The 56,770-nt window shown below is 64.9% G+C and carries 53 protein-coding genes (2 of these 53 only partly in view); 29 read left to right on the top strand and 24 right to left on the bottom strand.

Annotated features, from left to right (window positions below; all coding sequences use genetic code 11):
• From SPHI_RS07685 to SPHI_RS07655, 7 genes are all read left to right on the top strand, one after another.
• Positions 1-44 carry the end of a phosphoribosyl-ATP diphosphatase gene (locus SPHI_RS07685; protein WP_076744308.1) on the top strand. 292 nt of this gene lie to the left of the window's left edge, so 44 of the gene's 336 nt are visible here — the last part of the coding sequence; its start codon lies beyond the left edge, outside the window; the stop codon is at positions 42-44.
• A gap of 5 nt (positions 45-49) precedes the next feature.
• Positions 50-442 carry a histidine triad nucleotide-binding protein gene (locus SPHI_RS07680; RefSeq protein WP_076744307.1) on the top strand — a complete coding sequence of 131 codons (393 nt, stop codon included), beginning with the start codon at positions 50-52 and terminating at the stop codon, positions 440-442.
• A gap of 141 nt (positions 443-583) precedes the next feature.
• A complete protein-coding gene (locus tag SPHI_RS07675) occupies positions 584-2,161 on the top strand; it encodes an amino acid permease (RefSeq protein WP_076744306.1) in 1,578 nt (525 codons plus the stop codon).
• A gap of 63 nt (positions 2,162-2,224) precedes the next feature.
• Positions 2,225-4,351 (top strand): NAD-dependent DNA ligase LigA, encoded by a 2,127-nt coding sequence (ligA, locus tag SPHI_RS07670; RefSeq protein WP_076744305.1) that lies wholly within the window; start codon positions 2,225-2,227, stop codon positions 4,349-4,351.
• A gap of 194 nt (positions 4,352-4,545) precedes the next feature.
• On the top strand, positions 4,546-7,833 hold the full coding sequence (locus tag SPHI_RS07665; RefSeq protein WP_076744304.1) for a TonB-dependent receptor: 3,288 nt from the start codon (positions 4,546-4,548) through the stop codon (positions 7,831-7,833).
• Positions 7,834-7,933: 100 nt separating this feature from the next.
• Positions 7,934-9,052, top strand: a complete 1,119-nt coding sequence (locus tag SPHI_RS07660) for a sensor histidine kinase (protein ID WP_076744303.1) — start codon at positions 7,934-7,936, stop codon at positions 9,050-9,052.
• Between the two features lie 87 nt (positions 9,053-9,139).
• On the top strand, positions 9,140-9,940 hold the full coding sequence (locus tag SPHI_RS07655) for a LytR/AlgR family response regulator transcription factor (RefSeq protein ID WP_076744302.1): 801 nt from the start codon (positions 9,140-9,142) through the stop codon (positions 9,938-9,940).
• 43 nt (positions 9,941-9,983) lie between these two features.
• On the opposite strand, the gene SPHI_RS07650 is transcribed toward SPHI_RS07655, so the two are convergent.
• Complete coding sequence (locus tag SPHI_RS07650; RefSeq protein ID WP_076744301.1) at positions 9,984-12,332, bottom strand: TonB-dependent receptor; 2,349 nt, start codon at positions 12,330-12,332, stop codon at positions 9,984-9,986.
• A 335-nt stretch (positions 12,333-12,667) separates the two neighbouring features.
• On the opposite strand from SPHI_RS07650, the gene SPHI_RS07645 reads away from it, so the two are divergent.
• Positions 12,668-14,521, top strand: coding sequence for an ABC-F family ATP-binding cassette domain-containing protein (locus SPHI_RS07645; protein ID WP_076744300.1), 1,854 nt, complete (start codon positions 12,668-12,670; stop codon positions 14,519-14,521).
• 176 nt (positions 14,522-14,697) lie between these two features.
• On the opposite strand, the gene SPHI_RS07640 is transcribed toward SPHI_RS07645, so the two are convergent.
• Both SPHI_RS07640 and SPHI_RS07635 read right to left on the bottom strand, forming a co-directional pair.
• Positions 14,698-15,909, bottom strand: a complete 1,212-nt coding sequence (locus SPHI_RS07640) for a class I SAM-dependent methyltransferase (RefSeq protein ID WP_408640481.1) — start codon at positions 15,907-15,909, stop codon at positions 14,698-14,700.
• Positions 15,910-15,927: 18 nt separating this feature from the next.
• Positions 15,928-16,869 (bottom strand): histone deacetylase family protein, encoded by a 942-nt coding sequence (locus SPHI_RS07635; RefSeq protein ID WP_076744298.1) that lies wholly within the window; start codon positions 16,867-16,869, stop codon positions 15,928-15,930.
• 43 nt (positions 16,870-16,912) lie between these two features.
• Between SPHI_RS07635 and SPHI_RS07630 the strand changes: the two genes are divergently transcribed.
• On the top strand, positions 16,913-17,935 hold the full coding sequence (locus SPHI_RS07630; RefSeq protein WP_076744297.1) for an alpha/beta hydrolase: 1,023 nt from the start codon (positions 16,913-16,915) through the stop codon (positions 17,933-17,935).
• Positions 17,936-18,278: 343 nt separating this feature from the next.
• On the opposite strand, the gene ahcY is transcribed toward SPHI_RS07630, so the two are convergent.
• The 4 genes from ahcY to SPHI_RS07615 form a co-directional block, all read right to left on the bottom strand.
• The gene (gene ahcY, locus SPHI_RS07625; RefSeq protein WP_076744296.1) at positions 18,279-19,697 is read right to left on the bottom strand and encodes an adenosylhomocysteinase; all 1,419 of its coding nucleotides are present in this window, start codon (positions 19,695-19,697) and stop codon (positions 18,279-18,281) included.
• A gap of 1,066 nt (positions 19,698-20,763) precedes the next feature.
• Positions 20,764-20,970, bottom strand: coding sequence for a hypothetical protein (locus tag SPHI_RS14850; RefSeq protein WP_144036171.1), 207 nt, complete (start codon positions 20,968-20,970; stop codon positions 20,764-20,766).
• Positions 20,971-21,366: 396 nt separating this feature from the next.
• Positions 21,367-21,846 carry an acetyltransferase gene (locus SPHI_RS07620; protein ID WP_456299949.1) on the bottom strand — a complete coding sequence of 160 codons (480 nt, stop codon included), beginning with the start codon at positions 21,844-21,846 and terminating at the stop codon, positions 21,367-21,369.
• Positions 21,839-22,399 carry a YqgE/AlgH family protein gene (locus SPHI_RS07615; protein ID WP_076744294.1) on the bottom strand — a complete coding sequence of 187 codons (561 nt, stop codon included), beginning with the start codon at positions 22,397-22,399 and terminating at the stop codon, positions 21,839-21,841. The genes SPHI_RS07620 and SPHI_RS07615 overlap by 8 nt, the downstream gene beginning before the upstream one ends.
• A gap of 105 nt (positions 22,400-22,504) precedes the next feature.
• On the opposite strand from SPHI_RS07615, the gene SPHI_RS07610 reads away from it, so the two are divergent.
• The 4 genes from SPHI_RS07610 (at position 22,505) to SPHI_RS07595 (ending at position 25,418) form a co-directional block, all read left to right on the top strand.
• A complete protein-coding gene (locus SPHI_RS07610; RefSeq protein WP_076744293.1) occupies positions 22,505-22,984 on the top strand; it encodes a peroxiredoxin in 480 nt (159 codons plus the stop codon).
• Positions 22,985-23,025: 41 nt separating this feature from the next.
• Entirely contained in the window at positions 23,026-23,289 is a 264-nt protein-coding gene (locus tag SPHI_RS07605; protein WP_076744292.1) for a hypothetical protein, read from the top strand.
• 72 nt (positions 23,290-23,361) lie between these two features.
• Positions 23,362-24,795 (top strand): AMP nucleosidase, encoded by a 1,434-nt coding sequence (locus SPHI_RS07600; protein WP_076744291.1) that lies wholly within the window; start codon positions 23,362-23,364, stop codon positions 24,793-24,795.
• Between the two features lie 77 nt (positions 24,796-24,872).
• Positions 24,873-25,418, top strand: a complete 546-nt coding sequence (locus SPHI_RS07595) for a hypothetical protein (RefSeq protein ID WP_076744290.1) — start codon at positions 24,873-24,875, stop codon at positions 25,416-25,418.
• Between the two features lie 176 nt (positions 25,419-25,594).
• Here the strand turns inward: SPHI_RS07595 and SPHI_RS07590 are convergent, their stop codons facing one another.
• From SPHI_RS07590 to SPHI_RS07580, 3 genes are read right to left on the bottom strand one after another with little or no spacing between them, the layout of a single operon-like run.
• Complete coding sequence (locus SPHI_RS07590; RefSeq protein ID WP_076744289.1) at positions 25,595-27,415, bottom strand: M2 family metallopeptidase; 1,821 nt, start codon at positions 27,413-27,415, stop codon at positions 25,595-25,597.
• 58 nt (positions 27,416-27,473) lie between these two features.
• Positions 27,474-28,247, bottom strand: a complete 774-nt coding sequence (locus tag SPHI_RS07585; RefSeq protein WP_076744288.1) for an alpha/beta fold hydrolase — start codon at positions 28,245-28,247, stop codon at positions 27,474-27,476.
• A complete protein-coding gene (locus SPHI_RS07580) occupies positions 28,228-28,671 on the bottom strand; it encodes a GFA family protein (RefSeq protein WP_076744287.1) in 444 nt (147 codons plus the stop codon). The genes SPHI_RS07585 and SPHI_RS07580 overlap by 20 nt, the downstream gene beginning before the upstream one ends.
• A gap of 119 nt (positions 28,672-28,790) precedes the next feature.
• Here SPHI_RS07580 and SPHI_RS07575 point away from each other — a divergent pair, with 119 nt between their 5' ends.
• The 8 genes from SPHI_RS07575 to SPHI_RS07540 all read left to right on the top strand — a co-directional run bounded on the left by SPHI_RS07575 (position 28,791) and on the right by SPHI_RS07540 (position 34,918).
• Positions 28,791-29,234, top strand: a complete 444-nt coding sequence (locus SPHI_RS07575; protein WP_076744401.1) for a MarR family winged helix-turn-helix transcriptional regulator — start codon at positions 28,791-28,793, stop codon at positions 29,232-29,234.
• Positions 29,227-30,291 carry an HlyD family secretion protein gene (locus SPHI_RS07570; RefSeq protein WP_076744286.1) on the top strand — a complete coding sequence of 355 codons (1,065 nt, stop codon included), beginning with the start codon at positions 29,227-29,229 and terminating at the stop codon, positions 30,289-30,291. Before SPHI_RS07575 ends, SPHI_RS07570 begins: the two co-directional genes overlap by 8 nt.
• A 142-nt stretch (positions 30,292-30,433) precedes the next feature.
• Positions 30,434-31,963 (top strand): DHA2 family efflux MFS transporter permease subunit, encoded by a 1,530-nt coding sequence (locus SPHI_RS07565; protein ID WP_076744285.1) that lies wholly within the window; start codon positions 30,434-30,436, stop codon positions 31,961-31,963.
• Between the two features lie 71 nt (positions 31,964-32,034).
• On the top strand, positions 32,035-32,607 hold the full coding sequence (locus tag SPHI_RS07560; protein WP_076744284.1) for a NifU family protein: 573 nt from the start codon (positions 32,035-32,037) through the stop codon (positions 32,605-32,607).
• A gap of 82 nt (positions 32,608-32,689) precedes the next feature.
• Positions 32,690-33,283 (top strand): malonic semialdehyde reductase, encoded by a 594-nt coding sequence (locus tag SPHI_RS07555; RefSeq protein WP_076744400.1) that lies wholly within the window; start codon positions 32,690-32,692, stop codon positions 33,281-33,283.
• A gap of 64 nt (positions 33,284-33,347) precedes the next feature.
• Positions 33,348-33,965, top strand: coding sequence for a tRNA (adenosine(37)-N6)-threonylcarbamoyltransferase complex dimerization subunit type 1 TsaB (gene tsaB / locus SPHI_RS07550; RefSeq protein WP_076744283.1), 618 nt, complete (start codon positions 33,348-33,350; stop codon positions 33,963-33,965).
• Positions 33,962-34,438 carry a GNAT family N-acetyltransferase gene (locus SPHI_RS07545; RefSeq protein ID WP_076744282.1) on the top strand — a complete coding sequence of 159 codons (477 nt, stop codon included), beginning with the start codon at positions 33,962-33,964 and terminating at the stop codon, positions 34,436-34,438. The genes tsaB and SPHI_RS07545 overlap by 4 nt, the downstream gene beginning before the upstream one ends.
• 57 nt (positions 34,439-34,495) lie before the next feature.
• Positions 34,496-34,918 carry a Fur family transcriptional regulator gene (locus SPHI_RS07540; protein WP_076744399.1) on the top strand — a complete coding sequence of 141 codons (423 nt, stop codon included), beginning with the start codon at positions 34,496-34,498 and terminating at the stop codon, positions 34,916-34,918.
• 58 nt (positions 34,919-34,976) lie between these two features.
• Here the strand turns inward: SPHI_RS07540 and SPHI_RS07535 are convergent, their stop codons facing one another.
• Both SPHI_RS07535 and SPHI_RS07530 read right to left on the bottom strand, forming a co-directional pair.
• Entirely contained in the window at positions 34,977-35,516 is a 540-nt protein-coding gene (locus SPHI_RS07535; RefSeq protein ID WP_076744281.1) for a superoxide dismutase family protein, read from the bottom strand.
• Between the two features lie 69 nt (positions 35,517-35,585).
• Entirely contained in the window at positions 35,586-36,452 is an 867-nt protein-coding gene (locus SPHI_RS07530) for a CDP-alcohol phosphatidyltransferase family protein (protein WP_083719886.1), read from the bottom strand.
• Between the two features lie 139 nt (positions 36,453-36,591).
• On the opposite strand from SPHI_RS07530, the gene SPHI_RS07525 reads away from it, so the two are divergent.
• The 5 genes from SPHI_RS07525 to SPHI_RS07505 all read left to right on the top strand — a co-directional run bounded on the left by SPHI_RS07525 (position 36,592) and on the right by SPHI_RS07505 (position 41,136).
• Positions 36,592-37,698 (top strand): inositol-3-phosphate synthase, encoded by a 1,107-nt coding sequence (locus tag SPHI_RS07525; RefSeq protein WP_076744279.1) that lies wholly within the window; start codon positions 36,592-36,594, stop codon positions 37,696-37,698.
• Positions 37,699-38,406 carry a phosphocholine cytidylyltransferase family protein gene (locus SPHI_RS07520; protein ID WP_076744278.1) on the top strand — a complete coding sequence of 236 codons (708 nt, stop codon included), beginning with the start codon at positions 37,699-37,701 and terminating at the stop codon, positions 38,404-38,406.
• Between the two features lie 67 nt (positions 38,407-38,473).
• Complete coding sequence (locus tag SPHI_RS07515; protein WP_076744277.1) at positions 38,474-38,959, top strand: hemerythrin domain-containing protein; 486 nt, start codon at positions 38,474-38,476, stop codon at positions 38,957-38,959.
• Between the two features lie 11 nt (positions 38,960-38,970).
• Positions 38,971-40,359, top strand: coding sequence for a UdgX family uracil-DNA binding protein (locus SPHI_RS07510; RefSeq protein WP_076744276.1), 1,389 nt, complete (start codon positions 38,971-38,973; stop codon positions 40,357-40,359).
• A gap of 144 nt (positions 40,360-40,503) precedes the next feature.
• Positions 40,504-41,136, top strand: coding sequence for a DedA family protein (locus SPHI_RS07505; protein WP_076744275.1), 633 nt, complete (start codon positions 40,504-40,506; stop codon positions 41,134-41,136).
• 114 nt (positions 41,137-41,250) lie between these two features.
• Here the strand turns inward: SPHI_RS07505 and queE are convergent, their stop codons facing one another.
• The 5 genes from queE to SPHI_RS07480 form a co-directional block, all read right to left on the bottom strand.
• A complete protein-coding gene (queE, locus tag SPHI_RS07500; protein ID WP_076744274.1) occupies positions 41,251-41,883 on the bottom strand; it encodes a 7-carboxy-7-deazaguanine synthase in 633 nt (210 codons plus the stop codon).
• 1 nt (position 41,884) lies between these two features.
• Positions 41,885-42,583: a 7-cyano-7-deazaguanine synthase QueC gene (queC, locus tag SPHI_RS07495; RefSeq protein WP_083719889.1), complete on the bottom strand. Its 699-nt coding sequence runs from the start codon at positions 42,581-42,583 to the stop codon at positions 41,885-41,887.
• 217 nt (positions 42,584-42,800) lie between these two features.
• Positions 42,801-43,709 carry an Hsp33 family molecular chaperone HslO gene (gene hslO / locus SPHI_RS07490; protein ID WP_076744273.1) on the bottom strand — a complete coding sequence of 303 codons (909 nt, stop codon included), beginning with the start codon at positions 43,707-43,709 and terminating at the stop codon, positions 42,801-42,803.
• 128 nt (positions 43,710-43,837) lie between these two features.
• On the bottom strand, positions 43,838-44,755 hold the full coding sequence (gene argF, locus SPHI_RS07485) for an ornithine carbamoyltransferase (RefSeq protein WP_076744272.1): 918 nt from the start codon (positions 44,753-44,755) through the stop codon (positions 43,838-43,840).
• Between the two features lie 138 nt (positions 44,756-44,893).
• Positions 44,894-46,084 carry an aspartate aminotransferase family protein gene (locus SPHI_RS07480; RefSeq protein ID WP_076744271.1) on the bottom strand — a complete coding sequence of 397 codons (1,191 nt, stop codon included), beginning with the start codon at positions 46,082-46,084 and terminating at the stop codon, positions 44,894-44,896.
• 155 nt (positions 46,085-46,239) lie between these two features.
• Here SPHI_RS07480 and SPHI_RS07475 point away from each other — a divergent pair, with 155 nt between their 5' ends.
• On the top strand, positions 46,240-47,070 hold the full coding sequence (locus SPHI_RS07475; protein ID WP_076744270.1) for a TIGR00266 family protein: 831 nt from the start codon (positions 46,240-46,242) through the stop codon (positions 47,068-47,070).
• A gap of 142 nt (positions 47,071-47,212) precedes the next feature.
• Here SPHI_RS07475 and SPHI_RS07470 read toward each other — a convergent pair whose 3' ends face one another.
• From SPHI_RS07470 to cas5c, 3 genes are read right to left on the bottom strand one after another with little or no spacing between them, the layout of a single operon-like run.
• Complete coding sequence (locus tag SPHI_RS07470; RefSeq protein ID WP_076744269.1) at positions 47,213-47,644, bottom strand: hotdog fold thioesterase; 432 nt, start codon at positions 47,642-47,644, stop codon at positions 47,213-47,215.
• Positions 47,644-49,179 (bottom strand): proline--tRNA ligase, encoded by a 1,536-nt coding sequence (proS, locus tag SPHI_RS07465; RefSeq protein WP_076744268.1) that lies wholly within the window; start codon positions 49,177-49,179, stop codon positions 47,644-47,646. The genes SPHI_RS07470 and proS overlap by 1 nt, the downstream gene beginning before the upstream one ends.
• A 52-nt stretch (positions 49,180-49,231) precedes the next feature.
• Complete coding sequence (gene cas5c / locus SPHI_RS07460) at positions 49,232-49,804, bottom strand: type I-C CRISPR-associated protein Cas5c (protein ID WP_076744267.1); 573 nt, start codon at positions 49,802-49,804, stop codon at positions 49,232-49,234.
• Positions 49,805-50,144: 340 nt separating this feature from the next.
• Between cas5c and SPHI_RS07455 the strand changes: the two genes are divergently transcribed.
• A complete protein-coding gene (locus SPHI_RS07455; RefSeq protein WP_076744395.1) occupies positions 50,145-51,044 on the top strand; it encodes a DMT family transporter in 900 nt (299 codons plus the stop codon).
• Between the two features lie 38 nt (positions 51,045-51,082).
• A complete protein-coding gene (locus tag SPHI_RS07450) occupies positions 51,083-52,819 on the top strand; it encodes a DUF885 domain-containing protein (protein WP_076744396.1) in 1,737 nt (578 codons plus the stop codon).
• A gap of 124 nt (positions 52,820-52,943) precedes the next feature.
• Here the strand turns inward: SPHI_RS07450 and SPHI_RS07445 are convergent, their stop codons facing one another.
• The 4 genes from SPHI_RS07445 to gcvH all read right to left on the bottom strand — a co-directional run.
• Positions 52,944-53,255, bottom strand: coding sequence for a hypothetical protein (locus SPHI_RS07445; protein WP_076744266.1), 312 nt, complete (start codon positions 53,253-53,255; stop codon positions 52,944-52,946).
• On the bottom strand, positions 53,255-54,874 hold the full coding sequence (gcvPB, locus tag SPHI_RS07440; RefSeq protein WP_076744265.1) for an aminomethyl-transferring glycine dehydrogenase subunit GcvPB: 1,620 nt from the start codon (positions 54,872-54,874) through the stop codon (positions 53,255-53,257). Before gcvPB ends, SPHI_RS07445 begins: the two co-directional genes overlap by 1 nt.
• Before the next feature lie 304 nt (positions 54,875-55,178).
• A complete protein-coding gene (gene gcvPA, locus SPHI_RS07435; protein WP_076744264.1) occupies positions 55,179-56,537 on the bottom strand; it encodes an aminomethyl-transferring glycine dehydrogenase subunit GcvPA in 1,359 nt (452 codons plus the stop codon).
• A gap of 120 nt (positions 56,538-56,657) precedes the next feature.
• Positions 56,658-56,770, bottom strand: the end of a protein-coding gene (gene gcvH, locus SPHI_RS07430; RefSeq protein WP_076744263.1) for a glycine cleavage system protein GcvH. The gene runs 259 nt beyond the window's last position; only the last 113 of its 372 coding nucleotides appear in the window; its start codon lies beyond the right edge, outside the window; the stop codon is at positions 56,658-56,660.

Raw genomic sequence — 56,770 nt, 5'->3', positions numbered from 1 at the left:
ATGACGAAAAGGCCGGCCGTCCCCTCTCCTTCCGCCCGGAGTGAGTTTCATGCCCGTCGATGCCACCCTGCCCTATGACGATCAGAACATCTTCGCGCGCATCCTGCGTGGCGAGATCCCTTCGAAGAAGGTCTATGAGGACGATCACGCGCTGGCGTTCCACGACATCGCGCCCTGGTCGCCGACGCATATCCTGGTGATCCCCAAAGGGCCGTACGTCAGCTGGGACGATTTCTCGATGCGCGCCAGCGATGCCGAGATCGCCGGCTTCGTCCGCGCGGTGGGCCTGGTGGCGCGCGAGGCGGGGCTTGTTGAACCGGGTTATCGCCTGCTCGCCAATGCTGGTCCGCACAGCCATCAGGAAGTGCCGCACCTGCACGTTCACATCCTCGCTGGCCGGCCCCTTGGCCCGATGCTGGTGCAGAACGATGGCCGTGGATAGTCAAGGACGTAACTAAAATGTCGCACCCGCGCGACGGAACGCCCTCAAAGGCTTTGCGCGCCGCCGATCTCCCGCTAGGTTCCAACCTTTCGTGACATCAGCGGTCGGATAAGGCCGCGCACCCCGGGGGATGGGCCGCACATGATCTTTGGCCGAGTTAAGCCGCTCGACGCCATTCTGGCGACTGCCGAGAAGAAGTCGTTGCATCGCACCTTGGGCTGGTTCCAGCTCACCTTGTTTGGCATCGGCTGCGTCATCGGCACCGGCATCTTCGTGCTGACCTCCGCCGGCGCGCAAAAGGCCGGACCCGGCCTGATGCTCGCCTTTGCGATTGCCGGCGCGATCTGCATCGTCGCCGCCTTCTGCTACGCCGAAATCGCCGCGATGATTCCGGTCGCCGGATCCGCTTATACCTACACCTATTCGACAATGGGCGAGGTGCTGGCCTGGACGGTCGGCTGGGCGCTGATCCTCGAATATGCCGTCGCCGCCAGTGCGGTGTCGGTCGGCTGGTCGGGCTATTTCACGGGCACGATCCTCAATGAATTCCTGGGGATACACTTGCCCGCGTGGCTGTCCGGCGCGCCCTTGGCGCTGGGGGGCGTGGAAGGTGGGTTCATCAACCTGCCCGCGGTCTTGATCTCGCTGCTCATCACCTGGCTGCTGATGGTCGGCACCACGGAAAGCGCGCGGGTCAATGCGGTGCTGGTCGCGATCAAGGTGACCGCGCTTACCGCCTTTGTCCTGCTGACGCTGCCGTCAGACCAATTCTCCACCGACAAGTTCAATCCCTTCCTGCCGGCCGGCGTGTTTGGCGGCTTCGGCTCGGGTTTGGGGGCGGTGGGCGCCGCTGCGACGATCTTCTTCGCCTATGTCGGCTTCGATGCGGTCTCGACTGCGGCGGAGGAAACCAAGAATCCGCAGCGCAACGTGCCGATCGGTTTGGTCGGTTCGCTGCTGTTCTGCACCATCTTCTACATTCTCGTCGCGGCTGGCGCGATCGGCACTGTTGGCGGCCAGCCGATCCTGGGGCCGAACGGCGTTCCCTTCCCGGCCGGGTCGGAGGAACTGGCGCGCCAGTGCGCCACCTTCGCTGCAAATGATCTGCCGCTCGTCTGCTCGAACGAGGCGCTCGCCCATGTGCTGCGCCAGATCGGCTGGTCGGGCGTCGGCAACATGCTTGGCATTGCCGCTTTCCTGGCGCTGCCGTCGGTGATCCTGATCCTGATGTTCGGCCAGACGCGCATCTTTTTCGTGATGAGCCGCGATGGCCTGTTGCCGGAGAAGCTCTCCGCCGTGCACCCGAAGTGGAAGACGCCCTATATCGTTACGGCGCTGACCGGCGCTGCGGTAGCGTTCGCGGCAGCGTTCCTGCCGGTCGGAAAGCTGGCCGACATCGCCAATGCGGGCACGCTTTATGCCTTCATGATGGTGGCGTTTGCGGTGATGATCCTGCGCCGCACTGCACCGGATCGTCGGCGCGACTTCCGCACGCCGGCGCTATGGCTGATGGGGCCGCTCACGATCGCGGGATGCATCTTCCTGTTCTTCAACCTGCCGCTGGACGCGATGCTGGTGCTGCCGATCTGGGGCGCGGTCGGCCTTTTGATCTATTATGGCTACAGCTACCGCGCGTCGCACCTCGGCCGCGGCATCATCGAGGTGCATGAGGATGAGGCGGTGCACGGCGTCGAACCCAAGGTACCTGGAACGCACTGATCACCTGTCCGGTCCTCCCGTTCGCCTTCGACAATATCGGGGCGAACGGGCTAGAGGGCAGCTATGACCTCGATCCCGCGCACCGAAGCCGAAGCCGCCGCCGAACTCGAGACGCTTGCGGCGCAGATCGCGCATCACAACCGGCTTTATCACACCAGCGACGCTCCCGAGATCTCGGACGCCGAGTACGACACGCTCGCTCGGCGCAACAACGAAATCGAGGCTGCCTTCCCGCACCTCATCCGCGCCGACTCGCCCTCGCGGCAGGTTGGCGCTGCGCCAGCAGGGCACCTCGCCAAGGTGGCGCACGCCAAGGCCATGACCAGCCTCGACAACGCCTTTTCCGATGAAGAAGTCGAGGAGTTCGTCGCCCGCGTCCGCCGCTTCCTTCGCCTCGCCGACGATTCGCCCGTCGTGCTTACCGCTGAGCCCAAGATCGACGGCCTGTCCTGCTCGCTCCGCTACGAAAAGCGCCGCCTCGTGCAAGCGCTCACCCGCGGTGACGGCACGACGGGCGAGGACGTGACCGCCAACGCCCGCACCATCACCGACATTCCCCAGACGCTTCCGGCCGAAGCGCCCGACGTGTTCGAGGTTCGCGGCGAGGTCTATATGGCCAAGGCGGATTTCACCGCACTCAACCAGCGGTTGGCCGACGAAGCAGCGGAGACAGGCAAGGAAGCGCGCCAGTTCGCCAATCCGCGAAACGCGGCGGCGGGATCGCTGCGCCAAAAGGACGCAAGCGTCACCGCCAGCCGCCCGCTGCGCTTCCTGGCGCATGGCTGGGGCGAAACGAGTGCGATCCCGGGCGATACGCAGGTCGACGTCATCGAGGCGATCCGCGCCTGGAGCTTCCCGGTCGCAGAGGGCTTCACCCGCGTCGCCACCGCCGCAGACGCGCTCACCCATTACCGCGGCATCGAAGCACAGCGCGCCGATCTGCCCTACGACATCGACGGCGTCGTCTATAAGGTCGACCGGCTCGACTGGCAGGAGCGGCTCGGCTTCGTCGCCCGCGCCCCGCGCTGGGCGATCGCGCATAAATTCCCGGCTGAGCGCGCGCAAACGACGCTTAACGACATCGACATCCAGGTCGGGCGCACCGGCAAGCTCACTCCTGTTGCCAAGCTGGAGCCGGTCACCGTCGGCGGTGTGGTCGTGCGTAACGCCACGCTGCACAATGCCGACGAGATCGCACGGCTCGGCGTGCGGCCCGGCGACCGCGTGGTGCTCCAGCGCGCCGGCGACGTGATCCCGCAGATCGTCGACAACCTCACCCGCGGCGAACCACGTGGCGAGTGGCACTTCCCCACCCACTGCCCGGAATGCGGATCGGAAGCGGTGCGCGAGCCCGGAGAGGTCGATTGGCGGTGTTCGGGCGGACTCGTCTGCCCGGCGCAGGCGATTGAGCGCCTGCGCCACTTCGCCTCGCGCCACGCGCTCGACATCGAAGGGCTGGGCATCACCAACATCGAGAATTTTTACGCCGACAAGCTGATCGCTCGTCCGGCCGACATCTTCCGCCTCACGCCCGAGCAACTGCTCGCCCGCGAACGCTGGGCCGAAGTGTCGGCCCGCAACCTCATCGCCGCGATCGACGCCAAGCGCCAGCCGCCGCTGGACCGCTTCCTGTTCGCGCTCGGCATCCGCCACATCGGCGAGGTCACCGCGCGCGATCTCGCGCGGCGTTGGACAAGCTGGGCGGCGTTCCGAGCCATGGTGCAGGCCGGGATCGAGACCCGCGACTCGATGCTCCAGGCGATCGGCGAGAGCGACGACAAGCACCTCGCGCGCACCGCCAAGGAACTCGCCGCGATCGTCGATACCAAGCAGGTCGGCCCCGAAGTAGCGTTGGCGTTGATCGACTTCTTTGCGGAGGAGCGCAACGACGCGGCGGTGGCCGACCTGTTGACGGAGATCACGCCCGCGGACGTGATTCACGAAACCCGCGCATCCGAAGTGTCGGGCAAGACCGTCGTTTTCACCGGCGCACTGGAAACAATGAGTCGCGACGAAGCGAAGGCCCAGGCCGAATCACTCGGGGCCAAGGTATCGGGCTCGGTGTCGGCCAAGACCGATCTCGTCGTCGCCGGGCCGGGTGCCGGCTCGAAGGCGAGAAAGGCCGCGGAACTTGGAATTCGAGTTGTCGATGAGGCGGGCTGGCGGGGGATCGTGCACGCCGCCGGCTGATGGACATAGCTGTCGCCTTTTTGCAACGCAGCGAAGCGGAATTGGGTTCCGCGTGAAATCCCCTCCCGATTGTCATCGAAGCGAAATATTACAAGCCCATCGGCGCGCCGGAAGGGTCGTGCAAACGACCCTGGACCGGATCAGAAGCACGTACCGGACGCAACAGAGCGAACGCGCTCGCAAGGGGAATACAGATGCGACATAACCTGTTCTTGGGTGCGGCCGTGGTCGCGCTCATCGCGCCGGCTGGTGCGATGGCTCAGGAGACGACCTCCACCATCCGCGGCAGCGTCAGCGCAGCGGGGGCGCCGGTTGCGGGCGCCACGGTGACGGTGATCGACACCGGCACGAACCGTCGCACCACCACCACCACTGATGCGAACGGCGCCTATAGCGTCGGCAATCTGCGTCCGGGCGGCCCCTACAGCATCGAAGTGGCAAGCGCCTCGGGCGGCTCGACCGTGACCGACGTGTTCACGGTCGTCGGTCAGCCTTACGACCTCCCGATCGACCTCGCCAGCAGCGAAGCCGGCGACGACATCGTCGTCACCGCATCTGCGCTGTCGCGCGGCGGCGTCACGTCGGACGGCCCACAGACCGTCCTGACCCAGCGCGAGATCGGCCGGGTCGCCTCGATCAATCGCGACATTCGTGACCTCGCCCGCCGCGATCCGTTCGCGCGCTTCGAAGAAACTGCCGGTGGTGGCCGCTCGATCTCGTTCGCCGGCATCAACCCGCGCTACAACCGGTTCTCGATCGACGGCGTTGTCGTGTCCGACAACTTCGGTCTCAACCCGGACGCGAACCCCACCCGTCGTGGCCCGGTGCCGCTCGACTCGATTGGTCAGTTCAGCACCTCGGTCGCACCGTATGACGTGCGCCAGGGCAACTTCCTGGGCGGCGCGATCGACGCGATCCTGACCACCGGCACCAACGAGTTCCACGGCAACGCCTTCTACAGCCAGAACACGGACGGCCTGACCGGCGAGCGCATCGGTCGCGGCATCGACACCAATCTCGACTTCAAGAGCGAGACCTATGGTGCGACGCTTTCGGGCCCGCTCATCAAGGACAAATTGTTCTTCATGATCTCGGGTGAGAAGAACACCGAAGGCAACCCGCTGTCGCCTACGCCCGGCCAGGTTCCGGGTCTGACGCAGGGCTTGATCGACACCGTCGCCGGTGTCGCCAACTCGGTCTATGGTTTCGACGCCGGCACGCCGCTGCTGACCTCGACCGAAAAGGACGAGAAGATCGTCGGCAAGATCACCTGGAACATCAACGACGACCATCGCTTGTCGCTGAGCTACATCAACGCGTACGACGAAGCGAACTTCCTTCAGAACTCGAGCACCAGCAACTCGCAGCCCTCCTACGGCTTGTCCTCGAACGCCTACAAGGCAACCGAGCTGCTGCGCGCCGGCATCGCGCAGTTGAATTCCCAGTGGACAGAAGCTTTTTCGACCGAGGCTCGCTTCCTCTACAAGAGCTACGAGCGGGGCGCGCTTTCGCTGAACGGCAATGAATTTGCGCAGTTCGGCGTTTGCACCGACGCGACCTCGGGCGGCGCGGCCAACCAGTGCACCAACGGTGCAGCACGCCTCTTCTTCGGTCCGGACAGCTCGCGCCAGTCGAACGAATTCTACACCGACACCTACTCGGGTTCCGTGCTCGCCCGCCTGAACATGAACGGTCATGATCTCAGGGCGTTCGCGCAGTATGATGAGATCCGTGTCTTCAACCTGTTCCTGCAGAACACGACCGGCAATTACTATTTCGACTCGCTGGCGGACTTCCAGTCACGTCGCGCCAATTCGGTGACCTTCCAGCGTCCTGCATCGGGTGACGTCAACGACGCGGCAGCGGACTTCAAGTATCGTCAGTACACGTTTGGCATTCAGGACGATTGGCAGATTACCGATCGCCTCAACGCCTCGTTCGGCATGCGCTACGACTTGTTCGACGCCGCGAACGACATCCCGTTCAACGCCGGCTTCCAGCAGCGCTACGGCTTCCCGAATACCAAGAACTTCAAGGGTATTGGCCTCTTCCAGCCCCGCATCGGCGTAAACTGGGAACCAATCGACGACGTGAAGCTGCGTGGCGGTTTCGGCATCTTTGGCGGCGGTACGCCTGACGTGTACCTGTCGAACAGCTACTCGAACGCAGGTGCCGGCGTTGGCGGCGTCGGGATCAACTCGGTCAACATCCAGCGGACGGCTACCGGCTTCACCGTGAACGGCGGGTTCCTCGATCCGGCGGTCGGCGCAGCCATTCTGAACAACGTGTCCGGCAGCAGCATCCCGACGCAGCTTCAGGGGCTGATCCCGAACACCGGTGCCAACCCGCTCGCCAACATCAATGCGCTCGATCGCGATTTCCGCATCCCGTCGGTTTACAAGGCAACTCTGTCGGCCGACTGGACGCCGCGTGACTTCCTGGGTGGCGGCTGGCGCTTCGGTGCGGACTATTACTTCAGCCGCACAAAGGACTCGATCCAGTTCGTCGATTATCGTTCCACCCAGATTGGCACCCTGCCAGACGGCCGCCCGCGCTTTGGTCCGCTGCCATCGGTGGGCACCAACACCAATACCGACATCGTTCTGCGCAACGGGGATCGCGGTCGCAGCCACGTCGGTGTGGTTCGGGTCGATAAGACGTTTGACTTCGGCCTGATGCTGAACTTCGCCTACTCGTTGCAAGACGTGAAGGACGAGACCCCGGCGACGTCGTCGACGGCGGGTTCGAACTACGCGAACGGGGCGTTCTTCGGCGATCGGGCCGCTTATGGCACCGCTAACGATCAGGTCGCCTGGGCGTTCAAATATGGCGTCGGCTTCGACCGCGCCCTCTTCGGTGATGCTCGCACTATCGTCCAGCTGTTCGGCGAAACCCAGGCGGGTCGTCCGTATAGCTACACGATGGAAGATTTCGGCAGCACGCAGCGCAGCGCCGTCTTCGGCCTGACGGGCCGTGACGACCGTCATCTCCTCTACGTGCCGCAGGCCGGCGGCGACGCGCTCGTCAGCTATGACTCGCAGGCAACGCAGGATGCGGTCGAATCTTTGATCAACGACTCGGTGCTGAAGAAGTACCGCGGGAAGATCGCGCCGCGTAACGTTGCTCGTGCCCGGGCCTACACTCGGATCGACTTGCATCTGGAGCAGGAAATTCCGACGTTCCTCGGCAATTCGAAGCTGTCGGTCTTCGCGGACATCCAGAACGTGCCTAACCTGCTCAACAAGAATTGGGGCGGGTTCCGGCAGGCCGTGTTCCCCTACATCGAGGACGTGGTTCGCGTTCAGTGCCTGAGCGCCGCGGTGCCGACCGGGACGGCGCCCGGAACGGGCCAGATCAACACCTCGACGAACCAGCCGTGCGCACAATACCGCTATTCGGGCGCAGTCCGTCCGAACGATGCGGCTCCGGAAATCCGTCCGTCACTGTACTTCATCCGCCTGGGTGCGCGCTTCAAGTTCTGATCCGCGCATAACAGGCTGAATCTCCAGGGCCGCCGCTTGCACCCGCAAGCGGCGGCCCTTCCTTTTGCGCCGCGGCGAACAGGCGTGTAGAGGGCGTTGGATGGCGTCGACGCTCCCCGCTCCTGCTCCTTCGGCCTCGCCGATCCGGCCGAGCAATTTAACGGTTCGGCCGTTCTTCGAAGACAAGTCGCGGGCCTTCTGGATCCTTCAGGCGGCCGGCTGGTCAGGCTATCTGATCCTGCGCACGGTCTCGTCGATCTCGAACGGCTTTACGCTGAAAGGCGTCATCACCAACATTGTCGAGACGATCGTCGGCTATTGCATCACGCTGCTGCTTTCCGTGCTCTACGGCTATTATCGGGGGTTGCCGCGCATCACCGCGATCATCCTGACCGTGATGACGCTTGGCGCGGCAACCTTCCTCTATGCGTTGCTTGACACCTTTTCGTTCAGCTTCATTGCATTGCCGACACCCGGCGTCGACGTGACGCTGTTGATCGGGGCGCTGTTCCTCAACTTCACGGTGCTCGCCGGCTGGTCCGCGCTCTATTTCGGGATCAATTTCTATCTGATCGTCGAGGAACAGATCGATCAGCTCCAGCATCTGGAGACCCAGGCGTCCTCGGCGCAGCTCGCCATGCTGCGTTACCAGCTCAACCCGCATTTCCTGTTTAACACGCTGAACTCGATCTCGACCCTGGTGCTGCTCAAGCAGACCGAACGGGCCAACGCGATGCTCAGCCGGCTGTCGAGCTTTCTGCGCTACACGCTTGCCAATGAGCCGACCGCGCATGTGCCGCTGTCGCAGGAAGTGGAGACGCTGAAGCTTTATCTCGAGATCGAGAAAATGCGCTTCGAGGATCGCCTGCGCCCCAAGTTCGAGATCGATCCCGCGGCGGAGCGCGCGCGCCTGCCGTCGCTGCTGCTCCAGCCGCTGGTCGAGAATGCGATCAAATATGCCGTCACGCCCAAGGAGGAAGGAGCGGAAATCTGCGTCACTGCGCGGCTGGTCGGTGATCGGGTGCGGATCGGCGTATCGGATACGGGCCCGGGCTTGCAGCCGACAAAGAACAAGCCGAGCCTTTCAACCGGCGTCGGCATTGCCAATATCAGGGAGAGACTGGTCCAATCATTCGGGACGGATCACCGTTTTGAAATCCGCGCCATGCCAGCAGGGGGCTTCGGCGTGGAGATCGAGATACCGTTTCACTTGGGGTAAAAAGGGAAATTTCGGGGGCGTGAAGTTTGATCACCGCTCGGCCGATCGTCACGGCCAGGCGGCATCGCATCGGAGAACGACGTTACCATGACCATCCGCACCATTCTCGTCGACGACGAGCCGCTCGCGATCCAGGGCCTCGAGCTCCGGCTGGAGCCGCACGACGACGTCGAGATCATCGCCAAGTGCCAGAACGGGCGCGAAGCGATTAGCGCGATCAAGACCCACAAGCCCGATCTCGTCTTCCTTGACATCCAGATGCCCGGCTTCGACGGCTTTTCCGTCGTCCAGGGGCTGATGGAGGTGGAGCCGCCGCTGTTCGTGTTCGTCACCGCTTATTCGGACCATGCGTTGCGCGCGTTCGAGGCGCAGGCGGTGGATTATCTAATGAAGCCGGTGGAGGAAGCGCGGCTCGCCGACACGCTGGATCGCGTGCGCCTGCGGCTCGCCGAGAAATCGAGCGTCGGCGAAGCGGAGAAGCTGAAGGAGGCGCTGGCAGAGCACGCGCCCGAAGCGGCGGCCGAGATCGTAGATGGTGGCGACGGGCACACATCAAGCCGATTCGAGAAGCTGATCAACGTCAAGGATCGCGGGCAAATCTTCCGCGTCGATGTCGATACGATCGAGATCGTCGAGGCAGCGGGCGATTACATGTGCATCAAGACGGCGGACAACACGCTGATCCTGCGCGAGACGATGAAGGATCTGGAAAAGCGGCTCGATCCGCGACGGTTCCAGCGGGTGCACCGCTCGACGATCGTCAACCTCGATCAGGTGCGGCAGGTGAAGCCGCATACCAATGGCGAATGTTTCCTGGTGCTCGATTCAGGCGCGCAGGTGAAGGTGAGCCGCAGCTATCGCGACGTGGTGGCGCGCTTCGTTCATTGATGAGGTGAGGCCGGACGACGTTGGTCGCCCGACCCTCCCCCGATTAGCGCGTCTTGACCGCGAAGCTGACACCGATGATGCGCGGTTCGTTGTACACCGCGGCGTTGTAGTTCTCGATCACGCCCTTCAGGTTCTTCTCGCCGGACAGGTTGCGGCCGAAGGCGGCGATTTCGTAGCGGTTGCCGGGATCGGTATAACCGACCTTCAGACCGGTTTCGAAATTGCCGTCCGAGTAGAACTCACGCGTCTTGTACAGCACGAAGTTCGTGTAGCCCTGGACGTTGAAATCACCCGAGACGAACAGATTTCCCTCGTTCCACAGGGGGATGTCGTAACGGACCGCGGCGTTGAGCTGCCACTTGGGCGCGTTGGGCAGCGGGTTGCCGTCGATCTGCGCCAGCACTGCGGGCGATCCGAAGATCGTGCGGGTGATCGTCGGATCCTCGACGGTGCAAGTGACGCGACCGTTGAGGGCGCAAACCGGCGCATAGACGCGATCGTCCTTGATCTCGGTCTTCAGCACGTTGCCGCCCAGCGAGAAGCTGATGTTGCGGATCGGGCGCCATTCCAGCTCCGCCTCGACGCCCCAGGCGGTCGCCTTGTCGGCGTTGAACAGCACGCCATTGCCGTCGGCATCGTTGCCGTTGAGCTGGATGTCATCGACGTTCCAGTGGAACGCGGTGGCGTTGAGGCGCAGATTCGAGAACGGCTCGCTCTTGAAGCCAAGCTCGTACGACATGATCGTCTCGGAATCGGCCGTCGTGAAGGCCGAGCCGAACACCGCCGAGCGCCCCTGGATGGTCGGGCCGCGGAAACCGCGCGCGACACGAGCGAAGACGTTCACGTCATCCGCCACCTCATACAGTGCCGACAGATCCCAGCTCGGCTCCTTGCCGACCAGGCGCACGTTGCGCGGCGCGGTGGCGGGGAAGTTCACCGTCGCGCCGGTCATCGCCGCGCGCACCAGGTTGGTGCGCTTGCGATCCTCGGTGTAGCGCGCGCCGCCGCTCAGCGTCAGGCGATCAAAGGTGTAGCTCGCCTGACCGAACACCGCCCAGGAGGTGTTGACGTTGCGCAGGCGGACCCAATTGTCGGGATTGTTGGTGTTCGGGTTCGACGCCACGAACGGCGCCGTCAGGAAGAAGCGGCGCTGGTAGAAATCGGTCGTATCGCGGCTATCGAAATAGAAGCCGCCGACCTGCCACTTGAAGGCGCTGTCGCCGCTGCTGGCGAGGCGCACTTCCTGTGTCCACTGATCGAGATCGCGCACGTTGCCCTGGCTCTGGCCGTAGCCGTTGGGCACGCCATTGACGGGGAAGTTCACCGCCGCGCCGCCGTCGGTGTCACCGCGGCTGAAGCCTGAGGTGGTCTCATAGCCTGTGATCGAGGTCAGCGTGATGCCGCCGAAATCCCACGCGATATTCGCCGATCCGCCGTAAGTTTCATACGCCTGACGGTTGTCGAAAGCCTCGTCCTGCGAGGTCCGGTCGCGGCGGCTCTTGGGCTTGTTGTTCCCCATCGGCAGTGCGTTGCGATAGAAGATCGTCGAGGTACCGTCATAATCGCGATAATGGCCCGACAGGTTGATCGAGAGATCCTCGATCGGCGTGAACAGCAGTTGGAGACGCGCGTCCTTCTCCTCGAAGCCGCCCAGCGCATCCTTGCCGCCGCGGGTGCCGTCAAAGCCGGTGCCGGTGAAATTGTTGTCGATCCAGTCGTCGCGGCGCTGGTACAGGCCGGACACGCGGAACGCGACCTTGTCCTGCACGATCGGGCCACCGACGCCGACGTCAGCGGTGACGGTGTTGTAGCTGCCGTAGGAGAAGTTGCCGCGTGCCTGGAAATCCATCGACGGGCGGATCGTGTCGAACTTGATGATGCCGGCGGTCGTGTTGCGGCCGAACAGCGAGCCCTGCGGACCGCGCAGTACCTCGACCTGCGCCACGTCAAACACCGGGTTCGACTTCAGCACGACATGTTCGAGGACGATATCGTCCTGGATGATCGACACCGGCTGCGACGCGCCGAGATAGAAGTCGATATTGCCGAGGCCGCGGATGTAGAACCGCGGGAAGATGCGGCCGGTGGTCGTCTCGGCATACAGGCCGGGAACGCGGCCGGCGAGCGCGACGATGTCCTCGCCGCCCGACTGGAACTGACGCAGCGCATCGCCGCGCAGCGCGCTGACCGACACCGGCACGTTCTGCAGGTTCTCCTCGCGACGCTCCGCGGTGACGACGATCTCGTCGAGGCCGCTATCGGTCGCCGTGGCGAGTGACGCAGCCTGATTGGCCTGCGACGGATCAGCCGTCTGAGCGGTGGCAACGGCCGGCAGCGCCAGCATTGCGGTGGCGGACAGAAGCAGCGCGCGGCGCGCGGTGGCGAAGGTCACGATATTCCCCTTGTAGTTCGTTCTGCGGTCGGGATGCGCACGCCGCCGTGTGCCTCGCGCGAGGCCTGGCAAGTCGTCGGTCGGTCCCTTGAGCTGCGGCTAGGCCGCGATTGAGACCGGTTTGTGACGGAATGTGGCCAGACGAGCGATCGCGCCACAGCTGTTACACAGATGCCACAGGGGTGAAGGGGAGCCACCTTCAGGTGGGAAGAAGAAGCGGGACTCCGGATCTAGTCCGGGATGACGGATAGCAGGAGGCACGTGTCGAAGCGCATCGTTCGCGCGGGCTGAGCGTGATGCTCGACCTGACGGTCTTTCAGCCGTAAGGCACGCGCATGCTGACGATCAACGGTATCACGGTGCGCCTTGGCGGGCGCGCAATCCTCGACGGCGCCTCCGCGTCTTTGCCGCCGGGCAGCCGCGTCGGGCTGATCGGGCGCAACGGCGCGGGCAAGTCGACGATGGTCAAGGTGATCGCCGGGCAGATCGACCCGGACGGCGGTTCGATCGACAAGCCGCGCGGCGCGCGTATCGGCTATATCGCGCAGGAGGCACCCGCAGGCGAGGCCACACCTTTCGACACGGTGCTGGCCGCGGACGTGGAACGCGCCACGCTGATGGAGCAGAGCGAGACGGAGCAGGACCCGGAGAAGTTGGGCGACATCTATGAGCGGCTGATCGCGATCGACGCCTATACCGCCCCGGCGCGCGCGGCGCAGATCCTTCTGGGGCTCGGCTTCGACGAGGACGCGCAGAACCAGCCGCTCGACAGCTTTTCCGGCGGATGGAAGATGCGCGTCGCGCTGGCCGCCCTGCTCTTCTCGCAGCCCGACCTGCTGCTGCTCGACGAGCCGTCGAACCACCTCGATCTCGAAGCGGTGATGTGGCTGGAGGATTTCCTGCGCTCGTACAAGGCGACGATCGTGGTGGTCAGCCATGAGCGTGACTTCCTGAACAACGTCGTCGATCACATCCTGCATCTGCAGGCGGGCAAAATGACGCTCTACACCGGCGGCTATGATTCATTCGAGCGCCAGCGTGCGGAGCGGATGGCGCAGATCGCGGCGGCCAAGGCGAACCAGGACGTGCAGCGGGCCAAGCTGCAGGATTATGTCGCGCGCAACTCGGCGCGAGCCTCCACCGCGAAGCAGGCGCAGAGCCGCGCGAAGATGCTGGCCAAGATGCAGCCGATCGCGGAGCTGGCGAACGATCCGACGCTGTCGTTCGGCTTTCCCGATCCCGAGCCCTTGCGCCCGCCGCTCGTTACACTGGATCATGCCAGCGTCGGCTATGGCGAAACGCCGATCCTGCGCCGGCTCAATTTGCGGATGGATCCGGACGATCGCATCGCACTGCTGGGACGCAACGGCAACGGCAAGACCACCTTTGCCCGCCTGATCGCGGCGCAGCTCGCGCCGATGGACGGCACGATGGCGGCGACCAACCGGATGAAGGTTGGCTATTTCACCCAATATCAGGTGGAAGAGCTCGACTCGGATGACACGCCCCTCGCCCATATGACGCGCGTGATGAAGGGTGCCTCCCCCGCCGCCGTGCGAGCGCAGCTTGGGCGGTTCGGCTTCTCGGGCGATCGCGCGACGGGCAAAGTGGGCAAGATGTCGGGCGGCGAGAAGGCGCGGCTCGCGCTGGCGCTAATCACGCGCGAGGCGCCGCATCTGCTGATCCTCGACGAGCCGACCAACCACTTGGACGTCGATGCGCGCGAAGCGCTGGTGCAGGCGCTGAACGAATATAAGGGCGCGGTGCTGATCGTGAGCCATGACCGGCACATGGTGGAAATGACCGCCGACCGGCTGGTGCTGGTCGATGGCGGCACCGCGCGCGAGTTCGACGGCAGCCTGGACGATTATGTCGCTTTCATCCTCGCCAAGGAGCCCAAGACCGAAGGCAAGACGCGCAGCAAGGAAGACAAGAAGGCGGCGGCCGAGAAGCGCGAAAGCGACAAGGCGTGGCGCAAGACCGCCAAGGATGCCGAGGCGGAGATCGCCCGGCTCGGCGCCGAGCGCGGGGCAATCGATCTGGCGATGTCCGACCCGTCGCATGCCGACAAGGCGCTGGCGGGGCTAACGACGGGCGAGCTGATGAAGCGGCGGGCGGCAGTGGTCGAGAAGATCGGGGAAGTAGAGGCGCGCTGGTTGGAGGCGACCGAGGCGCTGGAGGCAGCGTGACGCCGGTTATATCGGTGGAGGTCTTTGCATAATCTCTCGTCACCCCGGACTTGATCCGGGGTCCCGCTTCATCTTTTGGCACTGGGGCTAGGCAGCAGGACCCCGGGTCAAGCCCGGGGTGACGAACACGGCGGGCTACAGGGCGGTAACGCACTCACCGCTTTACTGGGTGACTGTTAGGGCGAGCCCGACTTCACCAGCGTTACCTGCACCACGTCGATGCCGCCGCCGCGGAAACCGCCTTCACAATACATCAGGTAATAACGCCACAACTGGATGAAGCGCTGGTCGAACCGCTGCGGCAGGCGACCGTCGGCCACGGCCGCGTCTAACTGCTCGCGCCAGAGCCGCAGCGTTTCGGCATAGTCGAGGCCGAAAGCGTGGCGTTCCTGCCAAGCAAGGCCGTTTTCTTGCGCCAGCGCTCGGAACTGCGCCTCGTGGATCAGCATGCCGCCAGGAAAGACGTGCGCCTGGATGAAATCGACGTTGCCGGCATAGGATGGCCAGATGTCGTCGGCGATCTTGATGAACTGGATCGCGGCCCGCCCACCAGGCTTGAGCGCGCGGGCGATGGCGGCGAGATAATCGCGCCAATACCGCTCGCCGACCGCCTCGACCATCTCGATCGAGGCGATCCCGTCATACTGGCCGGTCACGTCGCGATAATCGGTGATCGACGCCGCCACCGGCAGGCCGGCGGTGCGTGTTGCAACGTGGCGCTGCTGTTCCTGGGCGAGGGTGATCGCACGCACGCCGATGCCGCGCCGCCCCGCCGCCTCCGCAAGCGAGCCCCACCCGCAGCCGATTTCGAGCAGGCTGCCGCCGGGCGGCACCGCGACGCGATCAAGGATCGCGGCGAGCTTGCGGTGCTGCGCGGCCTCCAGCGTGTCCCCGGGTGCGAACAGCGCGCTGGAATAGGTCAGCGTCGGATCGAGCCAGCTTTTATAGAAATCATTGCCCAGATCGTAATGCGCGGCGATGTTGCGGCGCGCGTTGCGTCGATCATTGTGGCGCAACGCATGGAGCAGCCTCGCCGCGAGCCGCACGCCGCGCTTCGCGCGGGCGAGGTTGCCGAGCGTTGCGCGGTTGCGCATGAAAAGATCGAACAAGGGAACGGGATCGGGACTGGTCCAGTCGCCGTCCGCCCATGCCTCATACCAGCCGATCGAGCCGCCGGTGACGAGCCGACGGAGGGCACGCCAGCGGACGATCGTGACGATCGGCACTGGCCCATCGCGCCGCCCACCGAGCAGGCGGCGCGTGCCATCGGGCAGCGTCGCCTCGATCGCTCCCTCCGCCAGACCGGCGTCGATCCGATCGAGCAGGCGGTGGAACACCGGCGCCAGGCGGCGTGCCCAGAAGGGTTGGGATCGCGGGTGTTCGACCATGGCGTGCATCGCGCGCGCTCATGCACCGGTGCGCGGACTTGCGAAAGAGGGTGCGGCGTCTTGCCGGCGTGTCAGGTAGGCACGCCCGAGCCGCAGGATTACGTCGACGTGCCGACGCGCGATCGCCAGCACGTCATCACCATAGCCGCCACCCACCGTGCTCGCGAGAGGCAGGCCACGGGCAAGCGCGTGCTTCGCAACCAGCAGATCGCGCTGGGCGAGGCCATTATCGGTGAGCGAAAGGCGACCAAGCCGGTCACCGGCGTACGGGTCGACGCCGCCCTGGTAGAGGATCAGATCGGGCGCGAACTGGTCAATCAACGCCGGCAGCGTCGCGCCGAGCGCGGCGAGATAAGCACTGTCGTCCGTGCCGTCGGCGAGCGGCACGTCGAGCGTGGACCGAGCCTTGCGCGCGGGGAAGTTCTTTTCGGCGTGCATCGAATAGGTGGCGATATCGGGGTGACCGGCAGTGAGCGCCGCCGTGCCGTCCCCTTGGTGAACGTCGACATCGACGATCAGCACGCGCTTACCCTCCGCCGCCAATTGGACGGCGGCGATCGCGAGATCGTTGAACACGCAATAGCCCGCACCGGTGGCCGCAAGCGCATGGTGGCTGCCGCCAGCGGTGTTGGCAGCGAAGCCATGCCGCAGCGCTAGTTGTGCAGCGAGATACGTGCCGGCCGGCACCAGTTGCGCACGGCGAGCCACGGTGGCGGTGACGGGAAAGCCGATCCGCCGCTCCTTTTCACGGGGCACGCGTGCTTCCAGCACTTCCGCAACATAGTCCGGATCGTGCGCGGCCTCGACCCACGGGCGGGGTGCAGGCGCCGGCTCATGCCAGGCGATCGCTTCGCCCTCGGCGCGCAGCAGATCGCGGATCGCCCCGTTCTTGCCCCATCGATAGGTGGAGCGGGCAGGCGCCTCGGTGACGTAATTGGGGTGATGGACGACGGCAATCATCTACGCCAAGATAGTAGCAAAAGCGAACGATAGGAGAGATGGGATGACCGATACGCTGATCCGCGACGCTGAGACCAATGCCCCTGCCCCCGCAAGCGGCCCCTATGTGCGGCCCGATGTGCGCGGCTTTCTCGATTATCTCAACTCCGTCGACGGCCCCAAGACGCATGAAGGCACGCCGGACGCCGCGCGCGCGATGTATTATGCGATGAAAGACGTCGCCGATCCGCCAGTCGGCGCGCTGGCGACGATCAAGGACCTGACGATTCCGGGCCCTGCCGGCAACATCCCGGCGCGGCTGTTCGACGCGCGCGAGACGCGGGAACCGGGCCCGGTGGTGGTGTTCTTCCACGGCGGCGGCTTTGTGATCGGCAATATCGACACGCATGCGAGCTTCACGGCCGAGATGGCGCGGCAGCTCGATCTGCCGGTGGTTTCGGTGGACTATCGCCTTGCGCCCGAAGCGAAATGGCCAGCGGCGCCGCAAGATTGCGAAGCGGCCGCACGCTGGGTCGCGTCGAGCCCAGCCGAGCTGGGGCGGATTGCCACCAGCCTAGTGCTGTCAGGGGACAGCGCGGGGGGCACGCTGACCATCACCACCACCATGGGGCTGCGCGACCAGGCGGCGGATGTGCCCGTGATCGTGCAGGCGCCGATGTATCCGGCGGCCGACATGAACAAGGAATATCCCTCGTTCAACGACTTCGCCGATGGCTATCTGCTGACGCGCGAGACGATGATCTGGTTCGCCGAGCATTATCAGGCGGATTTCACGCACTTCCAAGGTTCGCCGATGGTCGGCGAGTTGGTCGGGCTCCCGCCAGCGGTGGTGATTACCGCGAGCCTCGATCCGATCCGCGATCAGGGTCGTGCTTATGCCGCCGCGCTGGTGCTGGCCGGGGTGCCGGTGACGTATCGCGAGGCGGTGGGGAACATCCATGGGTTCATCACGCTGCGTCAGGCGATCCCGTCGAGTGCCGGCGACGTGGCGGGTTATCTCGCCGCGGTGAAGGATGCGATTGTCGAGGCGGAGGGGCAGCGGGTGATGAGGCAGGCGGCGGGATAAGCCAAGGCGGCCTTGACTTACGCGTCGCCCAGCCCTGTGCTGGGGTCCAGGGTTCCGCTTACCACGCGGCGTCGGATGCGCGGAAGACTGGATGCCGGGACAAGCCCGGCATGATTATTGGGGGTTACTGATCGCCTTCTCTCGTCGCTGTCTTTCCGGCCTCGCGCCGGGCTCCAACCGTCCGCACGCGCTGTTGCCCGATCATCCAGCGACAACGCTCGCCGAACCTTCGATCCAGGCGCAAGGCCAGCATGACGAAAGAGGAAGTGGCAACCTTCCATCCCGAACAATAAAGGGGCGAGCCTCGCGGCCCGCCCCATCCTTTGATCGATAAACAAGCGGATCAATAGCGATAGTGATCCGGCTTGAACGGGCCATCGACCGAGACGCCGATGTAGCCGGCCTGCTTCGGCGTCAGCTTCGACAGCTGCACGCCGAGCTTCTCCAGGTGCAGCGCCGCAACCTTTTCGTCGAGGTGCTTGGGCAGAACGTACACTTCGTTCTTGTAGTTCTCGCCCTTGGTCCACAGCTCGATCTGCGCCAGCGTCTGGTTGGTGAACGACGCGCTCATCACGAACGACGGGTGGCCCGTCGCGCAGCCCAGGTTTACCAGCCGGCCCTTGGCGAGGATGATGATCTGCTTGCCGTCCGGGAACTTGACCAGGTCGGTGCCCGGCTTCACTTCGGTCCAGTCGTAATTGTCGAGCGCCGCGATCTGGATCTCGCTGTCGAAGTGGCCGATGTTGCACACGATCGACATGGGCTTCATCGCCTTCATGTGATCGGCGGTGATCACATCGGCGTTGCCGGTCGCGGTGACGAAGATGTCGGCGCGCTTCACCGCCTCGTCCATCGTCACGACCTCGAAGCCTTCCATCGCCGCCTGCAGCGCGCAGATCGGATCGATCTCGGTGACGAGCACGCGCGCGCCGCCGTTGCGCAGCGACTGCGCCGAACCCTTGCCGACGTCACCGAAGCCGGCGACGCAGGCGACCTTGCCGGCGAGCATCACGTCGGTGGCGCGGCGGATCGCGTCGACGAGCGATTCCTTGCAGCCGTAAAGGTTGTCGAACTTCGATTTGGTGACCGAGTCATTGACGTTGATCGCCGGGAACGGCAGCTCGCCCTTCTTGGCGATCTCGTACAGGCGGTGGACGCCGGTGGTGGTCTCTTCCGAAACGCCCTTCAGGTTCTTCACCGTCTCGGTCAGATAGCCCGGCTTCTTGGCAATGAACGCCTTGAGCGCACGCTGGAACTCGACCTCTTCGGCATTCTCCGGCTCGCCGAACGACTGGCCAGCCTCAAGCTTGGCGCCCCAGAGTGCGAACATCGTCGCGTCGCCGCCGTCGTCGAGGATGATGTTCGCGGTCTGGCCGTTGCCGTCATCCCAGTCGAAAATGCTGCCGACATAGTCCCAGTAATCGGCCAAGCTCTCGCCCTTCACCGCAAACACCGGGATGCCGGCGGCGGCGATCGCGGCGGCGGCATGGTCCTGCGTCGAGAAGATGTTGCACGTCGCCCAGCGAACGTCGGCGCCCAGCGCGGTCAGCGTCTCGATCAGCACCGCGGTCTGGATCGTCATGTGCAGCGAGCCGGTGATGCGCGCGCCCTTGAGCGGCTGCGACGCGCCATATTCCTCGCGCAGCGCCATCAGGCCGGGCATCTCGGTTTCGGCGATGTTGATCTCGGCGCGGCCGAAATCGGCGAGGCCGATGTCCTTGATGACATAATCAGTGGTGGGGCGATCGAGAGCGGTGGCCACAAGGGGTCTCCAGGAACTGTGACGCCGGCCAAGGCACGGATCACCGGCCGGCATGGGCGGGCACATAGCGGCGGGTGGTGGTGAATACAAATATAAAGATATCTTTATATGAGGCTGCCAGGGTTTGCTCTGGCGTTTGGCGGACGCCCGCCCCGGCTGTCGTCGAGCGCTCGACCGTGGCTGCGGCGCCGCGAATGTTGAGGAAGTTGAGGCCGTGGCGCGTTTTTCTCCAACAAGTGTCAACATTCGCGGGTGGGACGTGGCCGGGCATGGGGGAGAGTTTAGCCGTGGAGGGGTGTGTAGGACAGTAAACGCGAGGCGCGTGCGGATGGGTGGAGGTGGCTGGCGCAGTGTTCGTCTTGGTCTGCCGATATGCTGATCTTGTTTCAGCATTCACCGTGCTGGAGGTGACGGCCGCTCGGGCGGGCGGGTGGACCCTGAAACGAGTTCAGGATGACGCCGGATATGGGAAGGCGCCGTTTGGCGTGCTTGAACGATCGCGAAGAGCAGACATGCTGTTCTTCGCGCATGCCAGATGGGCGTTAGCGGACCTTCCGCTTTCGGGAGCCGCCGAGCCGATCGCGAACGGCTGTTTGGATGAAAGGCGCCATTTGTGCTCACGTTGAACGAGTGACGCGGAATCCTACTTGGAGCGGTTGGACTTCGATGAAGTCACCTTCGGCGGTGTGCCCCGCACAACGCTTGGCACCGTCGCACACAGTACTGATCCGACGTTCCGTTGCGCGACGAAACCCACTTTCGCAGACCCGCGGCATCTCAACTAGCACGATGTAGATGCTGTCAAAGCCCGGTGAACGGTCGGGCGCGTCAGCGTTTATGTTCCGAACAGTCGCACCTTGGCAGAGCGGCAGACCGGTGACTTCGTTGAAGTAGCCGATCGTCTCTGGCCGGGTTCCACACGACAGCAGCAACGGGCCAATCAAGAGCAAAGGGGGGAGGCGCATCAACATTCTTTTTATGGTGGCGCGGAATGCCCGCAAGTGGGCGTTAGCTGCCTTACTTCCTGAAGCCTAATCAACGAGCGTGAACGGCCGGAAGTTGGTGCTTATGAGACGCGGCTCTGGAGCGTGAAATAGCGAGGATAGCGTGCTTTCAGCGCGGCGAGCGTGATGATGAAGGGCGCCAATCCTACCAAGGACGCCAGTTCGGAGCCCATCTGCGCGCCGAGATATCCCACAGCAGCGTACTGGCAGGACTTGCCTATACCCACACCGAACGTGATGAAGAAGGCTGAATAACTCAGACGGCGCAACGTCATCCTTTCACGGCGACTGTCGCGCCAGCGTACGGGCAAGGCGAGGCCGCCGACCCCGCGCCGCCTTCGCCTCAGTGATAGGTTGCTGTCTTCGGCACGTCGGTGGCGAGGACGAAGCGCGCGACCGTCGATCGTGACCGGCTATGGGTCGGGTTCCGGCTCCCGATCGGCGACTCTGCAAGAAACGCCTTCCTCCCGCCTCGCCTGTCGGCGCTCGACGCGGAAGCGCCCACCTTAGCCGCCGTCATGCTGAACTTGTTTCAGCATCCACCGCGCCACAGGCGATGGCCGCGCCGGTGGATGGGTGGCCCCTGAGACGAGTTCAGGGTGACGGCGGGTTTGGGAGCGCGGTTTGGGGCGCGGGGTCGACGTGGTTCGGCATCCTTGGGCTAGTTACCCGTCATATCTCAGATGGATCAGCGGATAGGGTCTGCCTTGATCGTCGGTCGGAGATCGTCCGGTGCGATGAAATCCCATCCGCTCGTAAAAGCCGACCGCCTGACCATTCTGTTCGTTGACGTCCGTCGTCAGCGTGGGGTGCAGCGCCAGCGCGTGGCGGACAAGTGCCGCGCCCACGCCCGTGCCACGACAGACGGGATCGACGAACAGCGCCTCCATATGGCCGGCTTCGATCAGCATGAAGGCGAGCGGGCGATCCGCTTCGTCGACCGCCAGCCAGGATGACGCGTCCGGCAGGAAGCCGCGCACCAGTTCCTCGATGGCGACCCGATCCTCGGGCGAGAGGAAGTCGTGCGTCGCATCGACGGCATCGCGCCAGATCTGCACGATGCGCGCGCCATCGTCCGGGCGGGATCGGCGGATCCCGTGCAGGACGGGACGTGGTGCTGCGCTGGGCGCAGCCATGTCAGGCATGACCGCTCTCGTTGCCCAGCAGCTTGGGATCAATCCCCGCAACGGTGAAGCCGCGGGTCCAGCGTTCGGCAGTGTCGGTGTCGAACAACATGCCTTCGTCATCGGCGACGTTGAGCCAGCCGTGGCGCGTCATCTCGCCGTCAAGCTGACCCGCCGCCCAGCCGGCATAGCCCAGCGCGATCAGCCAGCGTGTGGGGCCCCTCCCCTCCGCGATCGCGCGCAGGGCGTCAAGCGTTCCCGACAGCGACCATTTGCCGGCGACGTCGATCGTGTCCTGCCCGCTCCAGTCACGCGAGTGGAGCACGAAGCCGCGGCGCGTTTCCACCGGACCGCCGAAGTGGATCGGCACATTGGGCGTCTCGCCCGGATCGATCTTCACCTGCTCCAGCACGTCATGAAAGCCGAGCCCGGCAACCTGCGCGCCGATGCCGATGCCGATCGCGCCTTTCTCATCATGCGCGCACACCGCGATCACCGCCTGGTCGAAGCGCGGATCGCCGATGCCGGGCATGGCGAGGAGGAACTGGCCAGTCAGAAAGGTCGCTGTTTCCATGCGCTAGCTCTATGCTGCGTCGGACCGGATCGTCACGCTTGAAAACGGCCGCCGCGCTTGCGAGGTAACGCCCGCCGCACCAACCGTGGCGCAGGAGACACAGAAATGACGATCAGCGTCGGCGACAAGCTGCCCAAGACGACCCTCGTCAAGGCCACCGAGAACGGACCCGAAGCGGTCGATTCGGCGGAATATTTCGCAGGCCGCCGCGTCGCGCTGTTCGCGGTGCCCGGCGCGTTCACGCCGACCTGTTCGGCCAAGCACCTGCCAGGCTTCGTGGAAAAGGGCGCTGACCTGAAGGCTAAGGGGATCGACGAGATCGCCTGCACCTCCGTCAACGATGCATTTGTGCTCGGCGCGTGGTCCAAGTCGGCCAATGGCGGCGATGTTACCATGCTGGCGGATGGCAATGGCGATTTCGCCGAGGCGCTGGGGCTGACGATGGACGGTTCCAAGTTCGGCATGGGCAAGCGCAGCCAGCGTTATTCGATGATCGTCAATGATGGCGTCGTGGAGCAGCTGAACGTCGAGGCCCCGGGCGAGTTCAAGGTGAGCTCGGCCGATCACTTGCTCGGAAACCTCTGAAGCAAAAGGGCGTTGGTCGCGGAGTAATCAAGGAGTTCACCATGACCACCGCCACACAGACCAACAATGCTTCCAAGAGCAACTCCAGCCTGGCCGACCGCGCGCGCAATGCCGCGAGCGGAGCGCAGGCACGGGTGAGCTCGGCGACGTCGGCGACCATGGATGCAGCCAAAAGCCGGCCTTATGCAGCGGCCGGCATCGTTGCCGGCGTTGCCGCGGCCGTTGGTGGTGCTGCTTACGCGGCAACCCGAATGGGCAGCAGCAACTCCAACAGCGGTTCTGCAAAGGACAAAACCAAGCATTGAGGACAAGCGCCGCCCCGGTTCCGATCGGGGCGGCGACTTGCCAGAGTCACCATCGCGGCGTAACCATCCGCGATGACTGCTCACGACATCGTTGCCGAGCTTGATCGGCTTTATACCGGCGCGGTGGCGCGCCTTCAGGCGGCGCTCAACCTATACCTGACCGAAGGGACGCCGCCTTCCGCCGAGACGCGGCGCGATGGGTCGTTCGCATATCCTGAAATACGCCTGCGCTTTGGTGGCGGGGAGAGCCGTCCGGCGCCGTTGCGATCCTTTGGGCGGCTGGTCACGGCTGGCGAGTATCGCATCTCTGTTACCAAACCGGCGCTGTTCGCTGATTATCTTGTGGAGCAGTTGACGCTGCTGATCGAGGATTATGATGTCACGGTCGAGGCAGTGCCTGGCGCGACCGAGATCCCCTTCCCTTATGTGCTTGATGCGGGCCATGCGCTAAGCTTGGACGAGGTGTCGGCGGCAGAGCTGGCGCGGCATTTCCCGGCAACCGAGCTGGCTCACATCGGCGACGAGATCGCCGACGGGCTATGGGCGTCGATCGACGGGACGCGGCCGCTGGCGCTGTTCGACGGGTTGCGCACCGATTTCAGCCTGGCGCGGCTTCGCCATTACACCGGCACGTCGCCGGAGCACGTTCAGCGCTATGTGCTGTTCACCAACTATCACCGGTACGTCGACGAGTTCGTGCGCTGGGGGGCAGCGCAGGTGGGCAGCGGTGACAGCCGCTTCACCGCGCTGGCGGGGCCGGGCGGCGTCTTGTTTCAGCCCGGCGACGATCCCGCGATCCTGGACGATACGGCGTGGCGGCGGTTGCAGATGCCGGCGTACCACCTCGTCGCGCCCGATCGTTCCGGCATTACCTTGGTCAACATCGGTGTCGGGCCGTCAAATGCCAAGACGATCACCGACCATCTCGCGGTGACTCGGCCCGACGCGTGGATGATGATCGGGCATTGCGGCGGGCTCCGGCCGTCCCAGCGGATCGGCGATTATGTGCTCGCGCACGCTTATCTGCGCGACGATCATGTGCTGGACGACATGCTGCCGCCGGAGATTCCGGTGCCAGCAATTGCCGAGGTGCAGCAGGCGCTGGCTCGGGCGGCGGAGACTGTATCGGGACAATCCGGTGAGGAGTTGAAGCGGCGGCTGCGCACGGGCACGATCGTCACCACCGACGATCGCAACTGGGAATTGCGCTACAGCCGGTCGGCGCTGCGCTTTTCTCTATCCCGCGCGGTGGGGATCGACATGGAATCCGCGACGATCGCCGCGCAGGGCTTTCGCTTCCGCGTACCGTATGGGACGTTGCTGTGCGTGTCGGACAAGCCGCTGCATGGCGAGCTGAAGCTGCCCGGCCAGGCCAACCGCTTCTACGAGCGGGCAATTTCCGAACATATGCGGATCGGCATCGAGACGTGTGAGGAATTGCGCCGCGAAGGACAGAAGCTGCACAGCCGCAAGCTGCGCGCGTTCAACGAGCCCCCCTTCCGCTGAGGCATGTTGCGCTGAGGAAACGATTCGTCGGCTCGCTGCGTTACGCTTCCCATTCACTGGTGAAAGGGGAGCAGATCATGGCCGACAACGAGGATACGCCGACGCCCGCCGCTGCGCCGAAGCCGCCGGCACGCCGCGCGCCGCGCAAGAGCTCGACCGCTAAGTCGGCCAGCAGCACGCCCGCCGACAAGCCGGCGAGCAAGCCGCGCCGCAAGCCGGCGGCATCAGCGAGCGAAGCCGCCGCGGCGACGCCAGCGAAGAAGCCGGCCGCCCCCCCCAAGCCGCGCTCGACTAAGCGCGCTACCCCAGCCCCGAAGCGGCCGGCCAAGCCGAAGAGCGCTGCGGCTGCGGAGGCGGAGAAGGCGCCGGTCTGGAAGAACAAAGCAGCGATCGCTGGCGGGCTGGCGGCGGTCGGCGCTGCGGCGACGGCGGCGCTGCTGTCGCTGCGCGGCTCAACGCCGAAGAAGGACGCGGCCAAGGCTGACGATTCGACGACAAAGGACGAAGGGTCCGCCAAGCCGACCGACACCGGGGCCAAGGCGCATATGCCCGATGGCACGGACGCATCGAAATCATTCGAGGCGGGCATCGCCGACGAGAATATAATCCCGGAAGAAAAGTAGGAGCGGCGCGACCAGATCGGTCGCGCCGCCACTGACCCACCCCGATTTCGTCATCCCCGCGGAGGCGGGGATCCATATACGCAGCCTTACCGAATGGGTCGCAGCATCGGCGTCTATGGATTCCCGCCTTCGCGGGAATGACGATCGGCTATGTGACGCAGCCGCTCACCAGCCGCTCACCAGCCGCTGGGCTTGCCCTTGTTCTGCTGGTCAAGCCACGTCTTGAGCGGTGCGAAATAGGCGACCATCGACTTGCCCGACATGTCGCGCGTGCCGGTGAACGCCTGAAGCGCGTCTGGCCAGGGCTTCGATTGACCCATCTTCAGCATCGCATCGAGCTTCGCGCCGACCGCCTTGTCGCCGAAGAACGAGCAGCGGTGGAGCGGCCCCTTCCAGCGGGCCTGCTTGCACGCCGCCTCATAGAACTGGAACTGGAGGATGCGCGCCAGGAAGTAGCGGGTGTAGGGCACGCCCGCGGCAACGTGATATTTGGCGCCGGCGTCGAACTTGGTCTCGTCACGCGTCACCGGGGGCACGATGCCCTGATATTGAAGGCGAAGCTTGTCCCAGCCCGCCTGCATCTGGCCTGCGGGGATCTCGCCCGAGAACAGCTGCCAGCGATATTTGTCCACCATCAGGCCGAACGGCAGGAATGCGACCTTGTCCATCGCCTGGCGAAGCAGCAGGCCGATGTCCTTGTCCGCCGCCGGCACCTTCGCCTGATCGAGCAGGTTGATCTTCACCAGATAATCCGGCGTGATCGACAGCGCGACAAAATCGCCGATCGCCTCGTGGAAACCGTCATTGGCGCCGTTCTTGTAGAGGAACGGCTGCTGGTTGTACGCGCGCTGATAGTAATTGTGGCCGAGTTCGTGGTGGATGGTGATGAAATCATCCGCATTCACCTTGGTGCACATCTTGATACGCAGATCATCGATATTGTCGACGTTCCAAGCGCTCGCGTGGCAGATCACCTCGCGATCCTGCGGCTTCACAATCTGCGAGCGCTTCCAGAAGCTCTCCGGCAGCGGCGCGAACCCCAGCGAGGAATAGAAGCCCTCACCCGCCTTCACCATCTTTATGGGATCGTATTGCTTGGCCTTGAGCAGATCGCCGATGTCATAGCCGAGGTCGCCCGCGCCCGCCGGCGCGACGACGTCGTAGATGTTGCCCCATTCCTGCGCCCACATGTTGCCGAGCAGGTCGGCGCGGATCGGGCCGGTCTTCGCCTGGACGGCATCGCCGTACTTTTCGTTGAGCTTCCAGCGGACATAGGTGTGCAGCGCCTGGTAAAGCGGCTCCACCTCGCCCCAGAGCTTGTCGGTCAACGCGGCGAATTCGTCGGGCTTCATGTCATAGCCCGAGCGCCACAGTGCGCCGGCATCCTTGAAGCCGAGCCCAACCGCCCCTTCGTTGGTCAGCTTGGTTGCGGCGACATAATCGTTGCGCATCGGCGCGCCGACATTGTCGTGCCAGCTGACCCACATTTCCTTGAGCTTGGCGGGATCACGCTCCTCCCCCATCGCTGCCTCGATGTCCGATCCGTTGATCGGCTGGCCGTTCAGCGTGCCGCGGCCCTTGCCGTAGCTGGAACCCATGCGCGTGAAGAGCGTCGACAGCTCCTCCGCCGCACCGGCGCGAGTCGGGGCCGGCAAGGTGATGCCGCCGACCAGCAGGTCGAGCTTGCGACGGGTGTCGGCCGAGAGGCCGGGCAGCGCGCGGTAGCGGGCGGCCTCGGTCGCAAGCTTCACCTGCATTTCGGTGAACCGCCCGCCCGACCGGGCGGCGAGCGCATCGGTATCGTCGGTGATGTAGGTGGCGTTCACCCAAGCGATCTGCGCACCCTCGATGCTTTCCTCGGCGAGCTGCTTTTCGGCGGCGGCGACAAAGGCGTCGGCCTGCGCGACGGTGGGCGCAGGCGCGGACTGCTGGGCGGAGGCGGGATGCGCGGCGAGTGCCGCCGCCAGGGCGGCGAGCGAAGTGACGTGGCGGAGCATGAGCTTCCCTTTTTGGCGTCTTGTTATGAAGTTACAGTGGAACTCGGGACCAACCCGGTCAAGCCACGAGGAAATCGGCGATGGCTTGGCCAAGTTCCGGCTTGGTGACGCAGCTCATGTGGTTGCCGGGAATGTCGACCAGCGTGGCGTTCGGCAGGGTTGCCGCGAGTTCGGCTGCCGACCCATTGTCATCGTCATCCACGCCGTTCACGACCAAGGTCGGCTGGGTGAAACCGGCAACCACATCGCGGGGCGTTGAGACAAAGGTGTCGATCACGCCGAGCAACGCCACCGGATCTCCGCCGGTCGTCTTCAGGAACGCTTCGGCCATCCACGCGGGGCTGCCGCGTTCGTGCTTGCCGAGGTTGGTGAGGATGTTGCGGAAATGGTTAGCACGACGCTCGGCTCCGGTGAGGCCTTCGAGACCCATTCCGGAGAAGATCACCCGCTTGGGCGTGGCACCGGTCGCGAGCATCCGCGAGGTGGTTCGCGCCCCGAGCGAGTAGCCGCCGAGATCGTAGTCGGTGAGGCCGAGGTGCGCGATCAGCGCGTGACCGTCCTTCGTCAGCGCATCGGGCGGGTAAGCGGCGGGATCGTGCGGCTTGTCGCTCTCACCATGCGCGCGCAGGTCCGGCATGATGACGCGATAACCCTTGGCAGCGATCGCGTCCGCGTGGCCGTAGCGGATCCAGTTGGTGTTCGCGTCCGAAAAATAGCCGTGGATCAGGACGACCGGACGCCCTTCTCCCGTTTCCGGCCTGATCTCGTGCCAGGCCAGCCTCGTGCCGTCGAAGCTGGTGAAATGATGCGTTTCAGTCGGGAGTTTTGCCACAAGCTTCCATCCAGCGTTTGGTCACGCTCTCATTCTCCTCGCTGCGCATGCGTGGCAAGTCGCGCGTGTCGATCCAAGCCTCGTGCATGCTCTCGACGGCATAATGCTGCGTGGGTCTGAAGCGGCACGGATCGTCGAAGCTGCCGATGGTGATGTCAATATTCCCGCCATCTTCGATGAACCCGAAGCCGAGCGGCGTGCCGCATGCCGAGCAGAACGGCCGGTGCGCGATCGGTGAGGAGCGGTGCCAGTCCGGCCCGCTCTCCCAAGTCAGCTTGTCGACCGGCACATTCTTGTACGCGATGGATACCCCGCCGGTTGCGCGCTGGCACATGCGACAATGGCACAGATAGGCGTCGTCGTCGGTGATCTCGGCGGTGTAGCGCACCCGGCCACATTGGCATCCGCCCGTCATGCTTGTCATCCGCCCGGCTCCTTCCCGCAGGTTCAACGCGCCACCGGGCCCTCCGCTGCATGCACGATTGTTCAACATGCATGCGGCAGCGCTTCCTTTATATAAGCGTGCTCATTATGTGGCGGCATATGACAGACACGTTCGGATTCCTGCTGAGCGACACCGCCCGCCTGCTGCGCAAGCGCTTCGACGAGCGCGCGCGGCAGCATGGCGCGACTCGCGCGCAGTGGAAGGCGCTTCTCGGCATCAGCCGGCATGAGGGTATCAACCAGGGCGGACTCGCCGACCTCCTTGAGGTGGAGCCGATCACGCTCTGCCGACTGGTCGATCGGATGGAGGAAGCCGGACTGGTCGAGCGACGGCGCGATCCCAGGGACCGGCGCGCCTGGCAATTATACCTCACCGACAAGGCGCATCCCGTGCTCGAAGAGCTTCACGCCACTGCGGCGGAGCTGATGGAGCAGGCCTTGCGGGGTATTCCGGAAGCCCAGACCAAGATGGTGACCGATCTGCTGAACCGGATCCGCGACAATCTCGATCCCGCTTTACCGAAGGAGGCCGCCCATGGCTGACGCTGATCCCAGGCGCGAGCTTGCCGCGGAGGAAGCGATCGCCATCGAGGCACCGGTCAAGCGGCGGCGCTGGCTGCGCCCGTTGCTGATGTTCGGCGTACCGCTGCTGATCGCGGCGGCGGCGGCTTATGTCTATTTGACCTCGGGCCGCTACGTCTCCACCGACAATGCCTATGTCCAGCAGGACGTGGTATCGGTGAGCCCGGACGTGTCTGGGCGCATCGTGGCGGTGAACGTGCGCGAGAACCAGCGCGTGAAGGCGGGCGACGTGCTGTTCCGCATCGATCCTGAACCATATCGCATCGCGCTGGCGCAGGCCGACGCCGATCTCGCCAGCGCACGCGTCTCGGTGGCGACGCTGGCGACCGACACCGGCAGCGCGGCCGCTGATATCGAAAGCGCGCGTGCCGAACTGACACTCGCGCAAGCCACGTACCGGCGGCAGGAAGAATTGATGCGCCGCGGCTTCACCACCAAGGCCAGCCTCGACGCAGCGACTCAGGAAGTGGCGGCGGCAAGGGCCAAGATCGCGGCCGGCGAGGCCGCGGCGGCACGCGCGCGCCAGCAGGTCGGCTCGGGCGGCGGCTCGGGACGACCGGCCGCGATCCAGGTGGCGCTCGCCAAACGCGCGCAGGCGGCCATGAACCTCGAACGCACCGTCGTTCGTGCGCGTGCCGACGGCATCGTCAGCCAGACCAACCGGCTTCAGGTCGGCAACATCACGCCATCGGGCGTGCCCGCGCTCAGCCTCGTCGTCAGCGACAATGTGTGGGTGGAGGCGAACTTCAAGGAGACCGACCTCAATCACATGCGCGTGGGCCAGAAGGCGGAAATGGAATTCGACGCCTATCCCGGGGTGACCGTTCACGGGCACGTTCAGTCGATCGGCGCGGGGACGGGCAGCGAATTTTCGGTGCTGCCGGCACAGAATGCCAACGGGAATTGGGTGAAGGTGACGCAGCGCGTGCCGGTGCGGATCGCGATAGACGGCACTCCGCCGCGCGCGATGATCGCGGGGCTTTCCACCGATGTGACGATCGACACGGGGGTGAGGTGACGATTTATCTTCCCCGGCACAGGCAGGGGGACCAGCCGCAGGCTGGTGGAGGGGGGTCGCCGCTAGCGAACCGCCTGCCGCACGCCCCCTCCATCCCGATGCGACGCATCGCGGTCGCCCTCCCCGTTCCGGGGAGGATATGATGAGCGCTTCCGGCAAACCGCTGCTGGAAACCAACAACCGCGGGCTGCTGACGATCGGCATCATGGGTGCGATGATCATGCAGATCCTCGACACCACGATCGCCAACGTCGCGCTGCCGCACATGATGACCAGCCTGGGGGCAACGGTGGATACCGTAACCTGGGTGCTGACCAGCTATATCGTCGCCACCGCAATCGCGCTGCCGGCGACCGGCTGGCTGTCCGACCGGCTCGGCAGCCGCAACCTGTTCCTGATCGCCACCGGCGGCTTCATCATCGCCTCCATGCTCTGCGGCATCGCGACGAGTCTGGAGGAGATGGTGATCTTTCGCGTCTTCCAGGGCATCTTCGCGGCGTTCATCAATCCGCTGTCGCAGACGTCGATGCTCGACATCAACCCGCCCGAGCGCGCCGCCAAGGCGATGAGCGTGTGGGGCATGGGGGTGATGGTCGGCCCGATCATGGGCCCGGTGCTCGGCGGCTGGCTGACCGAGAGCTACAATTGGCGCTGGGTGTTCTACGTCAACGTGCCGGTCGGCATCGCGACCTTCGCGATCCTGTGGTTTCTGCTGCCGAGCCGGCCCAAGGCGCGGCGATCGTTCGATTATGCCGGCTTCGTCTATCTCGGCGTGGCGGTGGCGGCGTTCCAGCTGATGCTGGACCGTGGGCAGAGCGAGGATTGGTTCGACAGCTGGGAAGTGATCGTCGAGGGGCTGGCGGCGCTCGCCTTCACCTGGCTGGCGATCTTCCACTTCGCGACCGCGAGGAAGCCGCTGTTCGACCGCGCGCTGTTCCACAACCGCAACCTCGTCACCGGCCTCCTGTTCATGCTGGTGGTCGGCATCTCGACCATGGCGCCGATGGCGCTGCTGCCGCCGATGCTCCAAAATTTGTTCGGCTATCCCGTGATCGACACCGGCATGATGATGGCGCCGCGCGGCGTGGGCGTGCTGCTGACCATGTGGCTGGCCGGGCAGCTGATGGGCAAGGTTGATACGCGCATCGTCATTATGGTCGGGTTGGTGATCTTCGGCATCTCGCTTCGGCAGATGGCCGGCTATTCGCTGGAGCAGGATTACTGGCCGGTGGTGACGGCCGGATTCGTGCAAGGGCTCGGCATGGGGTTGGTGTTCATGCCCTTGAACGCCCTGGCCTTTGCGACGCTCGACGGGCGATATCGGACGGATGGCGCGAGTTTGCTCAACCTTTTCCGTTCGATCGGGCAATCGGCGGGCATCTCGATGGTGACGGTGCTGCTGGCGCGCAACACGCAGACCAGCCACGCCGATCTCGCGCAGCACGTTACCGGCAATGTGCTGGCGGGGTTCGACCTCAACCAGCTGCGCGGGCTCGGCACGTTGTCTGACGCGGCGATGGTGATGCTGGATGGCATGGTCAACAAGCAGGCGGCGATGATCGCCTATCTCGACGATTTCTGGCTGATGAGCTGGATCAGCTTCGCCGCCGTGCCGCTGGTGCTGCTGTTGCAGAAGCCCAAAGGCAAGATCGAAGTGGTGCACAGCGAATAGCGACAGGCGCGAAACCTTTCCTTTCCGCGCCGGCGCTTGATCGGCCTGCCCCGGCACGCCACATGCAGCCTATGCTGATCGAGACCGAACCGACGCCGAATCCGGCCACGCTCAAGTTCCTGCCCGGCCGCATCGTCATGGATGCCGGCACGCGCGATTTCGCGACACCGGAGGAAGCGGAAGCGTCGCCGCTGGCGACGACTTTGTTCGACCTGGGCGACGTGACCGGCGTGTTCTTCGGCCGGGACTTCATTTCGGTGACGATCGCGCCCGGTGCGGAATGGCGCGACGTCAAGCCGGACGTGCTGGCGATTCTGATGGATCATTTCACCGCGCAGATGCCGCTGTTCCGCGGCGGATCGGCTGGCTTCTCAGTGCCGCCCGAGGAAGAGAGCTTCGCCGACGATCCAGCCGACGCCGAGATCGTCGCGCAGATCAAGGACCTGATCGACACGCGCGTGCGCCCGGCAGTGGCGAATGACGGTGGCGACATCGTCTATCGTGGCTTCGACAAGGGCAAGGTGTTCTTGCGGATGCAGGGTGCCTGCTCAGGCTGTCCCTCTTCGACCGCGACGCTGAAGAACGGGATCGAGCAGTTGCTGCGCTATTATGTGCCGGAAGTGACCGAGGTTCGCGCGATCTGACGATCGCTTCTTCGTTCCGTGCGGCTCGCGGTCGATGGTCGCGACCGAGCCGGCAGCGAGCAATGCCAACAAGGATGAGATTATGACCGCGGCTCTCGACGATGCTGCCCTCGATCAGCTGTTCCGTACCGGGCGAACGTATAATGGTTTCACCGACGAACCAGTGACCGAAGATCAGCTGCGCGCGCTATGGGACCTGGTGAAGATGGGGCCGACCAGCGCGAACCAGCTTCCCGCGCGGCTGGTGTGGTGCGTCAGCGATGAAGCGAAAGAAAAGCTCGCCGCTTGTGCGAGCGACAGCAATGCCGACAAGATCCGCAAAGCGCCGGTGACGGTTATTATCGGCATGGACGTGAACTTCCACGAGCATCTGCCCGAGCTGTTCCCGCATACCGACGCCAAAAGCTGGTTCGACGGCAATGCCGAGCTTCGCGAAGCCTCGGCGTTCCGCAATTCGTCCTTGCAGGGCGGCTATTTCATCCTCGCCGCACGCGCGCTTGGGCTCGATACAGGCCCGATGAGCGGCTTCGACGCTGGCGCGGTGGACAAGGCGTTCTTTGCCGATCAGCCCGGCGTGCGCACGAACTTCATCTCGACGCTGGGACATGGCGATCCGGCGACCATCTTCGAGCGCAGCCCCCGCCCCGCCTTTGAGAAGTTCAACCGCATCGCTTGAACCACAAGCACGCGTCGCTGCTTTTAGGGGTTGAGCGGCAACGCGCGGGTGGCAAAGGGACGTGATGCCGCGCACCCTTGTTATCGATACCGCCACCGCCGCTTGCTCCGTTGCCTTGCTTGATGGCGATCGGGTTATCGCTGCGCGTCATGACGTGGTCGGGCGCGGGCATGCCGAGAAACTGGTGCCAATGATCGCGGACCTGCCCGATGGCGGACGCGCCGACGATATCCTCGTCGACGTGGGCCCGGGCAGCTTTACCGGCATTCGCGTCGGCATCGCGGCGGCACGAGGATTGGCGATGGGCTGGGGCGTGCCAGTGCGGGGTTATTCCTCGCTGGCGCTGATCGCGGCGGCTGCGTTCGAGGCGGGCAAATCGTCGCCGCTTGCCGTGTTGATCGAAGGCGGGCACGGTGAGGTGTTCATGCAAGGATTCACCGCCTTTCCTGTTGAACCGAGCGACGGGCTTGTCTCGTTGCGGCCCGATGCGGCGCTTGCCGCGCTTGATGGGCGCACCCCGGTCGGCAGCGGCGTTCGTTGGCTGACCGCGATCGAGCCAGCGCTAACCGCTGACAGCCTGCTTCCTGACGCGTCCAAGGCGCATCTGCTGCCGGCCGAGCTGACCAACCTTGCGCCGCGGCCGCTCTATGGCCGAGCGCCCGACGCGAAGCTGCCGGCATGAGCACGCGGCTGCACATGGTTGAACTAATTGCCGGAAGCGCTGCGGACATCGCTGCCGTCGAACAGGTGATGGGCGAAGCGTTCGACCCGCAGTTCGGCGAGGCGTGGACGCGTGGCCAGTGCCTGGGGATCCTTGGCATGCCGGGCGTCTGGTTGACGCTGGCGCGCGTCGACGGCGCGGTGGTCGGCTTTTCGCTTGCCCGCGCGATCGTCGATGAAGCGGAACTGCTTCTGCTCGCCACCTCGCGCCAGCACCAGCGGCAGGGGATCGGGGCGGCGTTGCTGCGCGGCATGCTGGCGGATGCGCGCGGACGCGGCGTGGTTCGTGTCCACCTCGAGGTTCGCGCGGGCAATGGCGCCATCGAGCTGTATCGGGCACATGGGTTCGAGAAGCTCGGCGAGCGCCGAAGCTATTATCGCGGGCGCTCCGGCGAGGTGTTCGACGCGCACAGCTATGGTGCCGTGCTGGCCTGATCCAGTTGCGAGTCGATAACGCTTCCAGCCGTGTGTCGGCGCGACTACATGGGTGCCATGCCACGTAAGATCGATCTTGAAGCCCTGTGTCATGAAAAGGGCCTGCGCATCACCGAACAGCGCCGTGTGATCGCGCGCGTCCTTTCGGAAGCCGACGACCATCCTGATGTCGAAAAGGTGTACGAGCGCGCGTCGGCAATCGATCCTGGCATCTCGATTGCGACCGTCTATCGGACGGTTCGCTTGTTCGAAGAGGCCGGCATCCTTGATCGGCATGATTTCGGTGACGGCCGCGCCCGCTACGAACCTTCGCCCGAGGCGCATCATGATCATCTGATCGACGTCGAGAGCGGCAAGGTGATCGAATTCGTCGATCCGGAACTGGAACTGCTACAGAAGCAGATCGCCGAACGGCTCGGCTTCCGATTGGTGGATCACCGGATGGAGCTTTACGGGGTGAGCCTCAACCGCAAGGACTGAAGGCCCTTACCCCCGACCCGGACAGACGGGGCCGGCCGGTATGGCCAGCCCCTTTGAGTCACGAAGCCCGGAACACACCGCAGGCAATACGGCCGCCGCTGTTGCCCGACGGATCCGTCTTGAGGTCATCCGGGCCCGCGTGAACCACGAAGGCGGCGCCGTCAGCGTCAAGCAAAGCAGCCATGGTTGCGCCCGGCACAGTGGCAGCAACGGTGCCGCGCCCGCTCGAATCGATGATCAGATTGGGAATGTCGCCATGATGCGGGCCCTGCGGATTCATCGTGCCATGCTTCATACCCGTCGGGTTCCAGTGCCCGCCGGCAGTCTCGAAGCCGGGCGCGTCACAGCGGCCGGTGGTATGGACATGGACGCCGTGCGTGCCGGCGGGCAGATCCTTGGCATCGACGGTGAAACGCAGTCCGCCGGACACTTCGGTCGCGGTGGCACGCCCGGCTTCGGCCCCATTGGCGGTCTGGAGCATGGCGACTGCGCTTGCGCCGCCGGCGACCGGCGCGCCCGTTTCCAACTTGCCTTCATTACACCCGGCCAACGCCAAGGCGCACGCACCCAGGCCAGCGACTACCGTAAACCGAATCATGTCATTCTCCCGTTTCGATATCGAAACGGCAGTGTCGGTTGAGGGTTCCGCGTCAACTCAATTGCCGCCTCAACCTCGACCGCGCCCAATCAGCGCGACGAGACGGCGGCACTGCCGATGCTGCTGCGCGATACCGATCATGAGCAGGACGTTTAGCACGGTGATCTCGACTAGGAAGAACCAGATCGGGCTGCCAGCGATCATGCTCAAGCCAAGGATGATCGTGCGCGGGTTGGCGCCCAATGCCGCGGGGAACCTCAGGAACGATGGCGCCACCTCACGGGTCAATCGCGCGAGCCGCTGCCGTTCGAGCGGATCGACCTCCGCACTTGCAGCCAGCGCGTTCACGGTGGCGGTGGCACCGGTCAACACGTGAGACATGCCCAGATAAACCCGGCCGAGGAATCCGCCCACGCCGGTCGGCACTGCCCGATTGTGCTGGAGCCACGGCACCCCATAGGCCCACCATTGATAGCTGCGGCGCGAACTCTCCGCGAACACCGACTGGGCGATCCGCGACGCGCCGGCGCCAACCGCAAGCAGCCACGCGAAACCGCCTAGTGTGTCATCCAGGACGCTGCCCAGCAGCAGGTAGAGGATGATGTGCCCACCATAGTCGCACAGCCCGTCTATCAATTCGCCGTTGGTGCTCGCCCGGCCGGTCATCCGCGCCAGATCGCCATCCGCGCCATCCACGACATGCCAGAACAGATGAAGCGCGAACCCGGCGGCGACTGACGCCGGGGTGCCGATGCGCGCGTAAAGCACACCCGTCGCGATCACCATCAGCGCGCCGAACACCGAGACCATGTTCGGCGTCACCGGCGATGGCACAAGCAGGCTAGCCAGCCGCCGCGCGGCCGGATGATAGATCGTCCGGTTCAGAAATCCCTGCAGTTCGCGCGGCTTTCCGGTCGCCGGCGGTTGCAGTTCCATGGTTGCCACTTTTCGCTTCCCCTTGCGTTACCCTCTATCACCGGCACGGGTCGCTTGACAGGCGTCGCGTATCTGTCACGACGCTGCCATTCTTTTGTCACCGTCGGGAACCTCCCGGCGTATCGAGGTTCTACAAGAAATGGCGACGATCAAGGTTGCAGTTATCGGCGTTGGCAACTGCGCATCCAGCCTGGTTCAGGGCAAGTATCATTATGCGTCCGCCAACACCGCGCATGGCCTGATCCACCAGGAAATCGGCGGCTATCGCGTGTCGGACCTGGATTTCGTCGCGGCGTTTGACGTGGATTCGCGCAAGGTCGGGCTCGATCTCGGTAAGGCGATCTTCGCCAAGCCTAATTGCACCAAGGTGTTCCATGCCGACGTACCGGAAACGGGCACGATCGTGAAGATGGGGGCCAAGCTCGACGGCGTCGCCGACCATATGCTGACGGCTGCAAACGACCGCGGGTTCGAGGTGAACGACACGCGCGATGCGGAAAAGGCGGAGATCGTTCAGGCGCTGAAAGATTCGGGCGCCGAAATCCTGGTAAACTTCCTGCCGGTCGGCAGCCAGGAGGCGACCGAATTCTACATGGAATGCGCGCTTGAAGCGCGTGTCGGCGTGGTCAACTGCATGCCGGTGTTCATCGCCAGCCGCCCGGAGTGGGAAAAGAAGTTCGCCGACGCCGGCCTGCCGATCATCGGCGACGACGTAAAGGCGCAGGTCGGCGCGACGATCGTTCACCGCGTTCTGTCCAACCTGTTCAAGCAGCGCGGCGTGACGATCGACCACACTTATCAGTTGAACACCGGCGGCAACACTGACTTCATGAACATGCTCGACCGCAACCGGCTGTCGAGCAAGAAGGAATCGAAGACCGAGGCGGTGCAGGCGGTGCTCAGCGAGCGGCTGGCCGACGAGAACATCCACGTCGGCCCGTCCGACTACATTCCATGGCTGCACGATAACAAACTGTGCTTCCTGCGGCTGGAGGGCAATTTGTTCGGCGACGTGCCGATGAACCTCGAGCTTCGCCTGTCGGTGGAGGACAGCCCCAACTCGGCAGCGGTGGTTGTCGATGCGATCCGCTGCGTGAAGGTCGGCATGGAGCGCGGCATGTCCGGTGCGCTGACCGGCCCGTCGGCGTTCTTCTGCAAGCACCCGCCGGAGCAGTTCACCGATGACGTCGCGGCACAGATGACCGACGACTTCATCCACGCCGATGCCCGGTTAGCTGCCGAATAAGTGAGGGCGCTCATCGTCGCAGCCGGCTTCGGTAGCCGGCTGCGGGCCGTCTCTCCTTCCAAGCCACTGACGTCCGTAGCGGGCACGCCGATGATCGCGCGCGTCGTCGATGCTGCGCGCGCTGGTGGCGCGACGAGCTTCGTCGTCGTGACCGGGCACGAGGGTGATCGGCTGGCGGCGTTCCTCCACGACCTCGATCCCTCGATCATCTGCGTGCCGACGCCTGATTGGACGTTGCCCAACGGCCATTCGGTGCTGAGCGGCGCGGATGTGATGGGGCCAGAGCGCCACCTGCTGATGATGGCGGATCATCTCTTCGAGCCGCCGATCGTTGCGGCGACTATCGCCGCGCCTTCTGCGCCGCTGACGCTCGCCATCGATCGCCGCCTCGACAATCCACTCGTCGACCTGGATGACGTGACGCGCGTGCGAACCGCCGGCGACCGGATCGTTGGCATCGGCAAGCATCTTGCCGTTTATGACGCCTTCGACTGCGGCGTCTTCGCGGTGGATGGGCGCTTCCATGATGCGTTGCGCGCTGTAGTGGCCAGCGGCGGCACGGGCTCCATCTCCGCCGGTGTCGAGGCATTGGCAGTGGATGGCGACGCTCGCGTCGTTGATGTCGGCGACACTTGGTGGCTCGACGTCGATGATCCCCGTGCATTGGCGCAGGCCGAGGCGCATTGGCCGCGCGCCGGCCTCGCCTGAAAACAGATCGCAACAGAAACAAGCACGGCGGTCGCCGGTTCTTCTGCGCATGGCAGGAGAATCAACAATGACGCCGGCGCAGATCTACCGCGACCTCAAAGCCGATCACGACAAGCAGCGTGAAATGCTGAAGCAGCTGGGCGATCTGCGCGGCGATACCAAAAAGCGCCAAAAGCTGTTCGAGGAGTTCCGACTGGAACTGCAAAGCCATGCCGCGGCGGAGGAAGAGTCGCTCTATGCCGTGATGCTCGGCAATCCGGAGCTCCGCGATGATGCGCGGCATTCAGTGTCCGAGCATAAGGAAGTCGACGATCTGCTCGGCGAGCTGATGGACCTCGACTTCGGCTCGGACGAATGGGAATCCAAGTTCTTCCATATGCGCCACCGCTACGAGCACCATATCGATGAGGAAGAGGAAGAGATGTTCCCTGCCGCTGACGAGGAGCTCGACGACGGGATCGAGGCGAAGATGGCGGCGACGTATGAGGAGCGGAAGCCCAAGGAGTTGGAGCTGGCGCGCGACAATCCACCGGGCGGCGACGAGCGCGAGTGATCCGCTGAGGCATGCGGCTCGTCACGCTTTCCGCCCCCGATGATTTCGATGCCTGGCGGGACGCCGCCCGGGGGTTGATCGCGGACAGCGTGCCGCCCGAGGACGTGGTGTGGCAGGTCGGCGGCGAAACAGACGATCTGTTCGCCGCCACGGCCACGCCGCGGCATGATCCGGTCGGGCCGGCGTTCAAAGTTCCGCGTGCGTTCCTCGACCTCGCGCGCAGCGCCATTCTGAATCGCGATCCCGAGCGGTTCGCCCTGCTCTATACCTTACTGGCGCGACTGCGGCGCGAGCCGAAGCTGGTCGAGGATCAAGCCGATCCGCTGGTGCGTCGGCTGGAAACGCTGGCGAAGCATGTTCGGCGCGACATTCACAAGATGCGGGCCTTCCTCCGCTTTCGCGAAGTCACCAATGATAGCGGCAGCCGCTACGTCGCTTGGTTCGAGCCTGAGCATCACATCCTGCGCGCCAATGCGGCTTTCTTTGTCAATCGCTTCGCCAGCATGCGCTGGTCGATCCTGACGCCGGAGGTGTCGTTGCACTGGGACGGCGCCGGCCTGAGCGAAGGGCCGGGTGCCACCAAGGCCGATGCGCCTGATGGCGACCCGATCGAGGAAGTTTGGAAAACCTATTACGCGTCCATCTTCAACCCGGCGCGCGTCAAGGTCGGCGCGATGCTCAAGGAGATGCCGCGCAAATACTGGAAAAACATGCCGGAAACGGCGTTGGTGCCGGAATTGCTGGCCAACGCGCAGGCACGGGAGAGCGGCATGATCGCAAAGGCCAGAACGGCGCCGGGCGGCAACAGCGAGGTCGCCTGGGAAGCGCTGCGCGAGGAGGCGATGGGGTGCACCCGCTGCCACCTCTACAAGAATGCGACCCAGACGGTGTTCGGCGAGGGGCCGGTCTCCGCCAGCATCATGTTCGTCGGCGAGCAGCCGGGCGACCAGGAGGATTTGGCCGGGCACCCGTTCGTCGGTCCTGCCGGTCAGGTGTTCGATCGCGCACTGGGCGAAGCCGGGATCGATCGCGCCACCACCTATGTCACCAATGCCGTGAAGCATTTCAAGTTCGAGCCGCGCGGCAAGCGGCGAATCCATGCCAAGCCTGACGCTGGCGAGATCGAAGCATGTCGCTGGTGGATCGAGCAGGAGCAGATGCTGGTGCGGCCGAAGGTGACGGTGGCGCTGGGCGCGACCGCTGCACGATCGCTGTTCGGCAAGGTGATGACGATCAGCCGCGAGCGGGGCCGCGCTCAGGCGCTGCCGGGTGACGGCGGCGAGGCGTGGATCACCGTACATCCCAGCTACCTGCTACGCCTGCCCGACGAAGCGGCCCGCACGACCGAATTCGCGCGCTTCGTAGAGGACCTGAAGTTGGCCAAGGCGGCGGCGGCGTAAACTCCCCTCGCGCTTGCGGAGGGGTAGAGGGTGGGCGTGTCATCAGGCGCGGCGTCCGTGGGCAGCTACCCTGGCCTCTCCCGCTTGCGGAAGGGGAAGAAGCCCGATTGACCGTCCCCTTTCCTTCCCGCACAGGCCCAAGCCATGTTCGAGAAGATCATCGCGGCGCTGTTCATCTTCACGGTCGGCGTCATCCGGGCCGGCGGCTATTGGGGGATTGTCCTGTTGATGGCGATCGAGAGCGCCTGCATCCCGCTGCCGTCGGAGATCATCATGCCGTTCGCCGGCTATCTGGTCTCGACGGGGGAGATGAACATCTATCTCGCTGCGACGGCGGGTGCCTTCGGATGCAACGTCGGATCAGTGGTGGCTTATGAGGTGGGCAAGCGTGGCGGCCGTCCGTTGGCTGAGAAATGGGGAAAGTACGTCCTTGTCGGTCCGGGCGAACTCGATCTGGCGGACCGGTTCTTCAACCGCTGGGGCGCGGCGGCGATCCTGATCGGGCGCATGCTGCCGGTGATCCGCACCTTTATCGCTTTCCCCGCCGGCGTCGCTCGGATGAAGCTGATTCCGTTCCACGTCTATACGTTCATCGGCTCCTGGCCGTTCTGCTATCTGCTCGCCTGGGTTGGCGCGAAGCTTGGTAGCGCGTGGCACGACGACCCCCGCCTCAAGGCGGCATTCCATCAGGCGCACATCGTGATCGGCGTGCTGATGGTAGCGGCAGGTGCCTTCTACCTGTGGCACAAGTTCCACGGGCTGAAGAAGAAGCACTGAGGGCACTGTTGCCGTCCCCCCGGCCTTGTGCCGGGGGCCCAAGGTTCCCGCGAACTCAATAGCTTGAGGCGCGCGGGATCCTGGATGCCGGGACAAGCCCGGCATGACGGAATGTCAGCGCAACCCCAGCAGCTTGTGCGTCTGGAGCGACAGCCGCCACTTCGGGCGCTCCATCACCAACGCCATCGCTGCCGCCTGGTTCGCGGCCGCATTCGGATCATCGAGCGGCTGGAGCAGGAAGTGCTGGAAGTCCCACGCCTCCATGGCGGCGATATCGCTGCCCGGCTGCGGCCACACCAGCTTCAACTCGTCACCGGCGCGCTGCACTGTCTCACTGCCCGCCTTGGGGCTGATGCACACCCAGTCGATGCCGGGGTGAACCGGCAGTGTGCCGTTGCTCTCGATGGCGATAACGAAGCCCGCCGCGTGTAGAGCCTCGACGAGCGGATCATCGATCTGGAGCATCGGCTCGCCGCCGGTCAGCACGACGAAGCGATGTGCCTCGCCCCGGTCCCACATCGCCACCACCGCCGCCGCCAACGCCGCAGCATCGCCGAACTTGCCGCCGCCTAACCCGTCGACGCCGACGAAATCGGTGTCGCAGAACCGGCAGATCGCGTTCGCGCGGTCCTGCTCGCGTCCGGACCACAGATTGCACCCGGCGAAGCGCACGAATACCGCGCGCCGCCCCGCCTGAACGCCCTCGCCCTGGAGCGTCAGGAACATCTCCTTGACTGCGTAGCTCATGTCAGGGCGCCGGCGGGGTCACTGCGTAGGCCGTCGGATCGACCACGCGAGCATCGTCGAAGCCCTTGTGCCGCAGCCGGCAGCTGTCACACAGCCCGCAGTGCAGGCCGCCGGGCGCCGGATCGTAGCACGACCAACTGAGACCAAGATCGAGCCCCAACCGCGTGCCCTCGCGCACGATATCGGCCTTGGTCATATGCTGAAGCGGGGCATGGATGCGGAAGGGATGTCCCTCTACGCCCGCCTTGGTCGCCAGTTCTGCCAGACGCTCGAAGCCGGCGATGAACTCCGGCCGGCAATCGGGGTACCCGGAATAGTCGAGCGCATTGACGCCGATGTAGAGCGCGCGCGAGCCGGTCGCCTCGGCCCAGGCGAGCGCAAGGCTCAGGAACACCGTGTTGCGCGCCGGCACATAGGTGACGGGGATGTCGCTTCCGACGCCATCCTTCGGCACATCGATGTCGGCGGTCAGCGCCGAGCCGCCGAAGGCCGACAAGTCGATTGGCAGCACGACATGGCGCACCGCCCCAAGCGTCTTGGCAATCCGCCGCGCCGCCGCCAGTTCCACCTGGTGACGTTGATTGTAATCGATCGAGAGGGCGTAAATCGTATGGCCGGCCTCGCGCGCGAGGGCAGCCGAGATCATCGAGTCGAGGCCGCCAGACACGAGAACGACGGCGGAGGATTGATCGTTGGACATGATCGCGCGGCGGCTAGGCGCATCGGCGCCTTGATGCAAGAAAAAGGCCGCCCGAATGATCGAGCGGCCGAGGGCGCCTCATAAGAGACGTATAAACTAGGGAGAGGAGTGCTCGGCTAGAAGCACATGCGCTGCCCCTAACGGATAAGACGTTAATTTATCGCTAACTTAGGAACGGTTTACGTCCGGACGCACATTCGCCGTCGCTCACGACCGCTCAGGCGGCGAGTTCGTCGGCGCGAATCGGAAAGATCGTGGAGCAGAAGGCACAGTCCACGCCGATCACGCCGTTATCGTCCGCCATCGCCAACCGCTCCTCCAGCGGGAACTTGGCGAGCACCGAGCGGATATGCTCGACCGTGCAGCGACAGCCTTTTGAAAAAGCCGTGCTGGCGAGCACGCGAACTTCGTCCTCTTCGTTGAACAAGCGCCAGACGAGCGTCTCGAGCGGCAGCTCCGGATCGGCGAGTTCGTCCGTTCCCATGGTCGAACCGAGGGCGGCAACATGCTCCCATTCCGGATGGTCGAGCTTGGTATGCAGGCGCTCGCGCCCCTCCTCCCCCTCCGGCAAATGCTGAAGCAACAGCCCGCCGGCGACGCAGCGGCCGTCCGCCTTGGCGAAACCGACGCGGACCTGCGTAGGGATCTGCTCCGACTGTGCGAAATAGCTCTGCACCGCATCGGCCAGCCGATCGCCGTCGAGCGGCACGATGCCTTGATAGCGCTCGCCCGTGGTGGAAAGATCGAACGTGATGGCGAGATAGGCCTCGCCGAACAGCGCGAACAACGTCGGGTCGCTCGGCGCTTCGGCAAGACGGTCAGGGTCGAACTGGACATAGCCGCGGATCTCTCCGCCGCGGTAATCGCAGACCAGCAGGCGAACGACACCCCGCTCGCTCTGCGTCTGAAGCGTCAGCTGTCCGTTCACGTCCTTCAGCGTCGCACCGACCAAAGCAGTGACGGTCAGCGCCTCGGCAAGCAGCGCCTCGATCGCAGGTGGGTAAGCATGGGCAGCGAGGATCTCGTCGAGCACCGGGCCTAGGCGAACCATCCGCCCGCGCGCATTCTGCGCAGGAATGGTGAAGCCGATGGCACGGTCGAAGTCGTTGGTCTTGATGTCTTGCATGGTCACCGTTCGGGCTGAGCTTGTTGAAGCCCTGTTCTTTCTTCCGCAGGAAGGAAGTGCAGCGCTTCGCCAAGCTCAGCGCGAACGGGCATTCTGTGGAGCCGAGATGGGGACGGGCTTCGAAACGATCAACCGATCTGCCCCAGGCACCAGCGAAGGATCGACTTTTGCGCGTGCAGTCGGTTCTCCGCCTCCGCCCAGATCAGCGATTGCGGGCCGTCGATCACCTCCGGCGTCACTTCCTCGCCGCGGTGTGCGGGAAGACAGTGCAGGAACTTGGCGTCGGACTTTGCCGCCGCCATCAGCGCCGCATCGACCTGGAACGGCATCATCGCGGCCAGCTTCGTCTCGGCATGTGCCTGGCCCATTGAGATCCATGTGTCGGTGACGACCACGTCGGCGCCCTCCACCGCCTCGCACGCATTTCCGACGCACTTGGCCCTGCCCTGCCCGAGCGCCAGATCCGCCTCGCTCGGCTGGAAACCCTGCGGGCAAGCGGCGACCACGTCGAACTGCATCAGGCCGGCGGCCTCGATGATCGAAGCCAGCACGTTGTTGCCGTCGCCCAGCCAAGCGACCTTGAGGCCCGGAAGCGACTTGCCTTGTTCGATGATCGTCAGCAGATCGGCCATGATCTGGCACGGATGCGACGCATCGGTCAGGCCGTTGATGACCGGCACCGACGCATGCGCGGCCATTTCCTCGACCTTGGCATGCTCATCGGTGCGGATCATGATCGCATCGACATAGCCAGACAGCACACGCGCGGTATCGGACACCGTTTCGCCGCGGCCGAGCTGCATCTGCCCTGCCTCCATGACGATCGACTGACCGCCGAGTTGCCGCACCGCCATGTCGAACGACACGCGGGTGCGAGTGGAGTTCTTCTCGAAGATCATTGCCAGCACATGGCCGGCGAGCGGCGCGTCACGATCGATGCGCCCCTTGGTCCATCCGGTGCGGGCGTTCTTGCGATCGAGCGCATCGGCGAGGATCGCGGCGATGCCGTCTGGACCGGCATCCGACAAGTTCAGGAAATGACGCATTCATAGTCCTTTCCGAGCGAAGGTGGAGGATCGGTTCGTGGACGGGCTTTGTCGCCATCGACTTGCCGTGTCGCGAAACCCCTCAACCAGCTTCGCTGGTCCCCCTCCCCGTCCTGCGATGGGGAGGACCAAGTTTGCTCAGTCGTCGCTTGCCGGCACATAGACGCGGGCCGCTTCGCTCAGCTTCTCGAGGCACTCGGCGATGTGACTCTCGTCGATCACCAGCGGCGGGAGAATGCGCACGACATTCTCGCCCGCCGAGACCAGCAGCAGGCCGTGGTTGTCGCGCGCAAACTCGACGAAGCGACGGCTGTCGCTCTTGAGCTTGAGGCCGAGCATCAGCCCATGTCCGCGGACGCTGTCGAACAGGTGATCGTGATTGGGGATCATCTGCTCCAGGCTGGAGCGCAGCCGCTCGCCCATGCGGGTGACGTTGTCGAGGAAGCCCTCCTCCAGGAGGACGTCGAGCACCGCCTCACCAGCGGCCATCGCCAGCGGGTTGCCGCCATAGGTGGAGCCGTGCGTGCCGATCACCATGCCCTTGGCCGCTTCCTCGGTCGCAAGGCACGCGCCGAGCGGGAAACCGCCGCCGATGCCCTTGGCCACCGCCATGATGTCGGGCGTGATGCCGTAAAGCTCGTGCGCGAAGAGCTTGCCGGTGCGGCCATAGCCCGCCTGCACTTCGTCCAGCACCAGCAGCAGGCCATGCTCGTCGCATGCTTTGCGCAGGCCCTGGAGGAACTCCGGCGGGGCGGCACGGATGCCGCCCTCGCCCTGGATCGGCTCGACCAGGAAGCCGGCGGTATGCTCGTCGATTAGCGCCAGCGCGCCTTCGAGATCGTTGAACTCGGCGTACCTGAACCCCGGCAGCAGCGGCTCGAACCCGTCGCGCATCTTGGCCTGGTTGGTGGCCGAGATCGTGCCGATCGTGCGGCCGTGAAACGCCATCGAGAAGGTGATGAGGTCGTGCCGCTCGGGATTGCCGTTGGCGAAATGGTAGCGGCGCGCCGTCTTGATCGCGCATTCTACCGCTTCGGCGCCCGAGTTGGTGAAGAACACGGTGTCGGCGAAGGTATTGTCGACCAGCCGCTGCGCGAAGTGCTCGCCCTGCGGGCTCCCGTACAGATTGCTGACGTGCATCAGCGTCGCCGCCTGATCGGCGATGGCCTTCACGAGCTTGGGGTGACCGTGGCCGAGCGCATTCACCGCGATGCCGCTGGCGAAGTCGAGGTAGCGCGATCCGTCCTCGCTGATCAGATGGCACCCCTCGCCTCGCACCGGCCGCACCCCGCAGCGGGGATAGACGGGCATGAGGGGCGTGATCGTCACAGGACGTCTCCTTGAAATAGCAAGGGCGGCCCGGATCGGACCGCCCGCGACCTTGATACCGGCCTGCCAAGGCGAGCGTCAACGCTCTTCCCATACAGGCGCCCGATCGGCTACCACTGTGTTAGTTCATCAACACGGCTGAAGGAGCTTCACGCATGGCTGCTGGTCCCTGGTCCCACGTTGCCCGCCCGGGCCTGTCCGACGACATCGATTTCGAGATCAAGGGACAGGAGCTCCAGTTTGTCGAGATCGAGCTCGATCCTGGCGAAAGCGCCGTCGCCGAGGCCGGCGCCTTCGTGTGGAAGGATGCCTCGATCGACATGACCACCGTGTTCGGCGACGGTTCCGGCGGTGCGGATGGCGGGTTCATGGGCAAACTGCTCGGCGCGGGCAAGCGCCTGGTGACGGGCGAAAGCTTGTTCACCACTGTTTTCACCCATCGCGGATCGGGCAAGGCGCGTGTCGCCTTTGCCAGCCCCACGCCCGGCTCGATCCTGCCGATCCGGCTCGCCGATGTCGGCGGCACGCTGATCTGCCAGAAGGACAGCTTTCTTGCCGCTGCCAAGGGCGTGTCGATCGGCGTCGCGTTCCAGCGCCGGATGATGACCGGCCTGTTCGGCGGCGAAGGCTTTATCATGCAGAAGCTGGAGGGGGACGGCTGGGTGTTCGTGCAAATGGGCGGCACGCTGGTGGAGCGCGAGCTTCGGCCGGGAGAGCAGCTCCACGTCGATACGGGCTGTCTTGCGGCGTTCACGCCATCAATCGACTTCGACCTTGAGATGGTGCGCGGCGTCAAGAGCATGTTCTTCGGCGGCGAGGGCGTGTTCTTCGCCCGGCTGACCGGACCGGGCAAGGTGTGGATACAGTCGCTGCCGTTCGCCCGTTTGGCCGGCCGGATGATGGCCGCCGCCAGCGGTGGCGGCGGAAACCGCGGTGAGGGCTCGGTACTCGGCGGTTTGGGCGACCTGATCGGGGGAAATGACTAGGGGCGATGTGACCGAGGTCGTGATGCCGGGCTCGTCCCGGCATCAGCCATCTGCGAACTCCAACGACGAGGGGAGTGCGGCGGCTCGCTGGATGCCGGCACATGCCCGGCAAGACGAGGGTCATGAGGACGCGTGGTGCGCCCTACCCCGCTGCCGCGTCGATCACCGCGGCGGTCATGCGCGATAGGCACACCAGCTTGCCGGCATCATCCTCGACGCGGATCGTCCACACCTGCGTGGTCCGGCCAAGCTGTTCCGCCTTGGCGGTTGCATGAACATAGCCGTCGCGTGCGGCGCGAACGTGGTTGGCGTTGATGTCGAGCCCGACCGTCACCTTGCCCTCGGGCACGGCCATCGCACCCCCGACCGAAGCTACCGTTTCGGCGAGCACCACCGACGCGCCCCCGTGCAGCCGCCCGAACGGCTGGTGCACCTTCGGGCCCACCGGCATGCGCGCGCGCAGCCAATCGTCACCCACTTCGGTGAACTCGATCTCGAGCAGCCCCGGCAACACGCCGTCGCCGAGCGCGGTGAGCTGCGCAAGATCGATCGGCCGGGTCCAGATCGCCGCCATCAGTAGGACCGCCCGATCAGCACGCGCTCGACCGCCGGCGCGCCGGTGAAGATGCATGCCGCGCCCGGATGCCCGGTCTGGCCCATCGGCGCATTGCGGATGGTGAGCTTCAGCGCCTTCAGTCGCTCCACCACCTTGTCGAGTTCGGCACCGGTCGGGCGCGACCAGGCAACGTCGAACCAGCCCGGCTTGGCGGCGCTATCGGCGAACATCGCCTCGATCGTTGCCCAGTCGTCGACTGGCGCGATGTTGCTCTTCAACCGCGCATCGGCGTCGGCGAACAGCTGCGCCTGAACGTCCGCGATCATGTCCGCGACGTCGCCCACGAACGCATCGCGGCCAAGGATCGCGCTGTCGAGCTTGCCATCCTCGCGATACAGTCGATCGCGGCGCACAACCGAGACGTTGCCGCCGGCCATGTCGCGTGGGCCCACCTCGACAATGATCGGCGCACCCTTCTTCACCCAGCCCCAGCGCTTGGTTGCCGCCTTCGCGGGCTTGAGATCAAGCAGCGCGCGCACCGGCTCGCCCAGCGCGCTCTGCTTCGCCAGGTCGGCCTGCAACGCCTTGCAATAATCGATGAGCTCCGCGTCCTCGGGCTTGTCGCGCAGCATCGGCACGATCACCACCTGCCACGGCGCGATGCGCGGCGGCACGCGCAGCCCGTCGTCGTCGCCATGCACCATGATCACGCCGCCGATCATGCGGGTCGAGACGCCCCAGCTCGTCGTGTTGGCGAATTCCAGTTCCCCGTTGGCATTCTGGAAACGGATATTCTGGGCATGCGCGAAATTGGTGCCGAGGAAGTGGCTGGTGCCCGCCTGGAGCGCTTTGCCGTCCTGCATCATCGCTTCGATCGAATAGGTCGCGACGGCGCCGGGAAAGCGCTCATTCTCCGGCTTCTCGCCCGCGATCACCGGCAGCGCGAGACAATCTTCGGCCAGCTCGCGATAGACCTCGAGCATCTTGAGCGTTTCCTCGCGCGCCTCCTCCGCGTTGGCGTGCGCGGTATGCCCCTCCTGCCACAGGAACTCGGCGGTGCGCAGGAACATGCGCGTGCGCATTTCCCAGCGCACGACATTGGCCCATTGGTTGATCAGCACCGGCAGATCGCGCCACGATTGCACCCAGCGCGCAAAGGCGGTGCCGATCACCGTCTCGCTGGTCGGCCGGATGACCAGCGGCTCCTCCAGCTTGGCTTCGGGATCGGGCACCAGCCCGCCCTCGCCGTCGGCGACGAGCCGATGGTGCGTGACGACCGCCATCTCCTTGGCAAAGCCCTCGACGTGCTCGGCTTCCTTCTCGAAATAGGAAAGCGGGATGAACAACGGGAAGTAGCAATTCTCGTGCCCGGTCGCCTTGATGCGATCGTCGAGCAAGCGCTGGATCCGCTCCCAGATGCCATAGCCCCATGGCCGGATGACCATGCAGCCGCGCACGCCCGATTCCTCGGCGAGGTCGGCTTCGGTGATGACGGCCTGGTACCAGGCGGCAAAATCCGCCTCGCGGGTGACGGGGAGCGCATGCTTGATCATGCGCGTGCGGATAGCGGGGCGATGGGCCGGATGCCAAGCACGACATGCGAGACTATCCGTAGAGTTGCGAGCTACCAGGGAGCGGTACCGAAACGACGCCGTCGATCAGCTCGGCTCGGAAGAAGCGCAAACGTCCTCGGTCCTCATAGTCTGCCTCATACACCATCCAGCCCAGGTCGCGCGTCGAGGGGATCGGGGTTCCGCCCTCACCGGCTTCATCGAACAGAATGGCCTCCGCTGGATGGCAATCGCTCCCCAGATACACCGTTGCGCCGGCTCTCAGGCGACGCTTGAACATCCCACGGTGCCGTGCGGCCTCATCGAGGGGGCCAGCGCGGGAGGTCATGTCGAAGCGCGCCTCGATAACATAGGCGACGTCCCGTAGAACAACCGCCCGGCCGCCAGTAGCGGCGCTCTCCTTCTCGGCGAAAGCAATAGGTTTGAGCACGGCGATCGATGTAACAACCCAGCGTATTGCCGGACGCCAGTGAATGCGATCGAGAATTCCGCGCGCCGATGCCGGGGTGAGCACGTCGTAGGAGATCTGATCACGGCGAAACTCCGGTCGTGGAAAGCAAGCGCTCTCGCCTCTCACAACCACCTTTACCGACGTCTCAGCACCCATTTGTTCCTTATACGTTCTCGCGCGAGTCGCGGAAAGTCGCTCATGGATCCAAACCGGAGCAAACGTTCGTTGCGCTGTTCGGCTCAGGTGATCGACACTCGCTGACAGCCGCAAGGCTTCGATCAGGAGAGCCAATATGACTGCTACGAGCGTCACTATTACCATTGTCGCTGAAGAGCGGTCAGCCTTTACGGTTGTTTTGCGCCGACTCGGAGCAATCCCCGACAATCGTCAGGTCGGCTCAGCGAACCGCACGTAAGCCCGCGCTCGGCAAAGAAAGATCGTGCTGCTGCCGATAAGACGGTTTCCCCAGCGGCACGGCTCCCATATGCGCGGGCTCATGCCGGGCAGCTCCGAGTCCCTGTCGCACGCCATCGGCCTGCGCCTCACATCAGTCGCGCTATTCGCCACCATGAATGTCGGGATCAAGCTCGTCGAGGCGCGCGGCGCCTCGCTCGGCGAGATCCTGTTCTGGCGGCAGTTCGGGGCGGCGTTGCTGGTCGGCAGCATCGTTGGTGGGGGGCCGGGCTTCGGCTCGCTCCGGACCAGGCGGTTCGGCGCCCATATCGTGCGCTGCGTGGTTGGCCTCACTGCCATGTCGCTTACCTTCTGGACCCTGCTGCTGCTGCCGCTTGCCGAAGCGACGACGCTCGGCTTCTCCATGCCGATCTTCGCTACGGTGCTCGGCGCGCTGGTGCTGCACGAGGCGACCGGGTGGCGGCGCTGGGCCGCGGTGCTGACGGGGTTCGTGGGCGTCATCATCGTCACCCAACCCGGCAGCGGGCATATCCCGCCGTTGGGCATCGCGACCGGGCTTGGCGCGGCCTTTTGCACCGCGTGCATCTCCATCCTGCTGCGCACGATCGGTAAGACGGAGGCGGGACTGACGACGGTGTTCTGGTTCTCGGTGCTGTCGATGGTGCCGCTCGCGCCTTTCTACATGATGGTCGCGCAGCCGCATCCGCCGCTCGTCTGGGCGCTGCTGCTCGGCATCGGGCTACTCGGCGGCGCGGCGCAGATCGCAATGACGCGATCGCTACAACTCGGCGACGTCAGCCTTGTCGTGCCGATGGATTATACCGCGTTGCTTTGGGCAACCCTGTTTGGCTGGCTCGTTTTTGCCACGCTGCCGGTGGCGAGCACGTGGGTCGGCGCGCCGGTGATCGTCGCCTCCGGTCTCTATATCGTGTGGCGGGAGCATGTTCGGCGGCGGCATGGAACCGAGCGAGCTATAACGTAGGGTTGAAGGCGGCAGCTGGTTCGGCCACCAAAGGGGTCATGCGCCTCTTTGCTCCGCTGGCCCTTGTCGCCACTGCCGCCGCCCCTGCCCCGGCCGATACCGCCTTTGACGCAATCTGGCGGGCGGAATGGGCCTGGCGTCAACAGGAGGGAATCGCCGACAATCCACCGGGCACGGTGGACGACCACCTTCCGGACGTGTCCGCCGAGGCGCATGCACGGCGGCTCGCTTATTGGAAGGGGACGCTGGCGAAGCTTGACGCGATCGATACCAAGCGGCTGTCGCCGGACGCGCTGACCGACTGGCAAGTCTATCGTGCGCAGATCGCGGCGCAGGTGGACGAGGAGCGGTTCCGCGAGTGGGAAAAGCCGCTGAATGGCGACAGCGCCTTCTGGTCCGACCTGCATTATGCCGCGCAGCGCACCATCGCCGGTGGCGAGTCGGACTATCGCCGCTACTTGACGTGGCTGGGTGACGTGCCCCGATACCTGGCACAGAACACGGACAATATGCGCGCTGGGCTGAAGCGCGGCTTCACCCCTCCGGCGGTGATCATGACCGGCCGCGACAAGGCGGTGGAGACGATCGCTACAGCGAGCGATCCGACAAAGGTGATCTACTACGAGCCGTTCGCCAAACTGCCCGCGTCGATCCCCGCCAATCGACGCGCCGCCCTGCAGGCGCAAGCGCGCACGATCATCGCCGAGCAGATCATCCCAGCGCACAAGACGCTGCTCGCTTTTCTGCGCACCCAGTACTGGCCCAAGCTCACCGACAATCTCGCCGCCGAGCGTTACCAGAACGGTCCGGCCTATTACCGCAGCCGGATCCGTGCCTTCACCACCCTGGACTTGACGCCGGACGCAATCCACGCACTCGGCCTCGCCGAGATCGCCAAGATCCGCGCCGAGATGGAGAAGGTGAAGAACGACGCGAAGTTCGACGGCGACCTGCCGGCGTTCCTCCACTTCCTTCGCACGGACCCGCAATTCTACCCGAAGACCGCCGACGAGCTGATGAAAGAGGCAGCATGGCACGCCAAGCGCTTCGACGCGATGGCGGGCAAGTGGTTCGGGCGGCTGCCGCGCCAGCGCTTCGCAATCATCGAGGTGCCGCCGGATATCGCGCCCTTCTACACGGCCGGGCGTGGCGGGCCGGGGACGTATCTGGTCAACACCTACGACCTGCCTTCGCGACCGCTATTTCAGCTGCCGGCGCTGACGCTGCATGAAAGCGCGCCGGGCCATGCATTCCAGATGCCGCTGTCGATCGAGAACAAGACACTGAAGCCGTTCCGCCGCAACAGCTATATCTCGGCGTTCGGCGAAGGCTGGGCGCTCTATACCGAGCGGCTTGGCGACGAGATGGACTTCTATCGTACGCCATATGAGCGGTTCGGCATGCTGTCCTATCAGGCGTGGCGGGCGGCGCGGCTGGTGATCGACACCGGCATTCACGCCAAGGGATGGAGCCGCGAGCAGGCGCTACAATATTTCCGCGAAAACACCGCGCTCAGCGAGCATGAGATCACCACCGAAGTCGATCGCTACATTGGCTGGCCCGGGCAAGCGCTGAGCTACTACATCGGCCAGCTTGCCATCCAGAGGGCGCGGGCAAAGGCGGAAAAGGCGCTGGGCGAGAAGTTCGACATCCGCCACTTCCATGACACCGTGCTCAGCCTCGGAAGCGTGCCGCTGCCGGTGCTGGAGAGCCGCATCGATCGCTTCATCGCGGACGGTGGCCCTTCGCCGTATCCGGACGGGGTCGACACATGAGACCGCGCGCCGAGTGGCATCGATCAGGTTGTGACGATTGGCCTTCCGCGCTTGGCAGGGATGATCGCGGTTGATGGTGTGAATGAGACCGCTCGCAGGCATGGCGCCGGAGCAGGAACCGTCATCAAGCAACGATCATCGCGAGACCAGCCAGCGCGACCACCAGCGCGCCGGCGAATGTTGCCAGCCACGCGCGCAGCGGGTGCCCGGCCTTGGCGCGGCGCACCACGCCGACCGCGCCGACCAGTGCGCCTAACGCCGTTGAAATCGGGACGACCCCGCCGAGCATCGTGATGCCGGGCTTCGGATCGCCGTTGAACGCTGGCAGCTTCAGCACCGTGAACCAAAGATACACAAAGGCGAGCGCGAGCAGCAGTTCGAGCGTGGCGCCGCCGACAAGGCCGGTGAGCCCCGCCAGCGCCACGCGCCCGCGCATTATTCCGCCGCCTCGCTGGCCACCACCGGCTCGCGCCACACGAGCTTGGGCTTACGTGCCGCGAGCGTCTCGTCGAGCCGGCTGCGCGGGGCGAAATGCGGTGCGGTCTTGAGTGTGGCGTCACCTGCCTTTGCGCGCTCCGCGACCGAACGCAGCGCACCGATGAACTGGTCCAGAGCCGCCCTGGACTCAGTTTCCGTGGGCTCCACCAGCATCGCGCCGTGGACCACGAGCGGAAAGTACATCGTCATCGGGTGGAAACCCTCGTCGATCAGCGCCTTGGCGACGTCGATCGTCGTGAAGCCTTCGGGGAAGCCCTCGTCGGAGAAGATCGCCTCGTGCATGCACGGGCCGCTCTTCGCGAAAGGTGCGTCGAGCACATCCTCAAGCGAGCGCAGCACGTAGTTGGCGTTGAGCACCGCATCCTCGGCGACCTGACGCAGGCCATCGGCGCCATGGGAGAGAATGTACGTGAGGGCTCGCGTAAACATGCCCATCTGGCCGTGGAAGGCAGTCATGCGGCCGAAGCTGTCGGCGTGGTGCTCGCCGGCGGTTTCCTCCTCGACCAGATGGAAGCCGCTGTCTGAACGCTCAACGAACGGAAGCGGGGCGAAGGGTGTCAGCCGCTCCGAGAACACGACCGGACCCGAACCGGGGCCGCCGCCACCGTGCGGGGTGGAGAAGGTCTTGTGCAGATTGATGTGCATCGCGTCGATGCCGAGATCGCCCGGCCGCACGCGACCAACGATGGCGTTGAAGTTCGCGCCGTCACAATAGACGTAACCGCCGGCGGCGTGGACCGCCTCCGAAATCGCCTTCAGATCGCGTTCGAACAGACCGCAGGTGTTGGGATTGGTGATCATCACTCCCGCAACATCGGGGCCGAGGCGCGCGACCAATGCCTCGGTATCGACGCGCCCGTCCGGCGTTGCGGGAATGTCCTCTACCGCAAAACCGGCAAAGGCTGCGGTGGCGGGGTTGGTGCCGTGCGCGCTTTCGGGAACCAGCACGACCTTGCGGTGCCCCTCGCCGCGCTTCTCGAGCGCGGCCTTGATCGCGAGGATTCCACATAGCTCGCCATGTGCACCCGCCTTGGGGCTCATCGCAACCGAGTGCATGCCGGTGAGCGTCACCAGCCATTCGGCAAGCTGGTGGATCACGCCGAGCGCGCCCTGCACCGTGTCGACAGGCTGAAGCGGGTGGACGTCGGCGAATCCCGGCAGACGCGCCATCTTTTCGTTCAGGCGCGGGTTGTGCTTCATGGTGCACGAGCCGAGCGGGAAGAGGCCGAGGTCGATAGCGTAATTCTGCCGGCTGAGGCGGGTGTAGTGGCGCACCGTCTCGGGCTCGCTGAGGCCGGGCAGGCCGATCGGCTTTGCGCGGAACAGGTCACCCAACTTGTTCCCCGGCGAAGGCCGAGGTCCAGTTGCGACGTCCCCCGACTGGGCCCCGGTCTTCGCCGGGGAAGCAGAAAAGTCGACGCCGGTGGTGTCTGTGGAGCCGATCTCGAAGATCAGCGCTTCCTCCAGCATCAGCGCCTTGTTGCCGGTGAAGGTGGCGGGGGCGTTGCTGCCGCTTTCCGGGGTGGTCGGGCGCCAGCCGCTCTGGTTCAGTGCCATGGGGTCAAAGACCTTTCCACGCCGCCGCGGGCGACGATTGCAAAAAACGAATGTTGAGAAAGTTGAGACGATCGCGCGTTTTTCTCCAACGCCGCGGATGGGCGTTGGGGACGGCGGTGATCGGAGTCGGCAAGCGCGGGGTCATGGTGGGAGGAAACCATGACTTTTCCAACATTTGAAGGGCTTGCCTGACGGACGTCACCCCGGGCTTGTTCCGGGGCCCACCGTGCCGCGCACCCAACAGACGTTGGGATGTAGGACGGGTGGATGCCGGGACGAGCCCGGCATGACGGAGTGGTTGAGGTCACGCCAGCGCTTCTTCAAGGGCGGTGGCCAGCGCCTCGACGTCCTCAGGCGTGCTTGTTTCGGTTACCGCGACCACCAGGCCGTTCTCCAGCGCTGCCTCGCCCGGGTAGAGGCGGCCGAGCGACACGCCGGCGAGGATCTGCTTGTCGGCGAGCGCGCGGACGATCGGGCGCGCCTCGCGGCCGAGGTCGAGCGTGAATTCGTTGAAGAATGTGTCGTTCACGAGACCGACGCCCGGTACCTTCGCGAGCCGCTCCGCCGCCGCCACCGCGCCGGCGTGATTGGCAGCGGCGAGCGCGCGCAGGCCGGCCTCGCCGAGCAAAGTCATGTGGATCGAGAAGGCCAGTGCACACAGGCCGGAGTTGGTGCAGATGTTCGAAGTCGCCTTTTCGCGGCGGATGTGCTGCTCGCGGGTCGACAGCGTCAGCACGAAACCGCGGCGACCGTCGGCGTCCACCGTCTCGCCGCAGAGGCGGCCCGGCATCTGGCGGACGTATTTATCCTTGCAGCCGAACAGGCCGACATACGGCCCGCCAAACTGGAGGCCGACGCCGATCGACTGGCCCTCGCCGACGACGATGTCGGCGTCCATCTCGCCCGGCGATTTGATCGCGCCGAGCGCCACCGGCTCGGTGACGACGGCGATCAGCAGCGCCTTGTTGGCGTGGCAGGCGTCGGCGAGCGGCGTCAGGTCGGCGATCCGGCCGAGGATGTCGGGATATTGCACGACGACGCAGGAGGTATCGGCGTCGATCTTGCCGATCAGCGTGTCGAGATCGGTTTCGGCGGTGAGGGCGGGCAGCGACACGTCGAGCGCGTCGCCGGTGTACTTTGCCATGGTCTTCGCGACCGAGACGTAATGCGGGTGGAGGCCGCCCGACAGGATCGCCTTGCCCCGCTTGGTGATGCGACGCGCCATGCCGATCGCTTCCCAGCAGGCCGTCGAGCCGTCGTACATCGACGCATTCGCCACATCCGTCCCGAGCAGACGCGCGACCTGCGTCTGGAATTCGAACAGCATCTGCAGCGTGCCCTGCGCGATCTCGGGCTGGTAAGGCGTATAGGCGGTGAGGAACTCGCCGCGCTGGATCAGGTGATCGACGCTGGCGGGGACATGGTGGCGATAGGCGCCGCAGCCGAGGAAGAACGGCGCCTCGCCAGCGGAGAGGTTCTGGCGCGCGAGCCTGGTCATGTGGCGTTCGACGGCGAGCTCGCTGGCGTGGCCGGGGAGGTCCGCGATCGGACCGGAGAGGCGCGCGGCTTCGGGGACGTCTACGAAGAGGTCGTCGATCGAGCCGGCGCCGATGACGGCGAGCATCTCGCGGCGGTCATGGTCGGTGAGCGGTAGGTAGCGCATTCGGTACACTCCTCCCCTCCCGCGTGCGGGAGGGGTCGGGGGAGGGCCTGCCATCATCGTTGCGCTAGGAGGCGGGTGACAGGCCCTCCCCTAGCCCCTCCCGCCCCGCGGGAGGGGGACTTAGAGCTTTGCGACGAAGGCTTCGTAGGCGGTTTCGTCCATCAGGCTGTCGAGTTCGCTCGGATCTGACAGCGTGAGCTTGAAGAACCAGCCCTCGCCTTCGGGATCGCTGT

This window comes from Sphingomonas jeddahensis, assembly GCF_001981525.1.
Classification (GTDB): Bacteria; Pseudomonadota; Alphaproteobacteria; order Sphingomonadales; family Sphingomonadaceae; genus Sphingomonas; species Sphingomonas jeddahensis.
The sequence above is the reverse complement of the archived record's forward strand: the minus strand, read 5'-3'. Positions and strand labels throughout refer to the sequence as shown.

Bases quoted from the DNA above. Each gene is read 5' to 3' on its own strand.
- SPHI_RS07680 (WP_076744307.1), top strand. From the start codon at position 50: ATGCCCGTCGATGCCACCCTGCCCTATGACGATCAGAACATCTTCGCG.
- SPHI_RS07675 (WP_076744306.1), top strand. From the start codon at position 584: ATGATCTTTGGCCGAGTTAAGCCGCTCGACGCCATTCTGGCGACTGCC.
- ligA (WP_076744305.1), top strand. From the start codon at position 2,225: ATGACCTCGATCCCGCGCACCGAAGCCGAAGCCGCCGCCGAACTCGAG.
- SPHI_RS07665 (WP_076744304.1), top strand. From the start codon at position 4,546: ATGCGACATAACCTGTTCTTGGGTGCGGCCGTGGTCGCGCTCATCGCG.
- SPHI_RS07660 (WP_076744303.1), top strand. From the start codon at position 7,934: ATGGCGTCGACGCTCCCCGCTCCTGCTCCTTCGGCCTCGCCGATCCGG.
- SPHI_RS07655 (WP_076744302.1), top strand. From the start codon at position 9,140: ATGACCATCCGCACCATTCTCGTCGACGACGAGCCGCTCGCGATCCAG.
- SPHI_RS07645 (WP_076744300.1), top strand. From the start codon at position 12,668: ATGCTGACGATCAACGGTATCACGGTGCGCCTTGGCGGGCGCGCAATC.
- SPHI_RS07640 (WP_408640481.1), bottom strand. From the start codon at position 15,909: ATGGTCGAACACCCGCGATCCCAACCCTTCTGGGCACGCCGCCTGGCG.
- SPHI_RS07635 (WP_076744298.1), bottom strand. From the start codon at position 16,869: ATGATTGCCGTCGTCCATCACCCCAATTACGTCACCGAGGCGCCTGCC.
- SPHI_RS07630 (WP_076744297.1), top strand. From the start codon at position 16,913: ATGACCGATACGCTGATCCGCGACGCTGAGACCAATGCCCCTGCCCCC.
- SPHI_RS07620 (WP_456299949.1), bottom strand. From the start codon at position 21,846: ATGCCTGACATGGCTGCGCCCAGCGCAGCACCACGTCCCGTCCTGCAC.
- SPHI_RS07615 (WP_076744294.1), bottom strand. From the start codon at position 22,399: ATGGAAACAGCGACCTTTCTGACTGGCCAGTTCCTCCTCGCCATGCCC.
- SPHI_RS07610 (WP_076744293.1), top strand. From the start codon at position 22,505: ATGACGATCAGCGTCGGCGACAAGCTGCCCAAGACGACCCTCGTCAAG.
- SPHI_RS07605 (WP_076744292.1), top strand. From the start codon at position 23,026: ATGACCACCGCCACACAGACCAACAATGCTTCCAAGAGCAACTCCAGC.
- SPHI_RS07600 (WP_076744291.1), top strand. From the start codon at position 23,362: ATGACTGCTCACGACATCGTTGCCGAGCTTGATCGGCTTTATACCGGC.
- SPHI_RS07595 (WP_076744290.1), top strand. From the start codon at position 24,873: ATGGCCGACAACGAGGATACGCCGACGCCCGCCGCTGCGCCGAAGCCG.
- SPHI_RS07590 (WP_076744289.1), bottom strand. From the start codon at position 27,415: ATGCTCCGCCACGTCACTTCGCTCGCCGCCCTGGCGGCGGCACTCGCC.
- SPHI_RS07580 (WP_076744287.1), bottom strand. From the start codon at position 28,671: ATGACAAGCATGACGGGCGGATGCCAATGTGGCCGGGTGCGCTACACC.
- SPHI_RS07575 (WP_076744401.1), top strand. From the start codon at position 28,791: ATGACAGACACGTTCGGATTCCTGCTGAGCGACACCGCCCGCCTGCTG.
- SPHI_RS07570 (WP_076744286.1), top strand. From the start codon at position 29,227: ATGGCTGACGCTGATCCCAGGCGCGAGCTTGCCGCGGAGGAAGCGATC.
- SPHI_RS07565 (WP_076744285.1), top strand. From the start codon at position 30,434: ATGAGCGCTTCCGGCAAACCGCTGCTGGAAACCAACAACCGCGGGCTG.
- SPHI_RS07560 (WP_076744284.1), top strand. From the start codon at position 32,035: ATGCTGATCGAGACCGAACCGACGCCGAATCCGGCCACGCTCAAGTTC.
- SPHI_RS07555 (WP_076744400.1), top strand. From the start codon at position 32,690: ATGACCGCGGCTCTCGACGATGCTGCCCTCGATCAGCTGTTCCGTACC.
- tsaB (WP_076744283.1), top strand. From the start codon at position 33,348: ATGCCGCGCACCCTTGTTATCGATACCGCCACCGCCGCTTGCTCCGTT.
- SPHI_RS07545 (WP_076744282.1), top strand. From the start codon at position 33,962: ATGAGCACGCGGCTGCACATGGTTGAACTAATTGCCGGAAGCGCTGCG.
- SPHI_RS07540 (WP_076744399.1), top strand. From the start codon at position 34,496: ATGCCACGTAAGATCGATCTTGAAGCCCTGTGTCATGAAAAGGGCCTG.
- SPHI_RS07535 (WP_076744281.1), bottom strand. From the start codon at position 35,516: ATGATTCGGTTTACGGTAGTCGCTGGCCTGGGTGCGTGCGCCTTGGCG.
- SPHI_RS07530 (WP_083719886.1), bottom strand. From the start codon at position 36,452: ATGGAACTGCAACCGCCGGCGACCGGAAAGCCGCGCGAACTGCAGGGA.
- SPHI_RS07525 (WP_076744279.1), top strand. From the start codon at position 36,592: ATGGCGACGATCAAGGTTGCAGTTATCGGCGTTGGCAACTGCGCATCC.
- SPHI_RS07515 (WP_076744277.1), top strand. From the start codon at position 38,474: ATGACGCCGGCGCAGATCTACCGCGACCTCAAAGCCGATCACGACAAG.
- SPHI_RS07510 (WP_076744276.1), top strand. From the start codon at position 38,971: ATGCGGCTCGTCACGCTTTCCGCCCCCGATGATTTCGATGCCTGGCGG.
- SPHI_RS07505 (WP_076744275.1), top strand. From the start codon at position 40,504: ATGTTCGAGAAGATCATCGCGGCGCTGTTCATCTTCACGGTCGGCGTC.
- queE (WP_076744274.1), bottom strand. From the start codon at position 41,883: ATGAGCTACGCAGTCAAGGAGATGTTCCTGACGCTCCAGGGCGAGGGC.
- queC (WP_083719889.1), bottom strand. From the start codon at position 42,583: ATGTCCAACGATCAATCCTCCGCCGTCGTTCTCGTGTCTGGCGGCCTC.
- hslO (WP_076744273.1), bottom strand. From the start codon at position 43,709: ATGCAAGACATCAAGACCAACGACTTCGACCGTGCCATCGGCTTCACC.
- argF (WP_076744272.1), bottom strand. From the start codon at position 44,755: ATGCGTCATTTCCTGAACTTGTCGGATGCCGGTCCAGACGGCATCGCC.
- SPHI_RS07475 (WP_076744270.1), top strand. From the start codon at position 46,240: ATGGCTGCTGGTCCCTGGTCCCACGTTGCCCGCCCGGGCCTGTCCGAC.
- SPHI_RS07470 (WP_076744269.1), bottom strand. From the start codon at position 47,644: ATGGCGGCGATCTGGACCCGGCCGATCGATCTTGCGCAGCTCACCGCG.
- proS (WP_076744268.1), bottom strand. From the start codon at position 49,179: ATGATCAAGCATGCGCTCCCCGTCACCCGCGAGGCGGATTTTGCCGCC.
- cas5c (WP_076744267.1), bottom strand. From the start codon at position 49,804: ATGGGTGCTGAGACGTCGGTAAAGGTGGTTGTGAGAGGCGAGAGCGCT.
- SPHI_RS07455 (WP_076744395.1), top strand. From the start codon at position 50,145: ATGCCGGGCAGCTCCGAGTCCCTGTCGCACGCCATCGGCCTGCGCCTC.
- SPHI_RS07450 (WP_076744396.1), top strand. From the start codon at position 51,083: ATGCGCCTCTTTGCTCCGCTGGCCCTTGTCGCCACTGCCGCCGCCCCT.
- SPHI_RS07445 (WP_076744266.1), bottom strand. From the start codon at position 53,255: ATGCGCGGGCGCGTGGCGCTGGCGGGGCTCACCGGCCTTGTCGGCGGC.
- gcvPB (WP_076744265.1), bottom strand. From the start codon at position 54,874: ATGGCACTGAACCAGAGCGGCTGGCGCCCGACCACCCCGGAAAGCGGC.
- gcvPA (WP_076744264.1), bottom strand. From the start codon at position 56,537: ATGCGCTACCTACCGCTCACCGACCATGACCGCCGCGAGATGCTCGCC.